The organism is Komagataeibacter intermedius TF2, from assembly GCF_000964425.1.
Lineage (GTDB): Bacteria > Pseudomonadota > Alphaproteobacteria > Acetobacterales > Acetobacteraceae > Komagataeibacter > Komagataeibacter intermedius.
Genome location: NZ_BANF01000062.1, coordinates 1 through 57,671, shown reverse-complemented (window position 1 = coordinate 57,671; position 57,671 = coordinate 1). Strand labels below are relative to the sequence as shown.

Genomic DNA, 57,671 nt, shown 5'->3' with positions numbered 1-57,671 from the left:
TGGAAGATCGTCTCCAGTTCGGTCGCGGTACCCGCGGCATGCCGCTTTAATCCCGGGTCACCCGACAGCCGGTATGCCCAGGCATAGGCAAACAGGATGAACGCATGCGTATACAGGTCCCGCCGCCGGTCGGCAGGCCGTCCATCGGGGGCGAGGGAGAAAACCCAGCCCGCCGCGCCATCGGCACGATGGTAACGGCGTTCGACTTCCGCAAGGCAGCGCAGGGCCATGTCACCCGCAGGGCAGTCGCCACGCAGGGCGGCGCGGCAATAGGTCGCGATCTGGCGTGCCTGCACCATCAGGCGCAGGGCAGGCAGGGGCAGGGGGCGCGCGTTGAAATCAAGCCGTTCATGAAACAGGGCGCGCTGGCTGTCGAAACCATTTTCAGACCATAGCGGCAGCGCCTGCCGTACGGCCCATGACTGGAACCGGGCGGGCGTCACGCCGGGATATCAGTCTCGGCTCCGGGCTGGCCGCCCGCCTGTTTCACAAGCGAGGTGGTCGATCTGCCGGGCATGATGTCAACCAGCACGACGCGACCGCCATTGGCTTTTACAATGTCGCCCCCCACCACTTCATCCTCGCGGTAATCCGCGCCCTTTACGATGACATCGGGCAGGATCATGCGGATGGCCTCCCTGGGCGTATCCTGGTCAAACAGCACGACCAGATCGACATTGCGCAGCGCGCCGATCACGGTGGCCCGGGCGCGTTCATCCTGTATGGGGCGGCTTTCCCCCTTCAGGCGGCGGACGGAGCGATCGGTATTCAGCGCCACGATCAGCTTGTCCCCCTGTGCCGCCGCAGCCTGTATGAGCGAGATATGACCGGGATGCAGCAGGTCGAAGCACCCGTTGGTAAAGACAACCCGCGCGCCGTGATGCCGCCAGTCCCGCGCCATGGCAGCCGCCTGTTCCAGGGTGACGAGCTTGCCGGAATCCGGCATGTCGCGCATCAGCGCGTGGCTGAGTTCGGAACGCGATACGGTGGTCGTCCCCAGCTTGCCCACCGCCACGGCGGCAGCCGTGTTGGCAATGGTCACAGCCGTTTCCATGGACTGCCCCGCCGACAGGATGGCCGCCACGGTCGCCACCACGCAGTCTCCGGCGCCGGAGACATCGAATACCTCGGCCGCCCGGCTGCGCACATGGCTGACCGTTCCGTCATCCTGCCACAGGGTCATGCCTTCTTCCGAACGGGTGACCAGTATGCTGCCGCCGGACTGCGCGCCCGCCGCGCGGGCGGCTGCGGTGATCTGATCGTCCGTCCGTACCGGCAGGCCGGTTGCGCGCGCCAGTTCCTGCCGGTTGGGCGTGACCAGCGTCGCCCCGCGATAGGCGGCAAAGGACGTGCGCTTGGGATCAACGATGACGGGGATATTGCGCGCGCGTGCATGCGCGATGACGGCGTCCAGCACGCTGTCGTCCAGAACGCCCTTGCCATAATCCGAACAGATCAGGATATCCGCCCCGTCAATGGCCATATACGCCTGCTTCACCAGTTCGGCCTGTATGGCGGGTTCGGGGGGGTGTGTGTCCTCGTTATCAATCCGGACGATCTGCTGGCGTCCGCTCATGACCCGTGTCTTGGTTGTGGTCTGGCGATGGGCGTCGCGCACCAGTCCACGCGTATCGATCTGGTCCCAGCGTGCAAGGGTATGGGACAGTCGGGTGGCGTGTTCATCCACCCCCACCAGACCGACAAGACAGACGCGCGCCCCCAGCGCCGCCGCATTCGCTGCGACATTTGCCGCCCCGCCTGCCACGATATCAAGGTGTTCATGCACCAGAACAGGCACGGGCGCTTCGGGCGAAATCCGGTCGATCCGACCGGAAATGTAACGGTCCAGTATCACATCGCCCACAATGGCAATGGTGCCGAAATGCATGTTCTCAATCATGAGGAGCCTACCGTTCCCGTAACCGCCTGCGCTGCTTTAATATGGGAGCCGCGGAATTCACAAGAAGAAGCGGTTCCACCCGTTCCTGTACGGGTCGGGTCAGGCAGTCGTGACAGCATATTCAGGCCGGCGCACCGGGTCGAGGGGCCGCAGATGTCTTCATGCGCCACGCGTCAGAAATCCCGCAGGACATGGGTCGACATATGCCTGCATCCGTCGCTGGCTGCCGACAGGCACGCACGCCCTGTCCCGGAATTGCCGGAAGCAGAACCGGCAGACATTCTGATGGAAATGTAAGGGAAAATCATGGTGCTGCTGGACAGGATTGAACTGTCGACCTCTCCCTTACCAAGGGAGTGCTCTACCACTGAGCTACAGCAGCACTGTATGCGCGCTTCCTAACTTTTCCTGCACCGGCTGGCAACCCCCTTTTGTCGTGTTTCGGCAAATTGGGATCATCCAGCCGGGGGACAGGTAGGATCAGTCGTCGCGGTGGATGCGTTCCATGCGTTCGTGACGTTCCTGCGCCTCGATCGAAAGGGTCGCGATGGGGCGGGCTTCCAGCCGTTTCAGGCCAATGGGTTCGCCCGTTTCTTCACAGAAACCATAGGTCCCGGCCTCGATACGCAGCAGGGCCTGATTGATCTTGGAAATCAGCTTGCGCGCCCGGTCGCGTGTGCGCAGTTCCAGCGCGCGATCGGTCTCGACACTGGCGCGGTCGGTAATATCCGCTTCGTGAATGCCGCCTTCGGACAGGCTGGCAAGTGTTTCGTCCGCTTCCTTGAGGAGGTCCGCCCGCCATTTCAGTAGTTTGAGGCGAAAATATTCCACCTGCTGCGGATTCATGAATTCCTCATTATCCGAAGGGCGGTAATCGGGGGGCAATGTAATCATGATGACAGGTCCCTGCGCCGTGGTTCCGTATGGCGGCATATGCCCATCCAGTCGGGAACGGGGCGGCTTATACTAGCATGGCGCGTGCGCGCCAAGCCTTTAACGCCGGATTCAGGCGGGTTGGTGCGATGTAGCGGGAGCAGGGGTGCCAGCAGGCGTGCCAGCCGTGGTGGACGGTTGCGCGCCCTTTGCCTGCTTCGTACGCGGTGCCGGTTCGGGGTACGTGGTTTCCCAGCCCCCGCCCAGTGCGTTGTAAAGACGGACAAGATTGCCCGATATGGTGGCCGTGCTGGTGGTCAGGTCGGATTGCGCGCCCAGGTACTGGCGCTGGCTGTCCAGCACGTTCAGGTAGGTGACCATGCCGTGGCGGTACTGGTCCTGCGCCAGTTGCAGGGCATGGCGGCTGGCCTCCATGCGCTGGGTCAGGTTGTCGTGACGGAGCTGTTCATCGGTATAGGCGGTCAGCGCGTTGTCAATGTCATGCCATGCGCCCAGCACGGTCTGCTGGTAGGTGATGGCTGCTTCCTTCTGGGCGGCCTTGCGCAGTTCCAGCTGCCCGCGCAGGCGTCCGCCCTGGAATATGGGCAGGGTGATGGACGGCCCGACATTCCATGCCTTGGCGTTCCAGAACCCAAGGTCGCGGAAGGACAGGGATTCAAACCCGAACCCGGCATTGATCGTCACGCGCGGATAGAATTCGGCCACGGCCTCGCCCACCTGCGCGGTTGCCGCGTGCAGGTTGGCTTCGGCCCGGCGGATATCGGGGCGGCGGCGGGCCAGTTCGGACGGCACGCCCACCGGCACGCGCGGTGGCACGGGGGGAATGGCGGAAGCCGTCAGCAGTTCATCGGACAGGGCGCGCGGCGGTTCGCCCATCAGCAGGCTGAGCGCATTGACCTGCGCCACCAGCTGCTGCTCAAGCTGGGGCAGTTGCGCCAGCGTGTTTTCATACTGCACGCGGGCCTGTTCCACTTCCATGTCGCTGGCCAGCCCCTTGGTGTAGCGCTGCTGGTTCAGGTCCAGCATGGATCTGGCCACGTCGCGGTTTTCCATGACAATGCGCAGCTGTTCCTGCGTGTTGCGCAGGTCCATGTAATCACGCGCGACTTCGGACTGCCGTGAAATCAGCATGCCGCGTCGGGCTTCGTTCGTGGCCTGCGCCTGTGCTGCGGCGGCTTCGTACTGGCGGCGTACACGGCCCCACAGGTCCACTTCCCATGTGGCATCAATGCTGTCGCGCCACTGGTTGAACAGGGGGATCTTGGCCTGTCCGGGCGTCACGTCAGCCAGGGCAGGGGCTTCCTGAATGACGCCGGGATTGCTTTGTACATCCGTCACGATACGTTGCAGCATCTTGGTGCTGTACTGCTGGCGGGCATATGATCCGGTGGCGGACATGGCGGGGTAGCGTTCGGCGCCGGCAATGCGCAGCTCCGCGCGGCTTTGCGCCATGCGATAGGCATAGCGGCGGACATCGAGGTTGTCGGTGGCGACGCGCTGTTCCAGCTTCGTCAGTTCAGGATCGTGGAAGATGGTCCACCATGCGGTATCGGGATCATCCGGTGTGGTCTGGCTTGCAACCTGTGCAGGTGTGCCATTCGTGCCGGTTGTGGCGATATGCTTCGGGCCGCCGTACTCCTTGGGCGTCCACGGGGTTGGCTTGTGGAAGTTCGGGCCGACCGCGCACCCGGCGGTCATGACCGACAACCCAACCACCGCCGTGCGCCATGAAATTCCCCTACCCACCAACGCGGCCCCCTGTTGTCCCTGAAACAGTTAATATAAATCTGTATGACCTTGGCAGGGTTTTGCTACCATGCCATGAATTGACCGATCAGTTCGGTCAGTCCCCTAGCCTATCGGCTTTCCTCACGGGGTCAATCGAAAGTACGCACCGATAACGGGAGCAGGATGATTTCCATGGGTACCACGCCAGACCGGCCCGGTCAGATTCAGGCTGAAAGCTGCCCGCTTTCCGGTACGTCGGAGGCCAAGCGCCAGCAGATCCTGGCGGGTGCCGCGCGTGTCTTCGCCCGACAGGGATATGAAGGGGCCAGCATGTCGGGCATCGCGCGCGATGCCGGTGTGTCCAAGGGAACGCTGTATAATTATTTCGAAAACAAGGCCATGCTGTTCTCCGCCTTCGTGGAACAGTGCGCATGCGAGAAAATGCCCCTGCTGTTCAGCCGGATTGATGAAGGGGCGAACCTGACGGAATCGCTGGAACATCTGGCCGTGGCCATGATCCGGCTGCTGACATCGCCGCTGTCGCTCATGCTCAACCGCATCATCATTTCCGAAGCCGGGAATTTCCCCGACCTTGCCGAAACCTTCTGGAAGCATGGGCCGCAGAAGGCCATTGGCATCCTGTCCGCGTGGCTTATGCAGCATAACGATGCGGGCGTGCTGAACATTCCCGATCCGATTTTTGCGGCGGAGCAGTTCTATGGCCTGTGCCAGACACGGATCGTGGCGCGCGCACGGCTGCAATTGCCGGTCGACACGGATCAGGCGCATATCGAATTCATTGCCCGTTCCGCCGTGCGGACGTTCCTCAATGCCTATCTGCGTGATGCCCCGCGCCTGCCGCCGGTAGTGATGGACCGCACGGCATCCGGTACCGCTAAAAAATCATAAAAGTTTCCGGGTGCCGCCTTGTTTTTAAAAAGGCGGCATCCTTTCGAAGTTTTCTGAAAAAAGCTTCACCCAAAATTTCCTCCAGTTTTCAGGCCGTTTCACAGGAAAGCGCTTTCGGCTGTCCTGTATCGACGTGCTGACGAAATGGTCCGTGGCTCTGGTTGCCCTGTCCATAGGGCAGGGCCGCCATGTCCATGTTGCATAAAAACAACATTTTCCCAGCCCCGCGCAGACGCCTGCTTTTTGGGGTTGTTATGTTATATTGTACCAATATACGGCTGGGTCATCCGAAATCTCCTGACTGGATGCGAGCCCACCCTGACATGACGCGCTTATGGTTTTCCCGTCACCCGCTATCCCCCGCCATGCTGGCGGCCATGACCGTACTGACGCCGGTCTCCCCCCTTGTGGCGCAGACCACGACGGGCACGGATGTGCCCACGACCGATACGACCACCACGCAGGTGGCCGATACGGAGGTCACGCGCCGGTCTTCCGCGCCGGACGCCATGACGGTTACCGCCCGGCTGGACCGCGCGCGCATCCAGCTACAGCCTTCCACCGGGGCCACGGTGCATGCCTTCAGCCGCAAGGCGCTGGAAACCATTCCTGGTGGCGACAATGCCGGGCTGAACAGCGTGCTGCTTCAGGCCCCCGGCGTGGCGCAGGACAGTTACGGGCAGATCCATGTCCGTGGTGACCATAACGAAGTACAGTTCCGTCTGGATGGCGTGCAGCTACCCGAAGGCCTGAACGTGTTCGGCCAGACGCTGATGACCCGCTTTGCCGACAACCTGTCGCTGTCCACCGGCGCGTTGCCGGTGCAGTACGGCTTCCTGCAGGCGGCGGTGGTGGACATCACCACCAAGAACGGGGCCACCAACAAGGGTGGCAACGTGTCCATTTACGGCGGTGCGCGTGATTACTTCTTCCCCTCCGCGCAGTATGGGGGACAGCATGGCAGGTGGGATTACTTCTTTACCGCCGATTACGTGCATGATCGCGTGGGCATTGAAAACACCACGCCTTCGTTCAATGCGCCGCATGACCTGAGCAATCAGTACCATTTCCTTGGCCACCTGCGTTACACGGTGGATGAGAACACGCGGATCAGCCTGATCGCCGGTGTGTCCAACGCCGAGTACCAGCTGCCCAATATCGGCGGCCAGCCCATGTTTGGCGATGATTACAGCAGCCTGTTGCCCCAGGCGCCGGGCAGCGGCAACCTGAATGAACGCCAGAAGGAAATCACCGATTTCGGCATCCTGTCGCTACAGAAGGAAATCGGGGCGTTCAGCCTGCAGACATCGGTTTTCTCGCGCTATAGCAGCCTAGGCTACAGCCCCGACCCCAATATGGGCGACCTTGCGTATATGGGCATAAGCCAGCATGCCGAACGGTCTGTCATGTCCACCGGCACCCAGAGCGACGTGACATGGCGCGTGCGGCCTGACCACACCATCCGTTTCGGCTTTCAGGTCTTTGCCGAACGCAACATTACCAAGGCAGACGCCACGGTGTTCAATGATGCGGACCAGCAGGTCAGCATCCATACGGGCAATGGTCGCACGGGCGACATCTACGGCCTGTATGTGCAGGATGAATGGCGACCGCTTCATAACGTGACGGTCAATTACGGCCTGCGTTTTGATGGCGTGGGGGAATACACCAACGAACACCAGCTCAGTCCGCGCATCAATGTGGTGTGGCGCGCGTGGAAGGGAGCGTCGCTGCATGCCGGGTATTCACGCTACTTCACCCCGCCGCCGTTCGAGGTGGTGGGCGGGTCCGACCTGCAGCAGTTCGCCAGCACCTCGGCTGCGACCGATGTCAGCCGCAGCGATACGGTCAAGGCCGAGCGTGATCATTACTTCGATGCCGGGATCGAGCAGATCATCCTGCCGGGCTGGCGCGTGTCGTTCGATGCCTATTACAAGCTGGCCCATAACCTGATTGATGAAGGGCAGTTCGGTGCGCCCATCATCCTGTCAGGCTTCAATTACCGGCGCGGACAGGTCAATGGCTATGAATTTTCCACGTCCTATGACCACGGACCGCTGTCACTGTATGGCAATTTCGCCTGGTCGCGGGCGATTGGTAAGGATATTACCAGCGCGCAGTTCAACTTTGACAGTGATGACCTGAAATACATCAGCCAGCACTGGATTCATCTGGATCATGACCAGCGCTGGACGGCTTCGGCAGGTGGTTCTTACACCTTCTTCTATCGCAGCGGACATCCCACCCGCATCTCGGCCACCATGGTGTATGGCAGTGGCCTGCGGCAGGATTCGGATGTGCCCAATGGCGGCGTCATTCCACGATACGCAACGTTCAACATGTCACTTGTGCAGTCTTTCCGTGACCTGTTCCATTCCCGCTTCCTGCGCACCACGCAGCTGCGGCTGGATGTCACCAACCTGTTCGATCACCCCTACATGCTGCGCAGCGGCACGGGCGTTGGTGTGGGCGCGCCGCAATATGGCCTGCGCCGGACCATCCTGACCGGTATTTCGCAGTCATTCTGACCGGGTGTGCTAGGTTATCGCGGTACACAGCCGGGATGACCCATGTTATTTTCCATCCGTGTGGCCGACGAAGGTGATGCCTGCTCTCTTCCCGCCCTCGAACATTCGGCAGGACAGGCGTTCCGCGCGGTGCCGGAACTGGCATGGGTGGCGGATGATACGGGCATGACCGTTGACGCGCACCGTGCCTGTATCAAGACGCGTACCTGCTGGGTTGCTGTTGGGGAACAGGAACGGATTGCCGGTTTCCTCAGCGCGCAGCCCTGCGGGCATGACCTGCATATCCTTGAAATGTCGGTGGCCCGTGACCGGCAGGGCAGCGGGCTGGGCCGACGGCTGCTGGCGGCGGCATATGACGGGGCGCGTGCACGCGGGTTGACCGGACTTACATTGACTACCTTCCACGCCATCCCGTGGAATGCCCCGTTTTATGAAAAGGCGGGTTTTTACCAGCTACTTCCCGCTGCACTGGATGCGCGCCTTGCCGCCCTGTTGCAGGCAGAGGCGCGGGCTGGCTTTCCCGCCGGGTCACGCTGCGCGATGCGACAGGATGTGATGGGGACGCACGAGACGTAAGGCGTTTTCTGCCTGTTTCCGGGCATGAAAAAGGGCGACCCGTTGGGGCCGCCCTTTGTGCTGGATGTCAGGAATGGCGAAGGGGATCAGGAATTGATCCGTTCACCATGCAGGCTCATGTCCAGCCCTTCCATTTCCTCGTCGCGCGTGACGCGCAGGCCGATGGTCAGGTCAATCAGCTTGAGCAGGATATAGGTCAGCACCGCGCACCAGGCGATCGTGATGCCAACGGATTCCGCCTGCGCCACGAACTGCGAGAACGACCCGCTGACCCCCTCGGGGCTGGCATCGGTTGCCGAAAGCGGGCCATAGGCAAACACCCCGGTCAGCAGCGCGCCTACGATGCCACCAATGCCATGCACGCCAAAGGCGTCGAGACTGTCATCATACCCCATCATGTGCTTGAGGCCCGTCGCCCCCCAGAAGCAGATTACGCCAGCGGCCAGCCCGATCATCAGCGCGCCACCCGGCAGCACGAAACCTGCTGCAGGCGTAATGGCGACAAGACCGCCCACGGCACCGGAAATAATGCCCAGCACCGTCGGCTTGCCGGTCTTGATCCATTCCGCGCACATCCACGACACGCCAGCGGCGGCGGCGGCGATCTGGGTGGTGGCCATGGCCATGCCCGCACGCCCGTTCGCCCCCACGGCGGACCCGGCATTGAACCCGAACCAGCCCACCCACAGCAGGGATGCGCCGATGACGGCGTAGGTCAGGTTGTAGGGCGACAGGTCGTCTTCCCCATAACCCTTGCGCCGCCCGATCACGAGGGCCGCGACAAGGCCCGCGATCCCGGCATTGATATGCACGACGGTGCCACCGGCGAAGTCGATCGCGCCGATCTTGCTGGCGACCCATCCATCCGGTCCCCAGACCCAGTGGGCAACCGGCACGTACACGATCAGCGACCACAGGATGGTAAAGACACACAGCGCGCTGAACTTCATGCGTTCGGCAAATGCGCCGGTAATCAGGGCGGGCGTGATGATGGCGAACGTCATCTGGAACGTCATCCACACGCTTTCGGGAATGGTCATGGTCGTCGCGGCGGGGGTGCCCGCGGCCATGGTGAAGGCCACGTCGGACCCCTTGCTGATTCCCGCGCCAAGGCCGTTGAGCATCACGCGCGACAGGCCGCCGATGAACGCGTTGCCCGACGTGAATGTCAGGCTGTAGCCCAGCACCATCCACACCACCGTCATGATGCAGCAGATGCTGAACGACTGCATGAGGGTGGCCAGCACGTTCTTTTTGCGCACCATGCCCGCATAGAACAGGGCAAGGCCGGGCACGGTCATCATCAGCACAAGGCCCGTGCTGACCAGCATCCATGCCGTGTCACCCGTGTCGATCGCGGCGGGGGGCGCGTCGGCCGCCATGGCGGGCAGGCTGCCCATGCACAGCGCAACCGCCGCCGCCGCAGGCCCGAACTGGCGGGCGCTCTTGCCAATCTTTGTGATCACAGCGCGTTTTCTCCGGTTTCCTGTGTCCTGATGCGCATTGCCTGTTCAAGGTCGAGGACGAAAATCTTGCCGTCACCAATCTTGCCGGTGCACGAAGCGCTCTGGATCACCTCCACAACCTTCTCGCACTGTGCGTCCGCCACGGCGATCTCAAGCTTGATCTTGGGCAGGAACTGGATGTTGTATTCAGCGCCGCGATAGATTTCGGTCTGGCCCTTCTGGCGGCCATATCCCTTGACCTCGGTTGCGGTCAGGGCATCCACCCCGATGGAATGCAACCCCTCGCGCACCTCATCGAGCTTGAACGGCTTGATGACGGCAATGACGAATTTCATTTCGTTCCCTTCCTGCCTGGCCCCTGAAACATCGTTTCGCTGTCTCTGTTCCGTACAGGTAACCATATCCCGAAGCAATATGAACTTGCTAGCGCCTTTAGGCGCGGTTGTGCAGTGGTGGCGTGTTGCCATTATCTGCGCGTCGTGTTCCCGGTTTTCTGTTTGCGATGCAGATAAATATCCGTATTGGAAAGGTTTCGTAACGAAAGGCGCTTTTCCACTTCATGTCTGATCTTCCCGCCCGCGCGGTGTCGCGGCCTGTCCGGTCCCGGGGGCAGTGGTCTTTTTCCGCCCTGGTGCTGCCGGTATCCGGTGTCCTGGCATGGGGCGCGCAGGACCACGCGGCCCGTGCATCGGTCCCGAAGCCGGGACAGGGGACGGCGGAAAACATCCATGTGCATGCCGCCCCCGTGCCGCCGGTCGAGTATTTGCCGCAGGCCAGCCCCGTGGGGCAGCCCATCCGCATGCCGGCCGTGGCGCACCATCCGTCGGGCCACCAGTATGACTGGGGCGTGTTCAACCGTGACAATGGGGAAGCGGCGGGATTCGGTCCGGTCGGCCGCTATGGCGTGGCGCGCTGGGCGGAGGACTGGAGCACCCTGCGCAGCAGGGCGAAGCGCGACGACCCTTTCGATGTGCTGAAATACGTTCCCCTGACCCGAAGCGGGAGCGTGTGGATCAGTTTTTCGGGAGAGACACGGGCCCGCAACTGGTTCGAGAACCGTCCCGTGCTGGGGGCGGCGCATGTGACCGATTCCGGACGCTTTACCGTGCGCAACCTGTATGGGGCGGACCTGCATCTGGGCACGCATGTGCGGCTGTATGGCGAACTGATCAATGCCGATGCAGGTGGCTGGCGTCCGTACGGGTATGGCAGCACCTATCGCAAGCAGCTTGATGCGCAGCAGGCCTTTATCGAGGTGAAGGGCCATGTGGCGGGGGCAAAGGCGGGATTCATGTTCGGCCGTCAGGCCTTTCTCGATATGCCGGCCTATGTGCTGTACTATCGTATGTCTTCCTCCGTGCCGCTGGCGTGGAACGGGTTCCGGGCCTATGCCGCGTGGTCGCGGGTGCGGGTGGATGCGTGGGATTTCGTGGGGACCGACATTTCGCCACACGGCATGTTCCACGATACGGAGGATTACAGCACCCGCCTGTATGGCGTGGAAACCACATGGGCGCCGCCTGACTTCACCTTCATGGGGCAGGCGGGGTACTCGTTCCTCGACCTGTTCTATTTCGGCACTAAGGCGGGCGGAGGGATCAGTGGCGTATCCGCGCCGTCGTTCGCGGTGCAGCAGGGCATGGCCACGCGCAACAATTTCGGTGGCCGGTGGCATGGCATCGCGGGGCCGGTCGAATTCTCGATGGGGGGCATATGGCAGGGCGGCGCCTTTCGCGCCACGGGACCGGACAGCCTGCCCCGGCCGATCGATGCCTGGTCGTTCAGCAGCAATGCGGGCTACCGGATCGCGCATGACCGTTTCCATACCTTTGTCGGCATGCAGGCGGATGTATTTTCGGGTGGGGATGCGCGGCGCAATACGGTGGGAACATACAGCCAGCCCTTTAACCCGCAGCTGACCTATGTCGATGCCTCGCTGACCGTATCCGAATCGAACATGGTCGATATCGGGCCGGAGGTGCGCATGACGTTCTTCAGGTCGCTCAGTGTCATGGCGCGCTACCCGCTGTACTGGCGCTACAGCACGCAGGCCCCGGTCTCGCGGCCGGGCGCGTTGCAATATGCTTACCATTACAACGGGTCGTTCATCGGCATGGCCCCGCAGGCCACGCTGACATGGCAGATCGGGCCCCATCTTTCATGGGGGCAGACCCTTTCGCGTTTCATCACTTCCGCCTCGCTGAACCGCGCGGGGGGAAGCAGTGGCACCTATTACATGTCCAACCTGTCCTTTCGCTTCTGAAACCTGTCTTGCGTCCGGACCCTGATCCGGCATACCCCATGCAATCATGACCGCACCCGCTTCCTCCCCCGTTCCGCCTGCCGCTTCCACGCCCTGGCCGGTCATGGCCATGGCGGTCATCTGCACGGGTATCCTGTCCGGAATCGGGGGGACGGTGCTGTCGCTGCTTCTGCATGTGATCCAGCATGTCGCCTATGGCTACGGGCAGGCGGGGGGACCGCATAATTTCCTGCTTGGCGTCAGCGCGGCGCCGTACTGGCGGCGCATTGCGGCACTGTCGGCTGCCGGTGTGGTAGCTGGCGTAGGCTGGTGGGCGCTGGGGCGTTTTGGCAGGCCGCTGGTCAGCATTGCCGCAGCCGTGGGCAAGACGGGGCCGGGCAAGCCCATGCCGCCCCTGTCCACCGTGGCCCACCTGCTGCTGCAGATCGTGACCGTGGCCCTTGGCTCCCCGCTGGGGCGTGAGGTGGCGCCGCGTGAACTGGGGGCAGTGCTGGCCACCGGCACGGGCCGCCTGCTGGGACTGGCGGCGGAAGACAGGCGCATCATCATCGCCTGTGGTGCGGGGGCCGGCCTGTCAGCGGTGTATAATGTGCCGCTGGGTGGCGCGCTGTTCATACTGGAGGTCCTGCTGGGCAGCGTGGGACAGCGCACCGTGTTGTGCGCGGTGGCGGCGTCGGCTATCGGGGCATTCGTGCCGTGGGCGGTGCTGGGCAACGTGCACCAGTATGAAATCGGGCCGATGGCGGTGACCGCCCCCGTGGTGCTGTGGGCGATCTGTGCCGGTCCGGTCATTGGCGTTGGCGCGCATGTGGCCAGGCGGCTGATGGGTATCGTGCAGAACCGGGCGGCAAAGGGCCCGTCGCGCATTGGCTGGTGTCTGGTGGTGTTTCCCGTGCTGGGGGTGCTGACATGCCTTTACCCGCAGCTGCCGGGTAACGGGCGCGGACCGATGCAGCTGGCGCTGTCGGCGCGGCTGGGTATGGAACTGGCCGCCATCGTGCTGGTGCTCAAGGTCGTGGTGATCATGGGCGCGTTGCGCGCAGGGGCGGCGGGTGGCCTGCTGACACCCAGCCTGACCATGGGGGCGCTGCTGTCCACCGTTGTGGCGGGGGCCTGGAACATGGTCCTGCCGGCAGTGGATGAGGGAAGTGTCGCGTTGCTGGGGGGAATCGCCTTCCTTGGCACGTTCATGTCCATGCCGTTGACAGCCGTGGCGCTGGGGATCGAGTTCACGCATCTGGACCATGACATGTGGATTCCGGTTTTCCTGACATCCGCCGGGGCGCTGGTGGCCTTCCGGGTCAGTGCGCGGGTGGTCGGGCGCCCGGTTGTCCAGACACAGCCCTGTGCGCCGGGCAGCATGTCGGTCCGGTCCTGATCCCGGGAACAGCCAGATGATGAAACAGAATAAAAGTTTCTTATGATTGCCCGATATTTTCCGGGCCGCCCCGGAATGGAAAAAGGCGACACCGTTCCCGATGCCGCCTTTCCCTGAGGACAGTTGCCGTTTTCGGTTATGACAAACCGTCAGCGCCATTCATTCCACGCGACCCTGTCCCGATACAATGGGGAGCACACTCACGTTTCAATGACATCACGCCATCGTAACCCTTAGGTCTGTTTTTCCGCGAACGGGTCGAAATCGCCGTCGTTTTCGCGCACGCTCCACCACCCCCTGTTCCACTGTTCACAGGCGGGCAGGGTTTCGTCAAAGGGGTTTTCGATCAGCGGTTCGCCCCTGGCGGCGGCGGCCTTGCCCTGTTCAAAGGCGTCGGGCGGGGTCTGGTCGGTCATTGGTGGTTTTCCTGACTTGTCTCTGTCTGGTGATGCGTGACGCTTACACCATGTCTCCCGCGCGGGCAGCCCCATGCGGCGGAAGGGGGTAATGCGTCAGGTGCAGGTGTTCAGTCAGGCCGTCGTGCCATATGTCATCCCGCGGTCACGCAGCCACCGGCGGTAGGCGACCGACATGCGGTCCGCCATGGTGGGAATTTCCGCCCCCGCCGAAAGTGGCAGCCTGCGCGGGCGCTGGTTTTCCAGTATGATGCGGTCCTGCAGGAAGATGGTCTGCTGGAATTCAACCAGGTCAGCCTGTGGCGCGTCATCATCAAGCAGGAACATGACCGGATGCGCGCGCGAACATTCCTGCGTCATGGGCTGCACGAACAGCGCAATGACGTCAAAGCGTTCGGGCTGCGCGGGACAGGTCTTGTACAGCAGCGTCACGAACGGCCCCGCCACACGGTACAGATATTCGGTATCAATCCCGTCGGTGGCGGACAGGGCGGCCTGTGGCTGGAAGAAATGGCAGTCCGTGGCCCAGACCTCGTTGCCACCTTCACGTAGTTCAATGGCGTAGCGCGCGACTTCGGTATGCGGCTCGGCGCCAAGGATGTTGGTGTGGACGAAGGGAAAATGCGCCATGTCGAGGAAGTTCTCGACAATGCGCGGGGCCGAGGTCCGCACCGTGAACACCCCGCAGTCCACCAGCCTGCGGTCGGGCTCCAGTGCTTCGTCAATGGCGGGAATGTCGCCTGCGGGCGTGCCGGGACAGGTCCACAGGCAGCCGTGGCGGGCGCGGACGGGCAGGGTGCGCCTGTCCGCCACGTCGCAGGCGAAAGGATTGCCCTGCGCATCCTGACCGAAGGTGATGTGGCGATCGAGCAGCATGGTATCGGTCGGGGTGGTGCGTAGCTGTGACAGGGGACTGATCACGTACCAGTCGGACAGGATGGTTTCATCGACGGCGGTGATCTGTGTCATTGCCCTGTTCCTGTTTGCAGTATGCCATCGCGCGGGGTGTGATTGCCGTGACGGTGGCGTAATGTTAGCGCTCGGCATAATGGTGCGCCATAGTGGCGTGCAAAGGAAGATGCGCTGTCGCCCCCATGCGGTGGCAGTGTGCGGTCATCGGGACCGGCTGGAAAGGGAGCGGGAAACGTATGGAAAGATGGCAGCCGGTCAGTGTCCTGTCCAACATACGCCGTGGCGAGGTCGCGGGCGTGCGGATAGGGGGGCATGAAGTCGTGCTGTGGCGCGAGGACGCGCAGGCCGCGACCCTGCATGCGTGGGAAGACCGCTGCCCCCATCGCGGCATGCGGCTGAGCTTTGGCTTCGTGCGTGATGACGCGCTGGGCTGCCTGTACCATGGCTGGCAGTTCGGCGGTGCCGCGCGGTGCAGGCTGATCCCCGCCCACCCACGGGTGCGCGTGCCCGCCTCGATCAATGTGCGGGCCTATACCGTACGCGAACATGCGGGGCTGGCATGGGTCAGCATGGAAGGGGCGGAGGATTTTCCCCACCAGCAGGCGGGCTGGCCGGAACATGCGCAGCCGGTGCGTACCGTGCATGTGCATGCGTCGGTGGGGCAGGTGCGCCATGCGGTTGGCATTGCGCCCGACGGGGGCATGGCGTGGCATGGGCCGGTCGGTCTTGCGGTGCATGAACCGGTTGCGGGACAGGCCATGCTGCATGTGGTGCGGGTGGCGGACGGGCCGTCTGCCCTAGGGCTGTCACACTGGGCCGAACGGCTGCGTGACGCGGTGGAAGGCGGGGCGCAGATGGCCCCCGTCATGGCGGAACTGGCGGCGGGGATCGCGGCATGACCACTGGACTGACCCTGTATGACTGGACGCCGGATGTGCGCTGTTACGCCGTGCGTCTTGGTCTGTCGCTCATGGGTGTTGCGTATGATACGCGGGCGGCGGACATGGATCTGCCCACGTTCCAGCGCCCGGCGGGGCTGCGGCCGGGTGAACGGCCGCCGGTTCTGGTGGCGGGTAATGTGCGTATCACCCGTCCGGGCACCATCATGCAGTTTGCCGCCCGCCAGCCCGCGGTTGCGCGGGCGTGGCTGGACCCGGCGCATGAATGGGCGATCCTGGACTGGCTGGATTTCGGGACGGTGGCGCTTGATATGCTGGCGGCGGCGCGGGATCTGGCCTTTGGCGCCACGCTGCCGGTCCTGCCGCCCATGGGCGCGCTGGTGGCCGCCCTGCGCCGGATGGAAGACCACATGAGCGCGCGGGCAATGGCGGGTCATGACTGGTTCGCCGCCCCCGCCGCCAGCATTGCCGATGTGCTGCCGTTCGTGGTGTTTGCGCTGTCGGCGGACCTGGAGGTGGAACGCGATACCTGTCCCGCACTGCGGCGCTGGGCGCACCGCATGCGCGGGCTGCCGGGTTTTGTGGTCATGCCCGGGGTGCCGGACTATGCCTGACGCCGTACATCTTTGGATACATGACTGCATTTCCACGTTATGGAATACGGGACGCCGGTCCGGGCGCAGGCCTGCCGGCAGGGATTCACACCCGATAAGAAACTGAGGAAAGAACAACACATATGAACGTGAAGCTGTTTGCACCCCGTCGCATCGCGGCGGCACTGGCCATTACCATTACGGCAGGTGCCACCAGCCTGTGTGGGGTGTCACATTCCGCCATGGCGCAGGCCGCCCCGGTTATCGTGGGCAACCAGACGGCGACCGCAACCGTCGAAAGCGTGGACCACGAAGCGGGCATGGTGCTGCTGCGTGACAAGGCGGGCAACCTGGACACCGTGCGCGTGGATCCCGACGTGCGCGCCAAGCTGCCGACCCTGCATGCCGGTGACAAGATCGGCCTGCGTATCGTGCGCACCATCGACGCCGTCATCGCCCCGCCGGGTGCGCCGATGCCGGAATCAACCGAAAGTGCCGCAGGCACGCGCACCGGCCCGCACCCGCATGGCATGATGGTGTCCTTCAAGCGTGAACGCGTGAAGGTGACGGGCGTCGATACGACACGCAACCAGGTCGTGTTTGTCGATCCCGATGACATTACCCGCGTCGTGCTGGTGCGCCAGAAGCCGATGCAGGAATTCCTGAAAACCCTGAAGCCGGGTGACGAAGTGGACACGACGGTCATGGACGCGGTGTCGTTCTCGGTGCTCAGCCGGCTTCCGTCCTGACGGGCGCAAGCGGCGGACGGTGGGCGGCGGGATAATCCTCCGCCCATTGCAGCGGGCCGCGCTGGTCAAGGAAACCGGGAATATCCTGGATGATCCGCGCCGCCTGCTCCAGGCATGCCATGGCCTCGACCTGTGCCGGGGGGCGTAGCGTGATCGCGTCGGGCGGGCATAGCGCCGCCGCCGCCCGACGCAGCCCGGCCGCAGTCAGCAGCGGGTTGTGCGCCAGTTCGGAAAACGTATCCAGCGCATCGTAAATGGCGACCTGCTGCGCCCCGGTTATGTCGGAGCTTGTGGCCAGCAGGCGGATCCGCTCCACCAGCCGGCCCAGCGACAGGGTGGCAAGGGCTGCATCTATATATTCATGGATCATGGCAGGCCGGGCGAAGAAGGACAGCCGCATCGCCAGGCGCAGCACTTTCTGCAGTTGCAGGTTTTCCCACACCAGCCATTCCTTGCCCTGCCTGCGGCCTGACAGCGCCAGCCTGCGCAGGCTGCGCGTCAGCGATGTGACAAGGCGGGCGGCGTCCAGCCGGTGGTTGGGCGGCAGGATGACCCGAAACGACAGCACCAGCATGATGCAGCCCATAAGCAGCGCCATCCACCCGTTCAGCAGGCTGATGTCGTTGTAGTAATGGATCGGGTTACTGACCTGCAGCATCACGGTCGAGAATACGCCATAGCCAAATCCGCCAACCCCGAATTTCGGGTGGAACTGCAACCAGATCCCCGGTAGCAGCATGATGCACAGCGACAGCCACAGCAGCGGGTATCCATCAATCTGCGGCAGCAGGTAGGTATGGCATAACAGCCCCGCCGGAACCCCCAGCGCCGTACCCGTGGCCATAAGCCCCGCGGCACGCGACGCGGAGGGCAGGGTGGACAGCAGGCTGGCCGCCGCCACCACGTACAGCATCATGGTCGGTGCCGCCGTCCAGTGCAGGACGTACCAGATCAGGCACGCCGACATGGTGATCAGCATGCCGCGCGCGCCATTGCGCAACGCCGTCGGCCATTCCAGATAGGGCTGCAGCCGCAGCCTGCGCCCTGCACTGCCCCGGCGCGAAAGATCCTGCAACGCGGTTTCGATCTGGCCCAGCAGGTCCTGTATGTCATCAAGGAACAGCAGCGATTGCGGGGAATGCGTCTCACGCGCCTGCGTGATCATGAGGTCGCGCGTATGGCGGATGCGCGCGCAGCCCTCCATCCAGCTGGCTTCCAGTGTCCTGTCTGCCGTCCGGTCCATGAGGAACTGCAGCATGGACACGATTTCACCATGCACCGTGCGGTCCTGTTCGGTGTCGGATGCGGTGATGGTGTGGGGATGGTAGGACGCCACGATGCCCGACAGGCGCGCCAGTCCCGCGCGGATTTCCCGTTCACGCACGCTGATGTCGTAATTGTCGGTGGCCGCATATTCCACCGCGTCGGACAGGCGCCCGATCCGCGCCAGCATGGCCGCCCGGCTGTCGTGAAAATTGGTGGGCAGGGAACGGAACGTGCTGCCCGGCCCGGCATCCGGGTTCTGTGCGGGCACGTTGGTGTAGCCCTGGTGGAACGCCAGGATATAGCTGACCGTATCACGGAACAGGGCATGGATCTGCACGAACAGCGTGTCCGACCGGCGCGGGGACGTGACCATGAACACGGTTGCCGTCGTCACGATTCCCACCACCACGGCGGACAGCCGCGACATGGCGCTGAGGAAGATGCCGTCCGGGTCCCCGAATGCGGGGGCCGAGATGATGACGATGGTATAGCCCGTCAGCACGGCGGCATAGGCACGGAACAGCCGCAGGAAGGTGGCTGCCATGCACGCCAGCCCCACCGTGACCGACAGCCCCATGAAATACAGGACCGGGGACTGCACGAACACCGCCATCAGCCCCACGCTGATGGAAGCCCCGATAATGGTCCCGATCACACGCCACACGCTTTTGGAAACCAGCGCGCCCACCGTCGGGTTGGCTACGATCATGACGGTTGTGACCGAACTCATGGGGGACTGGAGCTGGAAGCTGAATGCCAGGAACAGCGCGATGGCAACCGACAGCAGCGCACGCGCGCTGAACGCCGCCGTAGTGCGGAGCGTAGCCCACCGGGCATCGTCGGAAAAATGGCGCGTAAGGCTGGAAAACATGACTGGGTGCCGACTCCCGGCTGCGGCGTGTGGGGCATCCTGATACCGCATGCCGCAGGAAGATAAAGGGCGGGAGCCCAATTTATTGTATGACAATTAATGCCATGTCAATTATATCTGTGCTGCATATCTGTGCCGCCGGGCAGCCATCGCATAATGGGTCATGATCCGCCCATGCGGGCATGCTATCGGGCAGGCAGAGGACTTCGGCGGGGTCTGACACCAGCAGGGGATGCGCATGGCTGACCGTTCACCATTACCTGATATAGAGGGCGCGGGCTTTCAGGACATGCGGATGACGTTCCTGACCATGCGGCTGGCCAATACGTGGCGGCTTGGTCTGGACCGTGCGCTGCGGCCCGAGGGCATGAGCATGGCGATGATGCGCCCGCTGGCGTACCTCATGATGCTGCCTGACCGTGTCAGCCAGCGCACGCTGGCCCATGCCATGAATACCGACAGTTCGGCGCTGGTGCGCGTGCTGGACCTGCTGGAGGAAGAAGGGCTGGTCGAACGCCATCCAGATCAGGAGGACCGGCGCGCCAAGAGCCTTGTGCTGACCCCGCGCGGCAGGCGTAAATGTGCGACCCTGCACCGGATCTGCGCGGCCATGGAGGCCCGGGTGCTGCAGGACGTGCCCGCCGACAGGGCGCGGGACATGATGGATGTCCTGTCGCACGTGCTGCGGCAGGCGGAGGGCGTTATGATGGAGCCTGTCGGCACGCCATGCGGCGAGAGCGGGTCCTGAAAGCCGGCCCGTACCAACCAGGAATCATAAGGAAGTTCTGGTGAAGCTTTTTTCAAAAGCTTCAGGGAATGCCACCTTTTTGGGAAAAGGCGGCACCCAGGAATTTTTATTATTATATATCAACAGTTTATTATAATAGAGTTCCTGCCTGACCTGTATCAGCCCTTCCTGTCCGGTCCTGCGGTCATAAACACCATGTCCGCCGTGGCAGGCTGATGCCACGATAGGGCACGCACCGGGAATGGAATTGGGAGGATAGGCGTCAATGTCGGTCGGAATGGCCCTGTTACTGGCTGTTGTGGCCATATGTGTTGTCGTTTTCCTGATTGAGCGGGTCAAGCTCAACCCGTTCCTTGCGCTGCTGATCGCGTCCATGCTGCTGGGCTTTGCCGCGGGCATGCCGGCGGCACGGGTCGTGGCTTCGTTTGAAAGCGGTTCGGGGCAGGTGCTGGGGCAGATTGCCTCGGTCATCGCACTGGGAACCATGCTGGGCAAGATGCTGGAAGTGTCGGGTGGCGCGGACCGGATCGCCATGACGGTGGTGTCGCTGGCGGGACCGCGACGGCTGGACTGGGCCATGATGCTGATCGGGCTGCTGGTCGGGCTGTCAGTTTTCTTTACCGTGGGCTTCGTCATTCTGGTCCCGCTGGCCTTTTCCATCGCGCGGCAGACTGGCCGGCCCATCCTGCACGTGGCGCTGCCGGTTACCGCCGCCCTGTCCGTGGTGCAGGGATATATGCCGCCCCATCCGGGCACCATGTTCGCGCTGGCGGCCTATCATGCCGATATCGGTCGCCTGATCTGGATGGGGGCTGTGGTCAGCGTGCCCGTCGCGATCGTGTCCGGTCCTGTCTATACCCGCTTCATCGTGCCCCGCCTGCCAGCCGACGCGGGGGCGGACGCAGCACATGCCCACGGGCATGATGCCCCCCGCACGCAGGCGGACCTGCCGGGATTTGGCATTACGCTGTTCACCATTCTGGCGCCCATGGTGCTGATGCTGGCGGGATCGGCCACGCGGTTCATGGGACCATCCACAGGTGGCTGGGCCGTGGTCCTGCGGTTTGTGGGGGATCCCAATGTGGGGCTGGCGCTGGCGGCGCTGCTGTCATTCTGGACGCTGGGGCTGCGGCGGGGGCTGACGCGTGAAAAAATCCTGGCCTGTTCCAATGAATGCCTTGGTCCGCTGGCCAGCCTGCTGCTGATGATTGGCGCGGGTGGTGGCTTTGGCGCGGAACTGATGGACAGCGGCATTTCCGATGCGATTGCAGGCGCTGCGGTGGACATGCACGTGCCGCTGCTGATCCTGGCATGGGGACTGGCGGCGGGCATGCGCGTGGCGGTGGGGTCCGCCACCGTCGCCATGAGCACGACCGCCGGAATTGTCGCCCCGATCATGGCGCATGGTCAGGGTGTGTCCCCCGAACTGCTGGTGCTGGCGACGGGGGCGGGGGCCGTCATGTTCGGCCCGATGAATGATTCGGGTTTCTGGCAGGTGCGCGATGCGCTGGGCCTTACGGTTCCGCAGACATTGCGCACATGGTCCGTGATCGAGACCCTGATTGGTGTGGTGGGTCTGGGGATGTGCCTGCTTCTGGAGTGGTGCGGTTTATAGGATGCGGCGGGACGCGCGGCATGCAGCATTATAAATAAAGCCACCCGTTCGATCGAATGGGTGACTTTATTATGTATGCATATTTCTATATTTTAATCGTGTTTCATAAATAGTTTAATATCGAGCCCTGTGCCGTTTTTTGAGATCGTGACTTTCGGATATAAATTGACATTTGTTGTTATATAGTCGTCAAAGTTGATAACGTAACATTTATTTGATACATGGAATACAAAACCTTCATTTGTATTAAAAATGGTTTTTTCTTCCTGATCGTATAGAAATTCGTTTAAAATATCCGATGCGTCCGGAACGTCTGCTCCGTCTTTGCTTATGGATATCTCATCAATAGATAATTTTTCTATATAAAATGTATGTTTATAATTTCCGAAGAAGGAATTGAGATTGTTTATTACCCCCATGGCAGGTGCTCCTTTATATGTTGAGGGGGAAATACAACAAATAACCCATTTGTAATTACAATTTATTTTAAATAAGACATATTCTGTATTTATTTATAATGCCAATGCTGAACAGGCTGATACCCGACATGAATCAGGGTTTGCGGGTTGGTTGGATGGTCATGATCCGGGAAAGGGGGCCAGATAGCATGACGGTTTCGTCCCTGCCGAAGTGCACAGCCAGACGGGACAGACGGAATCGACCGGGATTCGAATATCATCGAATCCGTCTCCGATCGCGATTTGGGGAACCCATGAAATGGGCAGCCTTACCCACTCGTTACCCTATGGGATCAGAGGAACGGTTTACGAACCTGGGCAATTTTCAGAATTTTGGAAAATCATGGGGTAAGGTGGTGCCGACACTCGGAATTGAACCGAGGGCCTACTGATTACGAATCAGTTGCTCTACCCCTGAGCTATGTCGGCAAACCTGTGGGGTCTGATAAACGATGGGCTGGCATGATGCAATATATCAAATGCGGCATTCCCCATTTTAATTTGGTCTATATGCTGTGCGCAGCATGAACACGTCTTCTTCTTCCCCGCATCTGCGTTGTGATGATGTGGAACCCGGTCCCATCCGTCATGTGCGCGTCATTGGCGGATTGTCGGAATGTCCCGGCTGCGGCCTGTACCAGCGCCTTCCGGATCTGGACCCGGGGGAACAGGCGTCGTGCGTGCGGTGCGGGCAGAAGCTGGCGCGCAGGCGGCGCACCGCGCCACTGGCGACGCCGCTGGCCTTCTGCATAAGTTCGGCCGCGTTCTATCTGGCGGCACTCGCATCGTCCCTCATGACGCTGGATGTGTATGGCAGGCAGCGCACCGTGGATCTGCTGACCGGACCGATGGAACTCATGCATGAAGGGTGGGGGGAGGCCGGTGTCCTTGTGGGCGCGGTCACGATCCTGGCCCCGGCGGTGGCGATCGGGTTCATGTTCGCCATCCTGATTGCCGCGTCATCGCGGCAGTTGCCGGACTGGGCGCCGCGAATCCTCGTCTGGTATGACAAGTTGCGGCCATGGTCGATGGTCGAGGTCTATATCCTTGGCATTTTCGTCGCCTATACCAAGCTGACCGACATGGCGCATGTCGATGTCGGGCCTGCCGTGTACCTGATCGGCGCGCTGATGCTGACCATGGCGGCCACGGATTCGACGCTGGATACCGAAATGATCTGGCGGCACCGCCGCATTGATTCCCTGACCCGCGCCGAAGGCGACCAGACGGTCGAGGTCGATTACGTGCATGTGGACGATATCGGCATGCCGCCGGAGGACCATCTGGTGGCATGCACGTCGTGCGGGCTGGTGGGGGAACTGGCGCATCCGGTCTCGAACCTGAGCTGTGTCGGAATCTGCCCGCGCTGCGAACACAGGGTATGGCGTCGCCTGCCACAGTCGCTGACGCGCACCACCGCCTTCCTGATCGCGGCCATCGTTTTCTATATTCCGGCCAACCTCTACCCGGTCATGACCTTCATGCGCATGGGCGGCGGCGGCGGGCATACTATTGTCGAAGGCGCGATCGAACTGTGGGTGGACGGCATGATTCCGCTGTCGCTGCTGGTGTTCTTTGCCTCGATCACCGTTCCGATGCTCAAGATCGCAAGCCTTGGCTGGATGGTCTGGCAGACATGGCATGGCGCGCGGGGGCATCTGGTGGCCCGGACCCGGCTGTTCCGCGTGGTGGATATGGTGGGCCGGTGGTCCATGATCGACGTGTTCATGATTTCGATTCTGGTCGCGGTCGTGCGTTTCAACGCCATGGCCAGCGTGACCGCCAATGCAGGCATGGTGGCCTTTGCCGCCGTCGTGGTGCTGACCCTGCTGGCGGCATGGAGCTTTGATCCCCGCATCATGTGGGATGCGGCAGGGCGCAATGGCCGGGTGGTTGATGGGCTGCCCCCGTCCGTCCTGCAGGCACAGGCGACACGCAGGCCCGGACCGGCGGCCCCTTCTTCATCTTCCCTTTCCCCGGTCGGTACCGGACCGGTCAGCATGGAGCCAGATCAGGCGTGAATGACGATTTCCTTTCCAATGACCCGCAGGGGAACGTGCCGCAGGCCCGTGCGCGGCGGTACCGTTTTTCCGTGGTCTGGCTGGTGCCGATTGTCGCCATCCTGATCGCGGGGTACCTGGGCTGGCGTGGCCTGACCGACCGGGGGCCGCTGATTGTCATAAGCTTCGACACGGCTGATGGCCTGACCAGTGGCCAGACCGAGGTCAAGAACAAGGCGGTGTCGCTGGGCACGGTTGATTCGATCCGGCTGAGCGATGACATGCATCATGTCGAGGTCGGTGTGCGCATGACGTCGTCCGCAAGCCGCATGCTGACCGATCACGCCCGTTTCTGGGTCGTGCGGCCACGCATCAACGGGGCCAGCGTGACCGGTCTGGAAACCGTCATGTCCGGCGCCTACATCGCCATGGACGCCGGGGAGCCGGGCGGGCGTTACACCACGCATTTCAAGGGACTGGAATCGCCGCCGGGCGTGCGGTCGGACCAGCCGGGGCATACCTATACCCTGATCACGCAGTCGCTTGGCTCGCTCGGGCAGGGGGCGCCGATCTTCTTCCGTGACGTGGTGGTGGGCGAAGTGCTGGGCTACACCATGCCCCCCGAAGGGCGCGGGCCGATCCGGGTGCAGATTTTCGTGCAGGCCCCGTATGACAGCTATCTGCGGACCACCACGCGCTTCTGGAACGTGTCCGGCGTGCAGGTGGGCCTTGGCCCGGGTGGGCTGAAGGTCAAGCTGCAGTCCCTGCAGGCGCTGCTGTCCGGTGGTGTCGCGTTTGACCCGCCCGATGCGCGGAACGAGAAAAATACCCTGCCCAGCACCGCCGGGGCCGATACCACCTTCCTGCTGTATGACAGCGCGGAGGAAGCCAACAGCGCGGGCTACCGTGAGCGCATTCCCCTCGTCACCTACCTGACCAGTTCGGTGTCCGGCCTGACCAAGGGGGGGCGCCTGACCATGTTCGGCATTCAGGTCGGCATGATTGATGACGTGAAGCTGGAAGTTGACCCCGCCACGGGCAAGGCGCATGTGCGCGTGGCCATGGAACTGCAGCCCGAACGCGTGCTGGATAACCAGCAGGTCCCGCCCGAAGCCATGGCCGGACTGCTGCGCACGCAGGTGGCGGCCGGACTGCGCGCATCCATACAGAGCACCAGCATGCTGACCGGCGAATCCGAAATCGCGCTGACATTCGTCAAGAACGCGAAGCCGGAACAGATCACGATGGAAGGGGACGCCATGGTCCTGCCGGGACAGGCGGGCGGCATGGCGGGCATCATGGATTCGCTGTCCATCATTGGCGACAAGATCGCCGCGATGCCGCTGACCCAGATGGGCGACAACCTGACCAGCCTGCTGGCCCATGCCGATGCACGGATCAACAGCCCCGATACGAAACAGGCGCTGACCGCGCTGCGTGGGTCGCTACAGAACCTGCAGGTCATATCGCGCGATGCCCGGACCGAAATGCCGCAACTGCTGACCGGCATGGACAGGACGCTGAAAAACGCGAACTCGGTCCTGTCCAGTTATGGCGGCGATACCGACTTCCAGCGCAACCTGCAGCAGATGATGCAGCAGCTTAACGACGCCGCGCGGTCGCTGCGCTTCCTGTCGGACTTCCTGACCCACCATCCCTCGGCACTGATTACGGGACGATAAGACCATGCAACGCCCCTTCTGGCATTTCACACATTCCGCACGGCGGACCATGGCCGCGACTGTTGCGATGGCGGGCGCGCTCACGCTGGGTGGGTGCGGGTCATCCGATCCTACGCTGTATTCGCTGGCCCCCGTGGCCAGTACGCAGTCCGTGGTCGCGGGCGCGCAGGTTCCTGCCGTGATCGAGGTCCGCACGCCGGGCGTCCCGTCCTCGCTGGACCGGCAGACCATCGTGGGCGTGCAGGATGATTACAGTGTCACGCCACTGGCTGGTGCGGCATGGAGCGAGCCACTGGCCCCCATGCTGGGCCATGTGCTGTCCACTGACCTGCAGCAGCGCCTGCCGGGCCGTACCGTCTTTGCCCAGAATGATGCGACCACCATACCGGCGCAGGGCGTGGTCGAGGTCGAGATCACCCGCTTCGCGCGCGATTCGGCGGGGCTGGTGCACCTTTCGGGCAACCTGTCGGTGCACAGGGTGGGGGATGCGGACCATGGCCTGTCCGTGCCGCTGGATCTGAGCGCGTCGCCAACCGGTACCGGCACGCGTGCCATGGTGGCGGCGCTGAGCCAGCTGACGGGACAGGTGGCGGACATGGCGGCCGAACGGCTGCAGGCATTGCCAGCGGCCCCGGTGACCCATCATTCCTGAATGAAGATTCACAGTTTCCGGACGCCGACTTTTTCAGAAAGGCGGCGTCCTCTGAAGCCTTTTGAAAACAGCTTCACCAGAAAATTTTGATGACCTGCAGTTGTCGCGGGCAATAAAAAAGGCGCCCGGAGGCGCCTTTGTCGTAAGCGGGAGGGAAGGTCAGACCTTCTCCACCTGATTGTATTCCAGATCCACCGGCGTGGACCGGCCGAAAATGGAGACGCTGACCTTCAGGCGGCCACGTTCCTCGTCCACTTCCTCGATCGTGCCGTTGAAGGAGGTGAAGGGACCATCGGCCACGCGGATCTGCTCGCCGATCTCGAACGTGACGGACGGACGGACGCGTTCCACGCCTTCCTGCGCCTGCTTCATGATCCGCTCGGCCTCGACCTTGGGAATGGGCGACGGACGGGTCTTGCTGCCCAGGAAGCCGGTGACCTTGGGCGTGTCCTTGACCAGGTGCCACGCCTCATCGGTCAGTTCCATGTTCACCAGCACGTAACCGGGAAAGAACTTGCGTTCCGAATTGACCTTCTGGCCACGACGCACTTCCGTCACTTCTTCCGATGGAACAAGGATTTCACCGAAATGGTCGGCCAGGCCCTTCTGGGCGGCCTGTTCCGTGATGTGCTGGGCTATCTTCTTCTCGAAGCCCGAATAGACGTGGATCACATACCACCGCTTGGCCATGGCTGAACTCAGCCTCCCAGTCCGAAGAGTTTCCGTACGGCAAGGCCGATCACCTCGTCGACGAGGAAAAAGAAAACCGACGCAAGACCGGCCATGGCCAGAACCGCACCCGTTGTCATCAGGGTGGCGCGTCGTGTTGGCCATGTGACCTTTCTGGCCTCGGCTCGGACGTCTTCAACAAATTTCGCGGGACTGACCGACACGAAATACCCTTCCTGCAACGCCACGGCGCACCAACCGGACTGCTCCAGCCAGTGCGGGGCCTAATAACCGGTGCGGGCCATTGTGGCCCGACCCATCGGGTGCCAGGCCGGAAGGGTAATGCCCGACCGGAAAATGGCAGGGGTGGAGGGTCTCGAACCCGCAACCTCCGGTTTTGGAGACCGGCGCTCTAGCCAATTGAGCTACACCCCTGCAAAGCCGCCTGCATAAACCCGAAACATCATGACGCGGCAGGCGCCGCGCCGTTTCGGATCATCCATGCGAACCCGGCACAGGAAGCGGAAAAAAGTATGACTCGCGTCGAAAGTCAAGGGGGCAGGGCATAAAAATGAAAGATTTACGTGTTTATCCCTGCCTGCGGGTTTATGGGCTTGCCACGCGACAGGCGAAAACGGTATAGGTTTCGCCAACCTTATGGGCGGGCGTAGCATAGTGGTAATGCAGTAGCCTTCCAAGCTTCTGAGGAGGGTTCGATTCCCTTCGCCCGCTCCATTTCCCCCCTGAAATAACCAGATATATTTTCAGACCAGTCGGCTGGAACCGCGCCCGTGCGTGCGGATTACGCTGTCGGCAAGGGGAGGGGTAGCTGATTATGACATCGACCGGTTCTTCCACCATTCATCCACGCATCGTGCTGGCCACGTGCTGTCTCAGCCTGCTTCTGGTCATGATGGACGTGACGGTCGTCAACGTCGTGCTGCCATCGATCCGGGCCGACATGCATGGCGGTTTTTCCACCCTGCAGTGGGTGGTGGACGCCTATACCCTCATGGTCGCCAGCCTCATGCTGCTGGTGGGGTCGCTGGCGGACCGGTTCGGGCGGCGGCGGATGTTCCTGATGGGGATCGGTCTGTTCTGCAGCGGGTCTGCCCTGTGCGCCATGGCCCGCAGCGTGGACATCCTGATCATGGCGCGCGCGGTGCAGGGCATTGGCGGGTCCATGCTCAACCCCGTGGCGCTGTCGATCCTGACCAATGTGTATGTGGAACCGCGAAGCCGGGCGCAGGCCATCGGCATATGGGGCGCGACATCAGGCGTGGCCCTTGCGCTGGGGCCAGTCGTGGGCGGCGTCCTGGTACACTGGGTGGGATGGCAGGCGGTGTTCTGGGTCAATGTGCCCATCGGCCTGATCGCGATCCTTCTGACGCTGCGTTTCATACCCGAATCCCGTGGGGGGCGGGCGCGCGGTATCGATGCGCCGGGGCAGCTGCTGGCCATCGTGGCGCTGGTCATGATTACGTCCGGGCTGATCGAGGCCCATAATTACGGCTGGGCGTCGCCCACCATTTCCGGATTCCTCGGTTTCGGCCTGCTGGCGGTCATGGGGTTCGTGATGGTGGAGCAGCGTGCGGCCACCCCGCTGATCGACCTGCGTTTTTTCCGGGCATGGCCCTTTTCCGGCGCGATCGTGACGGCGGTGCTGGCTTTTGCCATTTTCAGTGCGTTCCTGTTCCTCAACACCCTCTACCTTCAGGACGTGCGTGGCCTGCCCGCGCTGCAGGCCGGCCTGTGCACGCTGCCTTTCGCCTGTGGCAGCATGGTGTGCGCGCCGCTGTCGGGGCGGCTGACGGGCCGGTATGGGGCGCGGCTGCCGCTGCTGCTGTCCGCAGCCGGATTCGGGCTGAGCGCGCTGCTGCTGACGGGGCTGGCGGTGCATACGCCGCTGTGGTGGCTGCTGCTGTCCTACGGGCTGTGCGGGTGCGGGTTCGGGCTGTGTAACGCGCCCATTACCAATTCCGCCGTTTCGGGCATGCCGCGTTCGCAGGCGGGGGTGGCCGCGGCCATTGCCTCCAGCAGCCGTCAGGTGGGGGCGTTGCTTGGTATCGCACTGGGCGGGGCGCTGAGTGCGGGCAGCGTGCGCGCCGGTGGGGTGCAGTGGGACGAATTTCCCCAGGCCACGCATGTCGTCTGGTGGTGCATGGCCGTCGCGGCCGCCGGAATCGCCGGGCTGGGGCTGGTTTCAACCGGTGTCCGGGCCAGGCGGAGCGCGCGGCAGGTGGCGGCGTTGCTGGATTCATAAGTGCGCATTGTTGGTATGCGTTTTTCGCATATCAATGTCTGAATGATCCCGCCACCCGGACTGTGCCAGCCCGCAACAAAAACGCGCGTTTGCTGTTTCCGAAACGGTGTCGCGCATGTATGATCCCGCCAACCTGTAACGGGGCGTGCGCATGCGCGGGAAGCGGGCGGTGTTGGTGGTGTCGGACGATGCCGGCAGGCTGCCTGATCTGTTGCGTGTGCCTGCGCTGCGTGCTAGAGCCGCGCCAGCAGCGCACGGGGCCAAGGTTTCCGGGCAGGCGGCTTGTGTTTGAATCAAGATTCTGGATTGGAAAAGCGGACAGTGGATTCGGGTGGAACGACCTCAATACCGATCGCCTCCATTGCCAATGGCCTTCCCGGTCGTTATGCGACGGCGCTCTATGAGCTTGCGGCTGACCGCAGGCAGCTTGACCCTGTTCTGGAGCAGGCATCCAGCCTTGCCGGACTGATCGACGGCAATGCCGACCTGCGCACCGTGCTGACGGATCGCACGCTCGATATCCGCGACAGCCGCAAGGCGGTCGATGCCGTGCTGGAGGCTGAAGGCTTCAGCCCCCTTATGCGTGATTTTGTTGGCGTGGTGGCGAATAACCGCCGCTTCCCGCGCCTGCGTGAAATTCTTGCCGCGCTGGCGGCTATCGCTGCGGCCCGGCGCGGGGAAGTGGTGGCGGATGTCGTGTCCGCCCATCCCCTGACCGATCTGCAGCGTGTCCAGCTTCGCAGCCGCCTTGCCGAGGCCGGCTATTCCAAAGTCAATATCCAGGAGCGTGTTGACGCGGCCCTGCTGGGCGGTCTGGTCGTGCGCATTGGCGCCCGCCTGTATGATACCAGCCTCAGATCCCGCCTTACCCGCCTGCACCATGCCATGAAGGGAGCCGCGTGATGGAAATCCGCCCCTCCGAGATTTCGGATATCCTCAAGCAGCAGATCGCTACGTTCGACAAGGCCGTTGACGTTGCCGAGACAGGTACCATCCTGTCGGTGGGTGACGGCATTGCCCGTGTCTACGGCCTGCAGAATGTCGAAGCCGGCGAAATGCTGGACTTCCCCGCCAGCGGCCAGAAGGGCATGGCCCTGAACCTTGAAAATGACAACGTCGGTGTCGTCATTTTCGGTGACGATACCGCAATGCGCGAAGGCGACACCGTCGCCCGCACCGGCAAGGTGGTTGAAGTCCCGACCGGCAAGGCCCTGCTGGGTCGCGTGGTCGATGGCCTGGGCAACCCGATCGACGGCAAGGGCCCGCTGGTTGGCGAGGTGATCAACAAGCGCGCGGAAATCAAGGCGCCCGGCATCATGCCGCGCCAGTCCGTCAGTGAACCGATGCAGACCGGCATCAAGGCGATCGACGCGCTCGTGCCCATCGGGCGTGGCCAGCGTGAACTGATCATCGGTGATCGCCAGACCGGCAAGACCGCGATCCTGATCGACACCATCGTCAACCAGAAGAGCGTCAATGCCCTGGGTGACGACAAGAAGTCGCTGTACTGCATCTATGTCGCCATCGGGCAGAAGCGTTCGACGGTTGCGCAGCTGGTGCGCACGCTGGAGGAAACCGGCGCGATGGAATACTCCATCGTTGTGGCGGCCACCGCGTCCGACCCGGCCCCGATGCAGTATCTTGCACCGTATGCCGCCTGCTCCATGGGTGAATACTTCCGCGACAACGGCATGCATGCCCTGATCGTCTATGATGACCTGTCCAAGCAGGCCGTCGCATACCGTCAGATGTCCCTGCTGCTGCGTCGTCCGCCGGGACGTGAAGCCTATCCGGGTGACGTGTTCTACCTGCATTCCCGCCTGCTGGAACGCGCAGCGAAGATGTCCGACAAGTTCGGCGCCGGTTCGCTGACCGCCCTGCCGGTGATCGAAACGCAGGCCGGTGACGTGTCCGCCTACATCCCGACCAACGTGATTTCCATCACCGATGGTCAGGTCTTCCTTGAAACCGACCTGTTCTACCGTGGTATCCGCCCGGCCGTGAACGTTGGCGGTTCCGTGTCGCGTGTTGGTTCCGCAGCACAGATCAAGGCGATGAAGCAGGTTGCCGGCAAGATCAAGCTGGAACTGGCGCAGTATCGTGAAATGGCGGCGTTCTCGCAGTTCGCGTCCGATCTGGACCCGGCCACGCAGAAGCAGCTGGCCCGTGGCGCGCGTCTGGTCGAGCTGCTCAAGCAGCCCGAAACCTCGCCCCTGTCGGTTGAGGAGCAGGTGGTGGTCCTGTTCGCTGGCACCCGTGGCTATATCGATGCCGTGCCGGTCGATCAGGTGACGACCTATGAAAAGCGCCTGCTGGATGACGTCCGCACGTCGGGCAAGGACATTCTGGAATCGATCCGCACCCAGCGTCAGCTGACCAAGGATATCGAAAGCCGTCTGAATGATTTCCTGACGACGTTCGGCCGTCAGTTCGCCAACTGAGGAAGATCGGGCAACCATGGCTTCCCTGAAGGAACTGCGCGCACGGATCGGCAGCGTCAAATCGACGCGAAAGATCACCAGCGCAATGAAAATGGTGGCGGCGGCAAAGCTGCGTCGGGCTGAAACCCGCGCGGCGGCCGCTCGGCCCTATGCTGATGCAATGCGCCGCATGCTGGCCGAAGTGGCCCGCAGCGTGGCGGGCGAAGGCGGACAGCCTGCGCTGCTGACCGGAACGGGTCAGGACAAGGTGCATCTGCTGATCCCGATGTCCAGCGACCGTGGTCTGGCCGGTGCATTCAACTCCAACATCAACCGTACGACCCGAAATCTGGTGCTCAGGCTTCAGGCGGAAGGCAAGACCGTCAAGATCCTGCCGGTCGGGCGCAAGACGTACGAATTCCTGTCGCGTGACTTTGCCGATCTGATCATCGGCCACCGTCACCTGTCCGCAAGCAAGGAAATTCCCTTTTCCTCGGCTACGGAACTGGGAGAACAGATCACGTCGCTGCTGGAAAAGGGTGAATTTGACGTCTGCACGTTGGTGTACAACCGATTCCAGAATGTCATGACCCAGACGCCGACAGAAATGCAGATCGTGCCGCTGGCGCTGCCGGAAAACGACAATACGGAAAACGCCGACGTCGCAAGCTACGAGTTCGAGCCGGACGAGGCCACGATGCTGTCCAGCCTTCTGCCGCGCAACCTGCAGGTCCAGCTATATGCGACCATGCTGGAAACGGCGGCGGGTGAAAACGGCGCGCGGATGACCGCGATGGATAACGCGACCCGGAATGCCGGTAAGGCCATCGACCGTCTGACCCTGACCTACAACCGTACGCGTCAGACCAATATTACCAATGAACTGATCGAGATCATCTCGGGCGCCCAGGCTGTCTGAGGATCGATCTTCACGCTCACAGGAGCTGTCCCATGTCGGAAACCACAACTCAAGAGGCTCCTGTCTCCACGCAGGCGCAGAAAAGCAATGTCGTTGGTCGTGTGACGCAGGTCCGCGGCGCCGTTGTTGACGTTCAGTTCGAGGGTACGCTGCCGCATATCCTCGAGGCACTGCACGTTCAGCTGAACGGCCAGACCTTGGTGCTGGAAGTGGCGCAGGAAATCGGCGAACACGAAGTCCGCTGCATCGCCATGGATACCACTGATGGCCTGACCCGCGGTGCGGAAGTCGCCGCTACCGGCAGCCAGATCACCGTGCCGGTCGGCCCGGGTACGCTTGGCCGTATCCTGAACGTGATCGGCGATCCGATCGATGACCGTGGTCCGGTGAAGGCCGAAGGCCGCGCACCGATCCACCGTGCCGCCCCCGCGTTTGACGAGCAGGCCGCCGCAACCGAAATCCTGCCCACGGGCATCAAGGTTGTCGACCTGCTGTGCCCGTACCTGAAGGGTGGTAAGGTTGGCCTGTTCGGTGGTGCCGGCGTGGGCAAGACCGTCATCATTCAGGAACTGATCAACAACATCGCCAAGGCGCATGGCGGCGTGTCGGTCTTTGCCGGTGTTGGTGAACGTACCCGTGAAGGTAACGACCTGTATTACGAAATGCAGGATGCGGGCGTCATCAAGCTTGATGGCGATTCGACCGAAGGGTCCAAGGTGGCGCTGGTCTATGGCCAGATGAACGAGCCGCCGGGTGCGCGTGCCCGTGTCGCCCTGTCCGGTGTGACGGTTGCGGAATACTTCCGTGATGTCGAAGGCCAGGACGTGCTGTTCTTCGTCGATAACATCTTCCGTTTCACGCAGGCTGGCGCTGAAGTGTCTGCGCTGCTGGGCCGTATTCCGTCCGCCGTGGGGTACCAGCCCACGCTGGCGACCGAAATGGGCGCGCTGCAGGAACGCATCACCTCGACCAAGAAGGGGTCGATCACCTCGGTGCAGGCCGTTTACGTTCCCGCCGATGACCTGACCGATCCGGCGCCTGCCGCGACCTTCGCCCATCTTGACGCGACCACGGTGCTGAACCGTTCCATCGCGGAAATGGGTATCTACCCGGCTGTTGACCCGCTGGACTCCACGTCCCGTTCGCTTGACCCGAAGATCGTCGGTGACGAGCATTACCAGGTGGCGCGTGACGTGCAGCGTATCCTGCAGACCTACAAGTCCCTGCAGGACATCATCGCCATTCTGGGCATGGACGAACTGTCGGAAGACGACAAGCTGATCGTGGCGCGCGCGCGTCGTATCCAGCGCTTCCTGTCCCAGCCGTTCCATGTGGCCGAAGTGTTCACGGGTGCGCCGGGCAAGCTGGTTTCGCTGGAAGATACGGTGCGTTCGTTCAAGGCGATCGTGGCTGGCGAATATGACCACCTGCCCGAAGGTGCCTTCTACATGGTCGGTGCGATCGAGGAAGCGGTGGCCAAGGCCGAGAAAATGAAGGAATCGGCCTGAACCCCGACCCCCTGACGCAAGGAAGATAGACCATGTCCATTAAGGTCAAGATTGTCAGTCCGGAGAAGGTGCTGTTCGCGCATGACGCCGATATGGTTGTCATGCCGGGGTCCGAAGGTGACATCGCGGCAATGCCGGAACATGCGCCGCTTATGCTGACACTGCGCGGTGGCGTGGTTGATGTGTATGAAGGTGATGTGGTGATGCACCGCTTCTTCGTGGCGGGTGGGTTTGCCGATATTGCGCCAACCCACTGCACCATCCTTGCCGACCGGGCGTTGAAGGTGGAAGACGTGTCCGTTGACGATGCGGAAGCGCGTCTTGCCGCCCTGGAAAAATCCTATGAGGAAGCGGACAAGATGAACGTGCCCGCGCTTGATATCCTCATGGACAAGATCCAGTCGGCCCGTGCCGAGATCGAGGCCGGACAGTCCGCCATTCCGGCCATGTCCATCTAACGGGTTTTCCTGCCCTGTAGTCAGGGCCGGATTACAATGGACCTGCGAAAAAGCGCCCTTGCACGGGGCGCTTTTTTTTATGCCTGTCCGTCAGGAGCGGTCTGGAAGTATCTGCCGCATGGAATGACAAAAGTTTCCGGATGTCGCCTTCTTTCAAAAAGGCGACATTTTTCAAGGTATCGCAGGAAAGCGTCACCAGAAATACCTCCGGGATCTGCGGACTTTTCAGACAGTTTCTCAGCCGCGACCGCGATAGCCGGGCACGTCCTGCGCGGGAATCCACACGCCTTCGGGTGGGGCGCCGGTCTGCCAGAAAACGTCAATCGGCATGCCGCCGCGCGGATACCAGTACGCCCCGATCCGTAGCCAGACCGGTTTCAGCACGTCAACCAGCGTGGTTGCGATCTGCATGGAACACTGTTCATGGAACGCGCCATGATTGCGGAAGCTGGTCAGAAACAGCTTGAGCGATTTGCTTTCCACAATCCATTCATCGGGAATGTAGTCGATGACGATATGCGCGAAATCTGGCTGTCCGGTGACAGGGCAGAGCGATGTGAATTCCGGCGCGGTAAAGCGCACGACGTAATTGCGTCCGCGCTGGGGGGCGGGCACGCGTTCCAGCCTGGCTTCTTCCGGGCTGTTGGGCTGTTGGCTGTTCTGGCCCAGCTGGGTCAGGAACTGGCTGCCGTCATCGGTTGTGGGGCGGGTATTCATGGGGCGTCCGTCAATAACAGGAAAAGATGAGTGGCTGATGCCGGAAGGGGCAGGTCGCCGTCAACGGAAATACAGGGGGGCGGCATGCGGTTTTGCCCGCTTTCGCAATCGGGTGCAGGCATGATAACTGCACGGAATGGCACGTGTATCCCGACCCGAATTTCCCGCCCCTGTGCTGGTGACCACCACAGCGGAGCTTGAGGCTGTAACCGCGAGACTGCGGCATGAGCCATTTGTGACGATCGACACCGAATTCGTGCGCGAACGCACCTACTGGCCTGAGCTGTGTCTGGTGCAGCTGGCCGGGGAGAAAGACGTGGTCGTGATCGACACGACCGCCCCGGGGATCGACCTGACATCCCTGGGCGCGCTGCTGGATGACGCCAGCGTGGTCAAGGTCTTCCATGCCGCGCGGCAGGATCTGGAAATTTTCCTGCACCTGTTCGACCATCTGCCTGCCGCCCTGTTCGATACGCAGGTCGCGGCCATGGTGGCGGGATATGGCGATCAGGTTGGGTACGACAACCTTGTTTCCTCCCTGCTGGGTGTGCAGATAGACAAGTCGCACCGTTTTTCCGACTGGGCGGCGCGTCCGCTGTCTCCGGCCCAGATCGGGTATGCGGCGGCGGATGTTACGTATCTGCGGCTGGTTTATGAAAAGCTGCTGGTCCAGCTGGAACGTGAAGGGCGTCTGGACTGGGTCGCGGCGGAACTGGATATCCTGAACAATCCGACCACGTTCCGCCCTGACCCACTGACATTGTGGGAAAAGATGCGTCCGCGCACCAACAACCGCCGGATGCTGGGTATCCTGCGCGCGGTTGCCGCGTGGAGGGAGGGGGAGGCCCAGCGCGTCAACGTCCCGCGCCAGCGGCTGCTGAAGGACGAGAGCCTGATGGAAATCGCGGCAACAGCCCCTGCCACGATTGATGCGCTGGCCCGCGTGCGTGGTGTCTCGCGCGGTTTTGCCGAAGGACGCAGTGGCCAGGCCCTGCTGGAAACGGTGGCGCAGGCCGTTGCGGAACCCGAAGCGACCCTGCCGCGCTTACCAAAGGGGCGGGCGAAGGATGCGCAGCGTCCGTCACCTGCGCTGATCGCCCTGCTGAAGGTGCTGCTGGCCAGTTGCTGCGAAACGCATCGGGTCGCCCCCAAGCTGGTGGCGTCGTCCGAGGATCTGGACCGGTTCGCTCTGGATGATGCGGCGGATATTCCCGCCTTTCATGGCTGGCGGAACGAGGTGTTTGGCAAGCTGGCGCGTGAACTCAAGGCAGGTCGCCTGACCATGGGTGTCGCGGGTGGGAAGGTCAGGCTGATCCACGACTGACCCGGTTTGCGGCTCCGGCGCGGTTTTACCGGGGTTGCAAACAGGTTATGCGCAGAATCGTCCACAAGAATCTGTGCCCTGACAGTTGAGTCGGGCACGGTATGAGCCTAATTTCCCACCATTCCGCGTAAGGAGTGCAGAACGATGGCGATGGAATGGACCGAGGAGACGATCGCGCGCCTGCGTGATCTGTGGCAGCAGGGCTTGTCGACAGCAGAAATCGGGCGTCAGCTATCCGTGACCAAGAACGCGGTGGTTGGCAAGGCACACCGTCTGGGCCTGAAACCACGTCCATCGCCCATCCGGCGTGCGGCGAAGACGGCTTCCGCGCCGGCCGCGACCACAGCGGCATCCCCGGCGGCGGAACCCGCCGTTGAAAGCACGCCCACGACACCTGCGGCCGAGGCTGCGGCACCTGCCGTAACGCCTGCCGCGCCTCCGGCACTGCAAAAGGCGCCTGCAAAAGCGCAGACCGCCCCGACGCCTGCACCACAGCCCAAGCCTGCGGCCCCGGCAGCGGCGGAAACAGCTCCCGCGCCGCGCGCAACCCGCGCGACCAAGGCCGCCCTGCGTCCGGTCAGTGAACCCAGGCGTCGCAGCAGCCAGTCCTGCTGCTGGCCGCTGGGTGATCCGGGCACGCCGGGTTTCCACTTCTGTGGCGCTACCCCCCTGCCGGGCAAGCCGTACTGTGCGGAACATGCGCAGCTTGCCTATGTCAAATTGCGGGACCGCCGCGATAACGTCGCCTGACCATTCCCCACAGGGATTGCATTAAAAAACGCCAGGGCATTGCTGCCACTGGCGTTTTTTGTATCCGCCCGGGGTACGGGCGGATCGGGATGCTTATTCAGCAGCCGGACGCGGCGGCGTGGCCGGAGCTGCTGCCGGTGCCGCAGGGGTGGTGATCATTTCCAGCTGGCCAGTGACCTGACCGCCATCTTCCACCTTCAGGCGACGGCACTTGGCCTTGCCCAGCAGCCGACCGGTCGAACGGATGGTCAGGCTGCCGCGCACCGTCAGCGTACCATCGATCGTGCCAGCCAGTTCGGCGTCCTCAACCTCGACTTCGCCCTTGAACACGCCGCCCTGCGCGATCTGGAGCTCGGATGCGTTGATCAGGGAAGATTCAACCGTGCCTTCCACAACCAGCCGCTCGGCGTCCTGAATCGTACCCTGCACGCTGATGCCACGGCCCACCACCAGGGTGCGTCGGTCATTTTCCTTCTTGGCGACGGCGGCACCCGGCGCGCCGGGACGTGCCCCGCCGGGCGCGGGAGGGGCGTTGGGCGTAGGCGGGAAGGGGGGGCGGGCCATAGATGTCTTTTCCTTGCTTGCAGGTGTGGTTGAGGGAGAGGAGCCACCGCCTGTGGCTGGACGGCCCGGCTGTTGCGCGGGGGGCGTGGTCGGGGCGGGTGGCTGGGTTTCTGCTGGCTTGCGTCGTCTAAACAATATTACCCCGCTTGGTTATGCTGTATCGGGACGGGTTGCGCCCCGGAACCGGAAGATACGCTTTCGGCGGGCTGGTGTTGCAGGCCGCAGCCCCCCCTTAGCAACGGTTATACGCCCCCCCATCATGCCGACAAGAGGCGTTGAGGGGAACAGCGGTGCATAAAAAACATCATGCGTTGCGCTGCTTACCCACCAATGATAGCGATGGGCCGGACCATGCGGGAAAAAATGGGTTATTTCATGGCGTCCGGACGCTCTTTCCGCACATGTGACTGAATTGATGACGGGTAGTGGAACAGAAGATGGAAAATACGGGACAGGCGGCGGAATGCCGGTTTGATCTGCTGGGTATCGGCAATGCGATTGTCGATGTCCTGGCACCGGTGGACGCGGCCTTCCCGCAGAATAACGGCATGACGCCCGGCAGCATGACGCTGATCGACGCCGACCGCGCCAGGGCGCTGTATGCCCAGATCAGGCGTGAAAAGGAAATGGGCGGCGGGTCCGCCGCCAATACCTGCGTGGTGGCGTCCAACATGGGCGCGCGCGTGGCCTATCTGGGCAAGGTGGCGGCGGATGCGCCGGGACAGGCCTTTGCTGCCGACATGCAGGCGGCGGGCGTGTATTTCCCGTCTTCCCCGCTGCAGGGTGACGCGGGGGAAAACCATCCCACCGCGCGCTGCATCATTCTGGTCACGCCCGATGGCCAGCGCACCATGAACACCTATCTGGGCGCATGCGTCACCTTCAGCCCCGAAGACGTGCTGGTTGATGTCGTGCGTGCATCGAAGGTCATCTACATGGAAGGCTACCTGTTCGATCCGCCCGATGCGCAGGAAGCTTTCCGCACGGCCGCCCGCATTGCGCATGACGCCGGGCGCAAGGTCGCCCTGTCTCTGTCCGACCGGTTCTGCGTGGACCGTCACCGCCATGCCTTCCACGAACTGGTGCGCGGGCATATCGACATCCTGTTCGCCAACGAGGACGAGATCTGCGCCCTGTACCAGACCGATGATTTTGACGAGGCCGCACGCCTTGTCTCGGCCGAGACGCATTTCGCCGTCCTGACCCGGTCCGAACGGGGCAGCATCATTATTCAGGACCAGCAGCGCATTGTGATCGACAGCGTCCGCACGCAGGTGATCGATACCACGGGCGCGGGTGACGCCTATGCCGCGGGGTTCCTGGCGGGCTGGACATCGGACCGGACGCTGGCGGAATGCGGGCGTCTGGGCAGTGTCGCGGCGTCGGAAGTCATCTCGCATTACGGTGCGCGGCCGCTCATGAACATGCGTCAGGACATGGATTTCTGATCCACAGGGCGCGTTCTGCCGGGCGTGTGATGGGCGCGGGCACGAAGTTTCGCGTGCAATCCGCGCTTTTCCGCTTTATCTACGCACGCAGCAGCCACTCATTACGCCGCCGCACGCACGGGTGCCCCCCGCATGTGCCGCTGCGCCCCCTTATGGCGTCCGCCAAGGAAAGTCAGGTCAAGAGCACTTATGGATATCCGCAATATCGCCATTATCGCGCACGTCGATCATGGCAAGACCACACTGGTCGATCAGCTTCTGAAACAGTCCGGTTCCTTCCGTGACAACCAGCACGTTGCCGAACGTGCCATGGACAGCAACGACCTGGAGCGTGAGCGTGGCATCACGATCCTGGCCAAGTGCACGTCCGTCGTGTGGAAGGATACCCGCATCAACATCATCGACACCCCGGGCCATGCCGATTTCGGCGGCGAGGTGGAGCGTATCCTGAGCATGGTTGACGGCGCGGTCGTGCTGGTCGACTCCGCCGAGGGCGCGCTGCCGCAGACGAAGTTCGTGGTGGGCAAGGCGCTGGCGCGCGGCCTGAAGCCGATCGTGGTCGTCAACAAGATCGACCGTGGCGACGCCCGTCCCGATGAAGTCCATAACGAGATCTTTGACCTGTTCGCAGCCCTTGGCGCGAATGACGAACAGCTTGATTTCCCCATGCTGTACGCCTCGGGCCGTCAGGGCTGGGCGGATACGGAAATCGATGGCCCGCGCAAGGACCTGTCCCCGCTGTTCGACCTGATCCTGCGTCATGTGCCGCCGCCGCACGTGAAAAAGGATGCGCCGTTCGCGATGGTCGCCACCATCCTGGAAAACGACAACTTCCTTGGCCGCGTGCTGACCGGTCGTGTCGAGCAGGGCACGGCGAAGATGAACATGCCGGTGCATGTGCTGCGTCCCGATGGTTCGGTTGTGGAAACCGGCCGCCTGACCAAGCTGCTGTCCTTCCGTGGGCTTGACCGCGTGCCGGTGGAAGAAGTCGAAGCCGGTGACATCGTGGCCGTGGCCGGCCTGTCGGAAGCGACGATTCCCGAGACCATCGCGTCTCCGGAAGTCAAGGAACCGCTGCCCTCCACCCCGGTTGACCCGCCGACGCTGTCCATGACTTTCCGCCTCAATGACGGCCCGCTTGGTGGCCGTGAAGGCAAGAAGGTCACGTCGCGCCAGATCCGTGACCGCCTGTTCAAGGAAACGGAAGGCAACATCGCCATCCGCGTGTCCGAAAGCCCCGAGAGCGAGGCCTTCGAAGTCGCTGGTCGTGGCGAACTGCAGCTTGGCGTCCTGATCGAGCAGATGCGTCGCGAAGGATTCGAACTGACCATCGGTCGTCCCCGCGTGCTGTTCCGCACCAACGAGGAAACCGGCGAGCGCGAAGAGCCGTTCGAGGAAGTCCTGATTGACGTGGACGAGCCGTATTCGGGCGTCGTGGTTGAAAAGATGGCGCTGCGTAAGGGTATCATGCAGGACATGCAGCCGTCTGGCGGCGGCAAGGTGCGCCTGAGCTTCCTGATCCCGTCGCGCGGGCTGATCGGCTACCATGGCGAATTCCTGACCGATACGCGTGGGTCGGGCATCATGAACCGCCTGTTCCATGGGTACCAGCCCTATGTCGGCCCGATTGCCGGCCGTCGGAACGGTTCGCTGATTTCGTCCGAAGATGGCGCGACCACGCAGTATTCGCTGTTCTCGCTGCAGGATCGTGGCACCCTGTTCGTCGATGCGGGCGAAAAGGTCTATGTCGGCATGATCATTGGCGAGCATTCGCGTGAGAATGATCTGGAAGTAAATCCGATCCGTGAAAAGAAGCTGACCAACATCCGTGCCGCCGGCAAGGACGAGGCCCTGCTGCTGATCCCGCCGCGCAAGATGAACCTGGAGCAGGCCATCGCCTATATCGAGGATGATGAACTGGTCGAGGTCACCCCGTCCGCCGTGCGTATCCGCAAGCGCTACCTTGACCCGCATGAACGCAAGAAGCGCGAACGTTCCGGCGCGGTTGACTGATCTGCTGCCTGCCCGGTGTGGTGACTGTAATCTTTAGTTACGTTTCAGTTCTTGAGATTGCGGTCACCATGGGGCAAAAGTAAGACATTCCTAATAAATTTAAGAATTTTAATCCGAGACGATCCCCCTGCGACATGTTACAGCAAGAGGGTCGGCCCGGGTGTACCGATTCGTCGCCCGATAGACGCATTAGGATCAGAATTCCTGATTTGTTGGAGTATTTTTATATGATCGTTTCCCCCCGTCGCTTCCTGGCTGCCCTGTCCGCCGTTGCCGTCATGGGTGTCGCCGCCCCCGTCATGGCCCAGACGCCCGAACCGACCACCCCGGCCGTTTCCGCACCGGAACACGCACCTGACGCAGCTGAAGGTGCCGCTCCTGCCGAAGCTGGCGCCAAGAAGGCGAAGCATCACGGTAGCCACCATCACAGCGGCCGTCACCACGGTGCGAAGAAGGCGGAATCCACGGATGCGGCTCCGGCTGCTCCGGCGGCGCAGTAATCATTACTGCATTCTTGCCGGTATCCTCGTGATACTGGCAGGGATAGCCAAGAAAAAAGCCCGGTTTGATAACCGGGCTTTTTTTATGGTCAGCGTCCGGCAGGCTGGCGGACTGTTTTAAAAGTCTGCTGGTGAAACATCCTGTAAATCGACCGAAAGCTAAAAAACGTCGCCTTTTTGAAAAGGCGACGCCCCCAAACATTCTATCGTTTTTTCATCAATCTGTTATGTGAAGACCATGTCTCAGGTCGTGGTGTAACGGTCCAGGGACAGGTCCAGACAGGGGATTTCGGTGCGTTTGCCGCTCATCCGGTCGGACAGTACGCGGCCCGACCCGCAGGCCATGGTCCAGCCCAGCGTGCCGTGGCCGGTATTGAGCCACAGATTGGAAAAACGTCCCGCTGGGCCGATGACGGGCGTGCCGTCTGGCGTGCTGGGGCGCAGGCCGGTCCAGTATGCCCCCTGTGACAGGTCGCCGCTGGCGCCGAACAGTTCCGAAAAGGACAGTTCCAGCAGTTCCCGCCGGTCACGGCTCAGGCGCAGGTTGTAGCCGGCCAGTTCCGCCGTGCCGCCAATGCGGATCCGGTCGCCCAGACGGGTGATGGAGACCTTGTGGGTCGAGTCACATACGGTGGACAGGGGCGCGCGCGCCGCGTCGGTCACCGGCAGCGTCAGGGAATACCCCTTGGTGGGATAGACCGGCAGGCGCACGCCCAGCGGACGCAGCAGCAGCGGCGAATAGCTGCCCATGGACACGACATAGGCATCCGCCGTCATGCGGCCTGCGGATGTGCGGACGCCAAAGATATCCGTCGCCGAGGCATCAAGCGCCTCGATGGTGGTTTCATAATGGAAGGTGACGCCCAGTTCCTGTTCGGCCTTCTGCGCCAGGCGTTGGGTGAACATGTGGCAGTCGCCCGTTTCGTCACCTGGCAGGCGCAGGCCGCCCGTGAACAGGTGCCGGTTTTCCGACAGGCCGGGTTCGTTCCGGGCGATTTCATCCGGGCTGAGGAATTCGTGGGCAATGCCCGCCTGGTCCAGCAGGGCCATGTCGCGGGCGGCATGGTCGACCTGCTTCTGCGTGCGGAAAAGCTGGATCAGGCCACGCTGTCCATCATCATAGGTGATGCCGGTGTCCTTGCGCAGGGCATCAAGGCAGTCGCGGCTGTATTGTGCAATCCGCAGCATGCGTGACTTGTTGATGTCGTAATCATGCATGTTGCAGTTGGCCAGAAGCTGCTCGATCCAGCGCATCATGGCGAAGTCGATACGTGGGCGGACCACCATGGGCGCGTGGCGGCTGGCCATCCACCGCAGTACCTTCACCGGCAGGGCCGGTTCCGCCCAAGGTGAGGAAAACCCCGGTGAAATCTGTCCCGCATTGGCAAAGGAGGTTTCCATGGCCGCAGCGGGCTGGCGGTCAACGACCGTGACTTCATGCCCGGCCTTTGCCAGGTACCATGCCGTCGTCACGCCCACCACACCGGCGCCCAGAACGATCACTTTCACAGTTTCATCCTTACTTCCATCATCGACACACCGGGGATGCGCCACGACGCGGGAATGGTCAACCGTTTCTGTTATGACAGGACCGGATGGCTGGAATCAGCCTGCGGGCACACCCTTGCTGGTTGAATACTCGAAATGCAGCGCCGTGTCGGGGTGGACGATGGGATGGATGGCATGGGCGGCCATCGCCCCCTCGGTAAAGCCCTGCAGGATCAGCTTCAGCTTGCCGGGATAGGTTGCGACGTCGCCCACGGCGAAAATGCCGGGAAGGCTGCTTTCGCAGGTGGACGGGGTGACGGGAATGGTGCCGCGTATGGTGTCCAGCCCCCACTGTGCGATCGGGCCGAGATCGGTCGCCAGCCCGAAGAAGGGCAGCAGGTGATCGCACGCTACATGCCGCACCGTGCCGTCCAGTGTCGCAAGGTCCACGCCGGTCAGCTGCCCGTCCGCGCCATGCAGGCCATGCAGCTGGTAGCCGATGATCTTCTCGACTTCGCCGCGTGCCACGGCTTCGTCAAGCTGGCGCAGGCTTTCGGGGGCGGCACGGAAGCGGTCGCGCCGGTGGACCAGCTTCACGCTGCGCGCGACATCGCGCAGGGACAGCGCCCAGTCCACCGCGGAATCGCCACCGCCTGCGATCAGCACGTCCCTGTCCGCGAAATCGGCGCGGCGGCGGACAAAATACTGCACGCCACCCGTCTGCTCGAACGCGGCCAGACCGTCCAGCGGGGGACGGTTGGGACCAAACGCGCCCGCACCCGCAGCAATGATGACCGCATGCGCGGCGATGACATCCCCGCGGGATGTGCCCAGCCGGAAACCGCCGCGCGTGCCCTCCAGGCTTTCCACCCGGCGGCCCAGCAGGCGGGGCACGTCAAACGGGGCGATCTGGCGGTCGAGCGCATCAATCAGTGCGCCACCCTCGATCGCGGGGTGGGCGGGGATGTCATAAATCGGTTTTTCCGGATACAGCGCCGCGCACTGTCCGCCGATTTCATCCAGCGCATCGATGATGATGCAGCCAAGCTTGAGCATCCCGCATTCAAACGCGGCGAACAGGCCCGCGGGGCCTGCGCCGATAATGGCGACATCGGTGGTGTGGGTGGGGGAAGGCATGGTCATGTCAGGTTCTGGTGTTCCGCGGTCCGTGATCGGGTGTGTAGACATATGTTACGTACGGTTTTGCGTTGTTGTCGGCGCTGGCGCAAGCGCTTTGGTGCATCCTGTCCGTCGCCCCTTGTGCGTGGCCGCGATGGGGGGGCACAATCGGGTCATGACATATAATCGTGCAAAAGCAGGGGACGGGACCATCCATGCGTGAAATTTCCCTGCCCGATGCGCAGGCGACCGCGCGGCTTGGCCACGCGCTGGCCGGTATGCTGCGTGCGGGCGACTGCGTGCTGCTGGAGGGGGATCTGGGGGCGGGCAAGACCACGCTGGCGCGTGCGCTGCTGCGCGGCCTGTGCGGGGATGAGGACATGGAGGTGCCAAGCCCGTCCTACACGCTGGTGCAGGTCTATGACGCCCCCGTGGCCGAAGTCGCGCATTTTGACCTGTGGCGCCTCGACGGGCCGGAGGGCCTGCATGAACTGGGATGGGACGATGCACGCGAAGGCATCGTCGTGGTGGAATGGCCGCAGCGTCTGGGCGTGCTGAGCCCATCTGATGCATTGCGCATCACCCTTGCGCCAGATGCGGCGGGCGGGCGTATCGCCCGGCTGGAGGGATGGGATATGCGGCTGGCGCAATCAGCCGCTTTCGGGACAGGAGGGGCATAATGGGCGTGAACATGCCACGTACCGCCATGGTTTTCGCAGCGGGTATGGGACGGCGGATGCGGCCGCTGAGCGAATCGGTGCCCAAGCCGCTGCTGCGCGTGGCGGGACAGCCCATTCTTGATCACGTGCTGGACCGGCTGGAGGCCTGTGACGTGCAGCAGGTCGTGGTCAATGCCCACTGGCGGCCCGATGACATCCACGCAGCCCTTGCCGCGCGGCGTAAGGCAGGTCTTGGGCCGCTGACCATTGAACAGCCCGAACCCGCCCTGCTGGAAACCGGGGGCAGCGCGGCGGCCGCCCTGCGGGCGGGGCGGCTGGGGCCGGGGCCGTTCTTCCTGCTCAATGGCGATGCCATGTGGCTCAATGGTCCTGTGCCCGCATTGCGCCGGCTGGCGGCGGCGTTTGATCCCGATCGCATGGACGCCATGCTGCTGCTGGGCCCCATGACGCGTGCGGTGGGGGAAGTCGGGAACGGGGATTTCGCGGTGAACGCGCATGGCGTGCCCCGTCGCCCGCGTGCGGGGGAAATCACGCCCTATGTCTTTACGGGCGTGCAGATCGTCTCTCCCGCCCTGTTTGATGGCGCGCCGGAAGGCGGGTTCAGCATGAACAGGCTATGGGACCGCGCGATGGAGGCGGGCAGGCTGGGGGTGATCGTGCATGATTCGCTGTGGTTCCACCTGTCCCGTCCCGCCGATATAAATGCGGCGGAACGCGTGCTGCATTCCGCCCTGAACCCGGATTCGGATAACGATATATGACCGGACCCACGACCGCCTGCGTGCGGGGGCGGACGGCGGTCGTGCCGTCCCATGTGCCGTTTGTCGACCAGATCGCCGCCCGCTGGCTGGAACAGGCGGGCCATGATGCGCAGGCCTGCGGCAATGGCCTGATCCTGCTGCCCAGCCGTCGTGCCGCCCGTGCGTTGACCGAAGCCTTCGTCCGTCAGGTTGATGGCCGTCCCATCCTGCTGCCCCGCATTGCGCCCATTGCGGCGCTGGATGAGGCATCGCTGGCGCTGTCGGGGTGCAGTGCGCTGGACCTGCCGCCTGCGGTAGACCCCGTGCGGCGGCTGGCGACGCTGACGCTGCTGGTCATGCAGGCGGGCAGGGCGTTTGGCGATGTGCAGGGCGTGGACCAGGCATGGCCGCTGGCGCGCGCGCTGGCGGACCTGATGGATGAGGCGGAATGGGCGGAATGCGACCTGTGCGAACGCCTGCCCCATGCGGCGGAAGGTGACTTTGCCCAGCACTGGCACCAGACGCTGAAATTCCTGTCCATCGTGACCAGTGTGTGGCCCGCATGGCTGGCGGAACAGGGGGTGATGAACCCCGTCGCCCGCCAGACCGGCCTGCTGCACGCACAGGCCGCGCGGTGGATGGAGACGCCGCCACCAGCAGGGTACCCCATCTGGGCCGCCGGTTTTTCCGATGCCGTGCCCTCCACCATCGCCATGCTGCGCGCTGTCATGTCCCTGCCCGACGGATTGCTGGTGCTGCCCGGTGTGGACATGGATTGTGATGATGAAGTCTGGCAGCGCCTGCCGCCCGACCACCCGCAGGCCGGCACGGCGCATATGCTGGCCGAACTGGGCATTGAACGCACATGCATGGAACAGTGGGACACCCTGACCGATGGTGGCGAGGCCAGTAGCCCCGTCTCCCGCGCCAGCCTGCTGGCCCGCGCATTGCTGCCTGCCCATGCGCTGGAGCGCTGGCGTGCACCGGATGCGCCCGTGGCGGCCGATGGCCTGTCGGTCCTGCGCAGCGCCGACCAGCAGGAGGAAGCCGCCGCGATCGCCATGGTGCTGCGGCAGGTGCTGGAACAGCCGGGGCGGCGGGCGGCCCTTGTCACCCCCGACCGGGCGCTGGCCGGACGGGTGGCGACGGAACTGGTGCGCTGGGGCGTCATTGCCGATGACAGCGCGGGCGAAAGCCTGCTGACCGTGCCACAGACCGCCTTCCTGCGGCTGATCGTGCAGGCGGTGGATGGCGGCCTGTCGCCGGTGGCCCTTCTGTCCGTCATCAAGCACCCGCTGGCGGCGTGCGGGCTGTCGCCGGGCAACTGCCGCGCCAGTGCGCGACAGCTTGAACGCCTTGTCCTGCGTGGCCCGGCCCCGCCGCCGGGTATCGCGGGGCTGCGCCGTGCACTGGCGCGCGCGGCCGATGACCCGCATGGCGCGCTGGCCGACGCCCCGGATGCGCCAGAGGAAATAAACGCGTTCCTCACCCGTCTGGAAACCGCCTTTGGTCCGCTGCTGGCCCTGCCGGGCAGCACGCTGGTGCCGGTATCCGTCCTGCTGGCGGCACTGGTTGAAACCGCGCAGGCGCTGGCCGCGACCGATACCACGGATGGCGCGGACCGGCTGTGGGCAGGCGAGGAAGGCAACGCGCTGGGTCAGCATATGAGTGCGATGCTGGCGTGGTGCGATGTCCTGCCTGATGCCCGTCTGGGCGCGCTGGACGGGCTGCTGGCCTCGTCCCTTGCGGGCATGACGGTGCAGGGACGGCGCGCCGTGCGCGGGCGTGAGGGGACGGCGGTGCATCCGCGCGTGTTCATCTGGGGTCTGCTGGAGGCCCGGCTGCAGACGGCGGATACCATCGTGCTGGGTGGTCTGGTGGAAACCGTCTGGCCACCCGCGACCGATCCCGGCCCGTGGATGAGCCGCCCCATGCGCACGCGTGTCGGCCTGCCATCACCCGAATGGGCCATTGGTCAGGCCGCGCATGATTTCGTGTCCTGCGCCTGTGCCGCGCCCGATGTGGTGCTGTCGCTGGCGGCCCGGCGGCAGGGTGCGCCAACGGTGCCCGCGCGGTGGCTGGTGCGGCTGGATGCCTATCTGGCGGGACATGGCCACAGCCTGCCCGCGCACCCGGCGCTGCGCTGGCTGGACAGCCTTGACCGGCCGGACGGGGCGGCGGTGCCCGTTGCGCCGCCACGGCCGCGTCCGGCGGTGGGCCTGCGCCCGCGCAGCCTGTCGGTGACGGAAATCGAGACATGGATGCGCGACCCTTACGCCATTTACGCGCGGCGTATCCTCCGGCTGCGCCCGCTTGCGGATCTGGAGGAACTGGCCGATGCCGCCGATTACGGGCAGATCGTACATGCCGCGCTGGACCGGTGGTTCCGTGCCCATCCCGCTGACTGGCCCCATGATGGCGCTGCCCGCATGCGCGACGTCTTCGCCGATGTACTGCGCGAGGCAGCCCTGCGTCCCGCCCTTGCGGCATGGTGGGCGCCCCGGCTGGACCGCATTGCCACATGGTGCGCGCAGGCCGAGGAAACGCGCCGCGCCACCGGCGGCCCCCGTACCGTGCTGACGGAACTGGCAGGTAAGATGCGGCTGGAGGACCTGCCCGCTGGGCCGTTCACCCTGCGGGGGCGCGCGGACCGGATTGATCTGCATGGCGACGGCGGCCTGAGCCTGTTTGACTACAAGACCGGCACGCTGCCCACCCGGCGCAGCGTGATGGAAGGCTGGCAGTCGCAGCTGGTGCTGGAGGCGGCGATGATCGAATGTGGCGGGTTTCCACCCCCCGTCGCGGGTACGGTGGCGGAACTGGTGTACTGGCGCCTGACCGGCGGCCATGTTCCCGCACAGGTACTGGACGTGGCGCGTGGCGCGGAACTGGCGGAACTGATCGCGGGCTGCAGGAAGGGGCTGCGTGACCTGGTGACGGCCTATGACAATCCTGACCAGCCTTATCTGTCCCATCCCTTCCCCGGCGAAGAACCCCGTTTTGCCGATTACGCCCATCTGGCCCGCGTGGCGGAATGGAGTGCCGCGCGCGAGGAAAATGGCGGATGAACGAAGCCATGATGAAGGGTGACGGCATGGCGTCCGCCATCGACATCGCCAACCGTAGCCAGGCGGAGGCATCCGACCCGCAGGCATCGGTATTCGTTTCCGCCTCCGCCGGCAGTGGCAAGACAAAGCTGCTGATCGACCGGCTGCTGCGCCTCATGCTGCCGCGTGACGTGCCCGACCGTGATGGCGTCATGACGCGCGTGCCCGGCAGCGATCCCGCCCGTATCCTGTGCCTGACCTTTACCAAGGCGGCGGCGGCGGAAATGTCCATCCGCCTGCAGAACCGTCTGGGGCAGTGGGTCATGTTGCCCGATGCGGATCTGGACCGTGAGCTTGCGCGCCTGTCCGTGCCGACGGGGGAGGAAACCCGCCGCGTGGCGCGCGAACTGTTCGCCCGCGTGCTGGACCTTCCCGGTGGCATGCGCATTGGCACCATCCATGCCTTCTGCCAGTCGCTGCTGCGGCGTTTTCCGGTGGAAGCCGCGATCAGCCCGCATTTTACCCTGATCGAGGAAACCGATGCCCGCCTGGCCCAGCGCACGGCGGTGGAGGATGTGGTGGGGCAGGGTGGTCCCGCCGTCGCCATGCTGGCAGGACAGATCGGGGTGGGGGACTTTACCGCGCTGATTTCCCGGCTGCAGGCCCAGTCGCGTCGCATGCTGCCGGTGGCGCGCCGCTGGGTGATGGACCGGGGCGGGGTGGAATCGGCCCTCATGCGCCTGCTGGGCATAAGCGGGCGCAGCGTGGATGAGGTCTTGCGCAATGCCTGCGCCACGATCCCCGACGAGGATATTTTGCGTGACGGGCTACGTCGCGTGGCGCGGGAGGGATCGGCCAGCGTCCGGGCGCAGGCGGACACCATGCTGGCATGGCTGGGTCAGGACGTGGCCGCCCGCGCGGCGGACTGGTCTGCATGGCGGGGCGGCCTGCTGACGCAGAAGGGGGAGCCGCGAAAGCGTGGCGGCCTTAATCCCAGGATGGATACCGCCTGTCCCGGTCTGGCCGACCGTCTTGGCGCGGAAGCCGCGCGGGTTATCGGCATCGACCAGCAGTTGCGCGCCATTACGGTGTTTGAACTGACCTGTGCCCTGCTGTCCGTGGCCCAGCCGGTGCTGGAACGCTACGCCACGCGCAAGGACGCGCAGGGCATGGTTGATTATGATGACCTGATCGACCGCACGCTGCAGTTGCTGGATGATCCCGGCGCGGCATGGGTGCTGTACAAGCTGGATGGCGGGATCGACCACCTGCTGCTTGACGAGGTGCAGGACACATCACCCGACCAGTGGGCCATTGCCGGTGGCCTGACATCGGAATTCTTTGCCGGTGAAGGCACGCATGATGATGACGGCTGTCCGCGCACCATTTTTGCGGTGGGGGATTACAAGCAGTCGATCTATTCCTTTCAGGGGGCCGACCCGGAGGCCTTTCGCGCATGGCGGCAGCGGTTCCGCCGCAATGCCGCCGCCGCCCGGGCCATATGGCGCGAACCGGCGCTGACCGTTTCCTTCCGCTCCACCGCACCCGTGCTGAAACTGGTGGACAGCGTGTTCGCCAATCCCGCCGCCGCCCGGGGCGTGGTGGAACCGGACGGCACCATTCCAGCCCATGTCACCGCGCGACCGGGGCAGGGTGGATGCGTGGAAATATGGCCCCCCGTGCCGGTGGAACCTGATGAGACGGACATAAGCCCGTGGATGGCCCCCACCCACAATGCCGGGCAGTCCACGGCCCAGCAGCGTCTGGCCGATACATTGGCGGCCTGGATCGCCCGACAGCTGGGCACGCCGCCCGCACCCGGGGAAACGCCGCTGGCGCCCGGTGACGTGCTGATCCTCGTGCCCCGTCGCTCCGCCTTCGCACGTGCGTTGATCCGGGCGCTGAAAAGCAATGACGTGCCGGTGGCGACACTGGTGCGCACCGTGCTGACCGACCAGCTTGCGGTGCAGGACCTGATGGCGCTGTGCGCGGCGCTTCTGCTGCCGCAGGATGACCTGACGCTGGCCTGCGTGCTGACATCCCCCATCGGGGGGCTGGATGACGACTCGCTCATGCACCTGGCGACGGGGCGCGATGGGCAGCCGCTCTGGGCGGTGCTGCGGACGCGCCATGCAGAACGGCCCGACTGGACCGCCGCGTGGCATATCCTCGATACCCTGTTCCGGCAGGTTGATTACGCGACGCCGTACCAGCTTCTGGCCGAAGCCCTTGGCCCGCTGGGTGGCCGTGCCCGGCTTCTGGCCCGCCTTGGGCCGGAAGCGGTGGAGCCGGTTGACGAACTGCTGTCCGCAGCACTGCGGTTTGAGGAAACGCACGCCATTTCCCTGCAGGGGTTCCTGCACTGGCTGCATGCATCGGATGAAACCGTGCGGCATGAACCCGATGCATCGGCCAACATGGTGCGCGTCATGACGGCGCATGGGGCGAAGGGGCTGCAGGCGCGTCTTGTCATCCTGCCCGATACGATCGCAACGCCCCGTTCCGATACCAATATCCTGTGGGAAACCGATTCCGTGACGGGACTCGATATCCCGATATGGGTACCACGACGTGAACTGGCCACGGATGTGACAGCGTCCGTGCAGGAGAAGATACGCCGGGAAGCGGCGGAGGAATATAACCGCCTGCTGTATGTCGCCCTGACCCGGGCAAGCGACCGGCTGGTGATCTGCGGGTGGGAACCCCGGCGCGGCGTGCCCGATGGCTGCTGGTATGACCTGTGCCGGCAGGGGTTTGAAAGCGCAGGTGCCACCGCCCGTCCCTTCGACCTCGGCTGGGAAGGGGACAGCCTCGTGCTGGAGGAAGCGCGCACGGTCCCGCCCGCGCGGGCACCGCGCGCCGGTCAGGAACCGGTTGCGGTTGCGCCAGCGCATGACCTGCCCGCATGGATGGGCCATGCCCCGCTGTGGCGGCCCGTCATGCCGGTCACGGAAGGGCCGTTGGCCCGCCCGCTGGCCCCCAGTCGTCCCGATGATGTTGCCCTTGGCCCGCAGCCTGCCGTGCGGTCGCCGCTGGCATCCGCCAGCACCGTGCGCGACCGGGCCGACCCGGCGGGTCAGCGCGCCCGTGCCCTGCAACGCGGGCAACTTGTGCATGCCCTGCTGCAATATCTGCCGGATTGCCCGGAGGATGAACGGGCGGAACTTGCCTGGTCATGGCTGTCGCGCCCGGCGGCGGGACTGGACCCCGAACAGTGCGAAGAACTGGTGACGCAGGTCCTTGCGGTCATGGACATGCCCCGTCTTGCCACCCTGTTTGCCCCCGGCAGCCGGGCGGAGCAGCCACTGGCCGGTATCGTGGGCCAGCAGGTGATCGTGGGACAGGTGGACCGCATGGCGGTCGACGCGGATACGGTGACGGTGTGTGATTTCAAGACAAACCGCACCCCCCCGGCGGACGTTGACAGCACGCCAGTGCTGTACCTGCGGCAGATGGCGGCCTACCGTGCCCTGTTGCGTGGGGTCTATCCCGGCAGGCAGGTGGTGTGCGCCCTGGTCTGGACGGAGGGCGTGCGCGTTGACATCCTGCCTGCTACGTTACTGGACCGGTATGCGCCGGACCTGACAGGTGCGGGTCGGGCTACGACTTGACCCCATGCGTCGGCATGGCCATGTCAGCAGGACAGGGCGGCGGTTCTGGCCGCCATGAAGGAGTTTTGAGTGATGAGTGAAAACACGGTTGCGGTCAGCGATGACCAGTTCAAGACGAAGGTTCTGGACTCCAAGGAGCCGGTTCTGGTCGATTTCTGGGCGGAATGGTGCGGCCCGTGCAAGATGATCGCCCCGGCGCTGGATGAAATCGGGGCTGAATTCAAGGGCAGGATGACCGTCGCCAAGGTCAATATCGACGACAATCCCAACACGCCCAACAATTATGCCGTGCGCGGCATTCCGACGCTGATCCTGTTCAAGGACGGTGCACCGGTTGCCAGTAAGACCGGCGCCCTGCCCAAGAGCCAGCTCAAGGAATGGGTCAAGAGCAACCTCGGCTGATCTGCCCGGCTGTCAGGCGTGGCCCGTCACGATGCGCGGGCCACATCCGTCCATGTGGTGGGTATGGTCCCCGAATGGGCCAGGCCGGAGCGGAAACCGGGCGCGCATAGCGTGCGGAATTCCGCCTCGTGCTCATAGGTGGGCATGAGCTTTTGCAATAATTTGTTCTTTGCCGTGGCCGGGTGGAAATAGATTTCCGACAGGCCGTCCGGCAGGTGTGCTGCCAGAGCGGATACGCGGTCAGTCGTCATGTGGCCGCTCCACGCCAGCCCGAAACACCAGTCATTTGTGACCAGTCCCGCCTTGTGCGCCTGATGGCGCAGCAGGCCGGTCCAGCGGCGTAGCGCCGCATCCCCCAGCGTATCGGTATAGGTGCCGGCGGCATAAAGCGGTTCGGGCGGTTCCAGTGGCACGCGGATCGCGCGCAGGCCGTGGCGTAGCCCGCTTTCGATCATGTACCGCCCCACGGTGGGGTGCAGGTGCATGTGCTTGTGCGCATTTGCGTGGTCCAGTGCAAGGCCGGTCGCGGCAAAGGCACGGAACTGGGCCTCGATCTCGGCAGCCAGTTCCCGGCGCACGGCAGGGCGGAAGAAATATTCCACCCCCAGCTTCAGCTGGTCAGACGGGAACTGCCCGTCCTGCGGTACCAGCAGCGGGATATCGGCTGGCGGCAGGGTTGCCGGTCCCTCGATCGCGACCAGATGCAGCCCCACGCGCAGGTCCGGCAGTTTTTTTGCACGACGCACGGCGTCAGCCGCTGCAGGGCCGGATACCATAAGGCTGGCAGTCGACAGCAATCCGTCCCGGTGGGCGATCTCGATCGCCTCGTTTACTTCTTCGGACAGGCCGAAATCATCGGCGGATATGATGACGCGCTTCATGATGGGAAACCGGGTGGCATGACAAAAGAAATGCCGGAACCCGAAGGTCCCGGCATAGGGTAATCGCAGGCAGCCCGATCAGGCGGCGCGGCGTTCGCGCAGGAACTGGAAGAACTCCACCCCTTCGCGCAGGCGGCGCTTCATCATCTGCGGGCTGCGGACCATCTCGTTCACGATCGAGGCGATCTTGGGCGCACGGAAATAGAACTTCCGGTAGAATTCTTCCACGCTCTGGAAGATTTCCGTATGCGACAGGTGCGGGTAGTGCAGCGGTGCGATCTGCACGCCGTTATCGTCGATCAGTTCGGCGTTCTTTTCATCCAGCCAGCCGTTCTCGGTCGCCTGCTTGTGCAGGAACGTGCCGGGATATGGTGCTGCCAGCGAAACCTGCAGCGTGTGCGGGTTGATCTCGGTGGCGAACTTGATGGTTTCCTGAATGGTTTCCTTCGTTTCGCCCGGCAGGCCGAGGATGAAGGTGCCGTGGATCTTGATCCCCAGTTCGTGGCAGTTCTTGGTGAACTCACGCGCCGTCTCGACGCGCATGCCCTTCTTGATGTTGTGCAGGATCTGCTGGTTGCCGCTTTCGTAACCGACCAGCAGCAGGCGCAGGCCATTGGCCTTCAGCACTTCCAGCGTCTTGCGGGGCACATTGGCCTTTGCATTGCACGACCACGTCACACCCAGCTTGCCCAGTTCCCTGGCGATTGCTTCGGCGCGCGGCAGGTCATCGGTGAAGGTATCGTCGTCGAAGAAGAATTCCTTCACCTGCGGGAAATACTGCTTCGCCAGGCGGATTTCGGCGGCCACGTGCTCGGGGCTGCGGGTGCGGTAGTGATGGCCACCCACCGTCTGCGGCCACAGGCAGAAGGTGCAGCGCGACTTGCAGCCACGGCCGGTATAGATCGAGATGTACGGGTGCATCAGGTACCCGATGAAGTAATCCTCGATCTTCAGGTCACGCTTGTATACTTCGGTCACGAACGGCAGGCTGTCCATGTCCTCGATCATGGCGCGGTCGCGGTTATGGACGATCTTGCCATCCGCATCGCGCCAGGAGATGCCATCGACATCTTTCCAGTCGCGGCCTTCCGCCATTTCCTTGATGGTGAAGTCGAATTCGTTACGGGCCACGAAATCGACCGGCGGGGCGTTCAGCAGGCTTTCCTCGGGCTGCACGGCCACCTTGGCGCCGACCATGCCGATCTTCACCTTCGGGTTCGCGTCCTTCAGCATCTGGGCTACGCGCACATCGGATGCAAAGGACGGGGTGGAGGTGTGCATGACGACCAGATCACGGTTGCGCACGTCTTCCAGGATCGGCTCCATGCCCATGCGTGCGGGCGGCGCATCGATCAGGCGGCTGCCTTCGACCATGGCGGCAGGCTGCGCCAGCCACGTCGGATACCAGAACGACTTGATTTCCCGCTTGGCCTGATAGCGGGAACCGGCCCCACCGTCGAATCCGTCAAACGAAGGCGGCTGGAGAAACAGGGTTTTCATCATGCTACGCGTATCCTCGGGCTCTGGCGGGGAAGAGGGTTCCCTTATACCCGTTCTTATTGACTACAGGGTTGGAATTCTCAAGCAGTTCAGCCTGCTGGGGGCGGGTCAGTCACCGGGGGAAGCCGGTTGCGATCGTGGTGTCATGACCGAATGTGGTGTGACATGCATCGTCTGCCCGCGCCATGCAACCCGCGTGCCCGTGACACTGCCCACCATGATGGCGGCCGAAAGCCAGTCACGCAGCGGCAGGAGCAGTAACGGCAGCAGGCTGCGTTGCGCAAGCGTCCGGTCCAGGATGAAGGAACACACGGCCCGCCATCCCCATGCACCAAGAAAGAAGAACCATGTCCAGGCCGCGTGCGGTGCGACAAGCACGGTCACGGTGGCCCAGAACAGGGGCAGCTGGATGGCGGACGCGGCGTATCCCGCCGGTTCCAGCGTCTTGACGGTCCGGCCCCAGCGCAGTTCATGCGCCAGTACCTCGCGCATCGAGGTCTCGCCCACAGTGGTCCATGTCATGCACGCGGCAATGGCGATATCCTTGCCACGGTCGCGTACGTAGCGGCCCAGGATCGCATCATCGGCCACATGGGGCACCAGTGCTTCCAGTCCGCCAATTTCTTCCAGCATGGACCGCCGCAGCGCCATGGTCGCGCCCAGGCAGTCCTGCCGCCCGAGGTAGCGCGACAGCATGACGCCGGGCAGGAAATTGTGGTTGATCTGGCATGCGGCCAGCAGGCGCGGCACGGTGGGGGACGCCGGAAGCCCGGCATACAGCGTGGTGACCAGCCCGACATTGGACGGTACCAGCGCGCCCACCACATGCCGCAGGTAATCGGGGGCAACGTGAATATCCGAATCGGAAATGACCAGAACATCATGCTTCACGCGGGTCATGATGTTGATCAGGTTGCCGATCTTGCGGTTGACGCCGTGGAAGGTCGGGTCAACCACCAGTTCCATCTGCACATCCGGATGGCGTTCCATCAGGCGGTGTACGATCGGAATCGCCGCATCGTCTTCGGACTGTACGCCAAAGACGATCTGCATCTGCGGGTAATCCTGCGTGCAGAAACTTTCAAGCGCTTCCTCCAGCAGCGGTTCATCGCCGTGGAGGGGCTTGAGCACGGAGACCGGAGGCATGGGCACCGTCCGGTCCACGCGTTTTTCCTGCCATCGGAAACGCGAGACCAGAAAAGTGCCAAGCGCTGCCTGCATGCACCCGGCGGCCGCAACGGTTGCGGCCAGTCCGGCGGGTGAAACAAGAGCGTTGAAAACAGACATTATCTTTCCGGCAAGGTCCCGCGTATGGAGCAAGTTAGAAAACGGTGTCAGATGAGTGTAATATCACTCTTCCGAGAACGTTTTGATTTTTTTCTGTAGCAGATTCGTCAGTTTCTGCACATTGCCGCCCGACAGCGCAGAGCTGAAGTCGGCGCGCTGGGCGGCGACCTGGCTTATGTGGGCGTTCAGCAGCACATCAACGATCTGCCAGCCCTTCGGGCCGGAGCGCATGACGTAGTTGATTTCGGTCCCGCTCGGGTCATCGGACGACCCGATATGTGTTACAACAATACGGTCATTACCGGCGGGCGAAGGGGTTACGGTCGGGTCGATGGTGAAGCGGGCATCGCTGCCGGGCTTGAAGCTGGAAACATAGCGGGCGATGGTGAACTGCCGGAAGGTGGTCAGCAGGGTCTGCTTCTGGTCATCGCTCAGGCCAGCGTAACGCGGCCCGATGGAGGATGCGAGCACGGCCTCGATGTTGTAGGCGTGGTCAATCGCCGGGGCCAGCATCTGCGAACGCTGTTCGAACGAACCGCTGCCCTTGGCCTGCACGCGCTCCAGCGCTGCATACAGGCTCCTGATCGGCTCCTGCACCTGCGCATCGGATGCGCTGGCCGCATGGGCTGCATGAATGGGGAGGACGGCAGGGACGACCGGTGCCGCCATCAGTCCGGCGCACAGCGCCAGCGAGGTGGTTTTCAGGACATGTTTCATAATGTTCATGATTTCGGTCCGTTTGCTGTCTTTAGCAAGGGCTGCGTCATGCTGATTCCGACACCCAGCGCCTCAAGGGCGGTATTGGTGATGGCCGCGGCATCCAGCCCGGCCTCATGGTACTGGGCGGCCTGGGTGTTGTG

General features: G+C 63.3%; 48 protein-coding genes and 4 tRNA genes (1 of these 52 running past the window's edge). 30 read left to right on the top strand and 22 right to left on the bottom strand.

What is annotated here, in order from left to right; genetic code table 11:
- From B7449_RS10615 to B7449_RS10595, 5 genes are all read right to left on the bottom strand, one after another.
- Positions 1–443, bottom strand: partial view of an AGE family epimerase/isomerase gene (locus tag B7449_RS10615; RefSeq protein ID WP_039736444.1) — the 5' end (the start) only. 727 nt of this gene lie to the left of the window's left edge; 443 of the gene's 1,170 nt are visible here — the first part of the coding sequence; it begins with the start codon at positions 441–443; its stop codon lies beyond the left edge, outside the window.
- Complete coding sequence (gene rfaE1, locus B7449_RS10610) at positions 440–1,900, bottom strand: D-glycero-beta-D-manno-heptose-7-phosphate kinase (protein ID WP_039736446.1); 1,461 nt, start codon at positions 1,898–1,900, stop codon at positions 440–442. The genes B7449_RS10615 and rfaE1 overlap by 4 nt, the downstream gene beginning before the upstream one ends.
- Before the next feature lie 307 nt (positions 1,901–2,207).
- Positions 2,208–2,282: transfer RNA gene (locus B7449_RS10605), tRNA-Thr, on the bottom strand.
- A gap of 98 nt (positions 2,283–2,380) precedes the next feature.
- A complete protein-coding gene (gene dksA / locus B7449_RS10600) occupies positions 2,381–2,794 on the bottom strand; it encodes an RNA polymerase-binding protein DksA (RefSeq protein ID WP_039736490.1) in 414 nt (137 codons plus the stop codon).
- A 111-nt stretch (positions 2,795–2,905) separates the two neighbouring features.
- Positions 2,906–4,543, bottom strand: a complete 1,638-nt coding sequence (locus B7449_RS10595; protein ID WP_048883603.1) for an efflux transporter outer membrane subunit — start codon at positions 4,541–4,543, stop codon at positions 2,906–2,908.
- Between the two features lie 171 nt (positions 4,544–4,714).
- Here B7449_RS10595 and B7449_RS10590 point away from each other — a divergent pair, with 171 nt between their 5' ends.
- The 3 genes from B7449_RS10590 to B7449_RS10580 all read left to right on the top strand — a co-directional run bounded on the left by B7449_RS10590 (position 4,715) and on the right by B7449_RS10580 (position 8,535).
- Positions 4,715–5,431: a TetR/AcrR family transcriptional regulator gene (locus B7449_RS10590; protein WP_039736448.1), complete on the top strand. Its 717-nt coding sequence runs from the start codon at positions 4,715–4,717 to the stop codon at positions 5,429–5,431.
- Between the two features lie 323 nt (positions 5,432–5,754).
- Positions 5,755–7,959, top strand: a complete 2,205-nt coding sequence (locus tag B7449_RS10585; protein WP_039736449.1) for a TonB-dependent receptor — start codon at positions 5,755–5,757, stop codon at positions 7,957–7,959.
- Between the two features lie 42 nt (positions 7,960–8,001).
- On the top strand, positions 8,002–8,535 hold the full coding sequence (locus tag B7449_RS10580; RefSeq protein WP_039736450.1) for a GNAT family N-acetyltransferase: 534 nt from the start codon (positions 8,002–8,004) through the stop codon (positions 8,533–8,535).
- Between the two features lie 86 nt (positions 8,536–8,621).
- Here B7449_RS10580 and B7449_RS10575 read toward each other — a convergent pair whose 3' ends face one another.
- Positions 8,622–10,001 (bottom strand): ammonium transporter, encoded by a 1,380-nt coding sequence (locus B7449_RS10575; RefSeq protein ID WP_039736451.1) that lies wholly within the window; start codon positions 9,999–10,001, stop codon positions 8,622–8,624.
- Complete coding sequence (locus tag B7449_RS10570) at positions 9,998–10,336, bottom strand: P-II family nitrogen regulator (RefSeq protein ID WP_010515189.1); 339 nt, start codon at positions 10,334–10,336, stop codon at positions 9,998–10,000. Before B7449_RS10570 ends, B7449_RS10575 begins: the two co-directional genes overlap by 4 nt.
- 224 nt (positions 10,337–10,560) lie before the next feature.
- Here B7449_RS10570 and B7449_RS10565 point away from each other — a divergent pair, with 224 nt between their 5' ends.
- Positions 10,561–12,264 (top strand): alginate export family protein, encoded by a 1,704-nt coding sequence (locus B7449_RS10565; protein ID WP_039736452.1) that lies wholly within the window; start codon positions 10,561–10,563, stop codon positions 12,262–12,264.
- A gap of 103 nt (positions 12,265–12,367) precedes the next feature.
- Positions 12,368–13,642, top strand: coding sequence for a chloride channel protein (locus B7449_RS10555; protein ID WP_039736491.1), 1,275 nt, complete (start codon positions 12,368–12,370; stop codon positions 13,640–13,642).
- 233 nt (positions 13,643–13,875) lie between these two features.
- Here the strand turns inward: B7449_RS10555 and B7449_RS10550 are convergent, their stop codons facing one another.
- Positions 13,876–14,058 (bottom strand): hypothetical protein, encoded by a 183-nt coding sequence (locus tag B7449_RS10550; protein ID WP_039736453.1) that lies wholly within the window; start codon positions 14,056–14,058, stop codon positions 13,876–13,878.
- A 114-nt stretch (positions 14,059–14,172) separates the two neighbouring features.
- Positions 14,173–15,027, bottom strand: coding sequence for an aromatic ring-hydroxylating oxygenase subunit alpha (locus tag B7449_RS10545; protein ID WP_039736454.1), 855 nt, complete (start codon positions 15,025–15,027; stop codon positions 14,173–14,175).
- 179 nt (positions 15,028–15,206) lie between these two features.
- Between B7449_RS10545 and B7449_RS10540 the strand changes: the two genes are divergently transcribed.
- The 3 genes from B7449_RS10540 (at position 15,207) to B7449_RS10530 (ending at position 17,211) form a co-directional block, all read left to right on the top strand.
- Positions 15,207–15,869, top strand: coding sequence for a Rieske 2Fe-2S domain-containing protein (locus B7449_RS10540; protein ID WP_039736492.1), 663 nt, complete (start codon positions 15,207–15,209; stop codon positions 15,867–15,869).
- Positions 15,866–16,483: a glutathione S-transferase family protein gene (locus B7449_RS10535; RefSeq protein WP_039736455.1), complete on the top strand. Its 618-nt coding sequence runs from the start codon at positions 15,866–15,868 to the stop codon at positions 16,481–16,483. The genes B7449_RS10540 and B7449_RS10535 overlap by 4 nt, the downstream gene beginning before the upstream one ends.
- A 122-nt stretch (positions 16,484–16,605) precedes the next feature.
- Positions 16,606–17,211 (top strand): hypothetical protein, encoded by a 606-nt coding sequence (locus tag B7449_RS10530; RefSeq protein ID WP_039736456.1) that lies wholly within the window; start codon positions 16,606–16,608, stop codon positions 17,209–17,211.
- Here B7449_RS10530 and B7449_RS10525 read toward each other — a convergent pair.
- Positions 17,192–19,348 (bottom strand): FUSC family protein, encoded by a 2,157-nt coding sequence (locus B7449_RS10525; RefSeq protein WP_039736457.1) that lies wholly within the window; start codon positions 19,346–19,348, stop codon positions 17,192–17,194. The two genes, B7449_RS10530 and B7449_RS10525, sit on opposite strands and share 20 nt — an antisense overlap.
- Before the next feature lie 238 nt (positions 19,349–19,586).
- On the opposite strand from B7449_RS10525, the gene B7449_RS10520 reads away from it, so the two are divergent.
- Positions 19,587–20,096 (top strand): MarR family winged helix-turn-helix transcriptional regulator, encoded by a 510-nt coding sequence (locus B7449_RS10520; protein WP_235720976.1) that lies wholly within the window; start codon positions 19,587–19,589, stop codon positions 20,094–20,096.
- 265 nt (positions 20,097–20,361) lie between these two features.
- Entirely contained in the window at positions 20,362–21,711 is a 1,350-nt protein-coding gene (locus tag B7449_RS10515) for a GntT/GntP/DsdX family permease (protein ID WP_039736458.1), read from the top strand.
- An 812-nt stretch (positions 21,712–22,523) separates the two neighbouring features.
- Here the strand turns inward: B7449_RS10515 and B7449_RS10505 are convergent.
- Positions 22,524–22,598: transfer RNA gene (locus tag B7449_RS10505), tRNA-Thr, on the bottom strand.
- A gap of 95 nt (positions 22,599–22,693) precedes the next feature.
- On the opposite strand from B7449_RS10505, the gene B7449_RS10500 reads away from it, so the two are divergent.
- From B7449_RS10500 to B7449_RS10490, 3 genes are read left to right on the top strand one after another with little or no spacing between them, the layout of a single operon-like run.
- Entirely contained in the window at positions 22,694–24,190 is a 1,497-nt protein-coding gene (locus tag B7449_RS10500) for a paraquat-inducible protein A (RefSeq protein WP_039736495.1), read from the top strand.
- On the top strand, positions 24,187–25,851 hold the full coding sequence (locus tag B7449_RS10495; protein WP_039736460.1) for a PqiB family protein: 1,665 nt from the start codon (positions 24,187–24,189) through the stop codon (positions 25,849–25,851). The genes B7449_RS10500 and B7449_RS10495 overlap by 4 nt, the downstream gene beginning before the upstream one ends.
- A gap of 4 nt (positions 25,852–25,855) precedes the next feature.
- Positions 25,856–26,503 (top strand): PqiC family protein, encoded by a 648-nt coding sequence (locus tag B7449_RS10490; RefSeq protein WP_039736461.1) that lies wholly within the window; start codon positions 25,856–25,858, stop codon positions 26,501–26,503.
- A gap of 159 nt (positions 26,504–26,662) precedes the next feature.
- Here the strand turns inward: B7449_RS10490 and nusG are convergent, their stop codons facing one another.
- From nusG to B7449_RS10475, 3 genes are all read right to left on the bottom strand, one after another.
- Complete coding sequence (gene nusG / locus B7449_RS10485) at positions 26,663–27,193, bottom strand: transcription termination/antitermination protein NusG (protein WP_010508943.1); 531 nt, start codon at positions 27,191–27,193, stop codon at positions 26,663–26,665.
- 8 nt (positions 27,194–27,201) lie between these two features.
- Positions 27,202–27,396: a preprotein translocase subunit SecE gene (gene secE / locus B7449_RS10480; protein ID WP_007397644.1), complete on the bottom strand. Its 195-nt coding sequence runs from the start codon at positions 27,394–27,396 to the stop codon at positions 27,202–27,204.
- A 134-nt stretch (positions 27,397–27,530) separates the two neighbouring features.
- Positions 27,531–27,607: transfer RNA gene (locus B7449_RS10475), tRNA-Trp, on the bottom strand.
- Positions 27,608–27,833: 226 nt separating this feature from the next.
- Between B7449_RS10475 and B7449_RS10470 the strand changes: the two genes are divergently transcribed.
- The 7 genes from B7449_RS10470 to atpC all read left to right on the top strand — a co-directional run bounded on the left by B7449_RS10470 (position 27,834) and on the right by atpC (position 34,740).
- A tRNA-Gly gene (locus tag B7449_RS10470) sits at positions 27,834–27,907 on the top strand.
- Between the two features lie 100 nt (positions 27,908–28,007).
- Complete coding sequence (locus B7449_RS10465; protein ID WP_039736462.1) at positions 28,008–29,435, top strand: MFS transporter; 1,428 nt, start codon at positions 28,008–28,010, stop codon at positions 29,433–29,435.
- A 306-nt stretch (positions 29,436–29,741) separates the two neighbouring features.
- Entirely contained in the window at positions 29,742–30,338 is a 597-nt protein-coding gene (locus B7449_RS10460; protein ID WP_039736463.1) for a F0F1 ATP synthase subunit delta, read from the top strand.
- Positions 30,338–31,876, top strand: a complete 1,539-nt coding sequence (atpA, locus tag B7449_RS10455) for a F0F1 ATP synthase subunit alpha (RefSeq protein WP_010515510.1) — start codon at positions 30,338–30,340, stop codon at positions 31,874–31,876. The genes B7449_RS10460 and atpA overlap by 1 nt, the downstream gene beginning before the upstream one ends.
- A 16-nt stretch (positions 31,877–31,892) precedes the next feature.
- A complete protein-coding gene (locus B7449_RS10450; protein WP_039736464.1) occupies positions 31,893–32,774 on the top strand; it encodes a F0F1 ATP synthase subunit gamma in 882 nt (293 codons plus the stop codon).
- Positions 32,775–32,806: 32 nt separating this feature from the next.
- On the top strand, positions 32,807–34,282 hold the full coding sequence (gene atpD / locus B7449_RS10445; protein ID WP_039736465.1) for a F0F1 ATP synthase subunit beta: 1,476 nt from the start codon (positions 32,807–32,809) through the stop codon (positions 34,280–34,282).
- Between the two features lie 32 nt (positions 34,283–34,314).
- Positions 34,315–34,740 (top strand): ATP synthase F1 subunit epsilon, encoded by a 426-nt coding sequence (gene atpC / locus B7449_RS10440; RefSeq protein ID WP_010508957.1) that lies wholly within the window; start codon positions 34,315–34,317, stop codon positions 34,738–34,740.
- A 237-nt stretch (positions 34,741–34,977) separates the two neighbouring features.
- Here atpC and queF read toward each other — a convergent pair whose 3' ends face one another.
- Positions 34,978–35,457: a preQ(1) synthase gene (queF, locus tag B7449_RS10435; RefSeq protein WP_039736466.1), complete on the bottom strand. Its 480-nt coding sequence runs from the start codon at positions 35,455–35,457 to the stop codon at positions 34,978–34,980.
- A gap of 136 nt (positions 35,458–35,593) precedes the next feature.
- On the opposite strand from queF, the gene rnd reads away from it, so the two are divergent.
- Together rnd and B7449_RS10425 are read left to right on the top strand one after the other, a co-directional pair.
- Positions 35,594–36,781: a ribonuclease D gene (rnd, locus tag B7449_RS10430; RefSeq protein ID WP_039736467.1), complete on the top strand. Its 1,188-nt coding sequence runs from the start codon at positions 35,594–35,596 to the stop codon at positions 36,779–36,781.
- Positions 36,782–36,925: 144 nt separating this feature from the next.
- Positions 36,926–37,531 carry a GcrA family cell cycle regulator gene (locus tag B7449_RS10425; protein WP_039736469.1) on the top strand — a complete coding sequence of 202 codons (606 nt, stop codon included), beginning with the start codon at positions 36,926–36,928 and terminating at the stop codon, positions 37,529–37,531.
- Between the two features lie 93 nt (positions 37,532–37,624).
- On the opposite strand, the gene B7449_RS10420 is transcribed toward B7449_RS10425, so the two are convergent.
- Positions 37,625–38,095, bottom strand: coding sequence for a bactofilin family protein (locus tag B7449_RS10420; protein WP_039736470.1), 471 nt, complete (start codon positions 38,093–38,095; stop codon positions 37,625–37,627).
- Positions 38,096–38,532: 437 nt separating this feature from the next.
- Here B7449_RS10420 and B7449_RS10415 point away from each other — a divergent pair, with 437 nt between their 5' ends.
- From B7449_RS10415 to B7449_RS10405, 3 genes are all read left to right on the top strand, one after another.
- Positions 38,533–39,543, top strand: a complete 1,011-nt coding sequence (locus tag B7449_RS10415) for an adenosine kinase (RefSeq protein WP_039736496.1) — start codon at positions 38,533–38,535, stop codon at positions 39,541–39,543.
- Between the two features lie 189 nt (positions 39,544–39,732).
- Positions 39,733–41,556 carry a translational GTPase TypA gene (gene typA / locus B7449_RS10410; protein WP_010515499.1) on the top strand — a complete coding sequence of 608 codons (1,824 nt, stop codon included), beginning with the start codon at positions 39,733–39,735 and terminating at the stop codon, positions 41,554–41,556.
- A gap of 227 nt (positions 41,557–41,783) precedes the next feature.
- Positions 41,784–42,056: a hypothetical protein gene (locus B7449_RS10405; RefSeq protein WP_039736471.1), complete on the top strand. Its 273-nt coding sequence runs from the start codon at positions 41,784–41,786 to the stop codon at positions 42,054–42,056.
- A 243-nt stretch (positions 42,057–42,299) separates the two neighbouring features.
- On the opposite strand, the gene B7449_RS10400 is transcribed toward B7449_RS10405, so the two are convergent.
- Together B7449_RS10400 and B7449_RS10395 are read right to left on the bottom strand one after the other, a co-directional pair.
- Positions 42,300–43,565, bottom strand: a complete 1,266-nt coding sequence (locus tag B7449_RS10400; RefSeq protein WP_039736472.1) for a D-amino acid dehydrogenase — start codon at positions 43,563–43,565, stop codon at positions 42,300–42,302.
- Between the two features lie 96 nt (positions 43,566–43,661).
- Entirely contained in the window at positions 43,662–44,687 is a 1,026-nt protein-coding gene (locus B7449_RS10395; protein WP_039736473.1) for an NAD(P)/FAD-dependent oxidoreductase, read from the bottom strand.
- Positions 44,688–44,878: 191 nt separating this feature from the next.
- Between B7449_RS10395 and tsaE the strand changes: the two genes are divergently transcribed.
- The 5 genes from tsaE (at position 44,879) to trxA (ending at position 53,143) form a co-directional block, all read left to right on the top strand.
- The gene (gene tsaE / locus B7449_RS10390; protein WP_039736474.1) at positions 44,879–45,343 is read left to right on the top strand and encodes a tRNA (adenosine(37)-N6)-threonylcarbamoyltransferase complex ATPase subunit type 1 TsaE; all 465 of its coding nucleotides are present in this window, start codon (positions 44,879–44,881) and stop codon (positions 45,341–45,343) included.
- Positions 45,343–46,104, top strand: a complete 762-nt coding sequence (locus B7449_RS10385; protein ID WP_039736475.1) for a nucleotidyltransferase family protein — start codon at positions 45,343–45,345, stop codon at positions 46,102–46,104. Before tsaE ends, B7449_RS10385 begins: the two co-directional genes overlap by 1 nt.
- The gene (gene addB / locus B7449_RS10380) at positions 46,101–49,151 is read left to right on the top strand and encodes a double-strand break repair protein AddB (protein ID WP_039736477.1); all 3,051 of its coding nucleotides are present in this window, start codon (positions 46,101–46,103) and stop codon (positions 49,149–49,151) included. The genes B7449_RS10385 and addB overlap by 4 nt, the downstream gene beginning before the upstream one ends.
- Positions 49,148–52,741, top strand: coding sequence for a double-strand break repair helicase AddA (gene addA / locus B7449_RS10375; RefSeq protein ID WP_039736478.1), 3,594 nt, complete (start codon positions 49,148–49,150; stop codon positions 52,739–52,741). Before addB ends, addA begins: the two co-directional genes overlap by 4 nt.
- A gap of 72 nt (positions 52,742–52,813) precedes the next feature.
- Positions 52,814–53,143, top strand: coding sequence for a thioredoxin TrxA (gene trxA / locus B7449_RS10370; RefSeq protein ID WP_039736479.1), 330 nt, complete (start codon positions 52,814–52,816; stop codon positions 53,141–53,143).
- A gap of 26 nt (positions 53,144–53,169) precedes the next feature.
- Here trxA and hpnK read toward each other — a convergent pair whose 3' ends face one another.
- From hpnK to B7449_RS10350, 4 genes are all read right to left on the bottom strand, one after another.
- Positions 53,170–54,024, bottom strand: a complete 855-nt coding sequence (hpnK, locus tag B7449_RS10365) for a hopanoid biosynthesis-associated protein HpnK (protein ID WP_039736480.1) — start codon at positions 54,022–54,024, stop codon at positions 53,170–53,172.
- Between the two features lie 78 nt (positions 54,025–54,102).
- Positions 54,103–55,527, bottom strand: a complete 1,425-nt coding sequence (hpnJ, locus tag B7449_RS10360) for a hopanoid biosynthesis associated radical SAM protein HpnJ (RefSeq protein WP_039736481.1) — start codon at positions 55,525–55,527, stop codon at positions 54,103–54,105.
- Positions 55,528–55,632: 105 nt separating this feature from the next.
- Positions 55,633–56,811, bottom strand: a complete 1,179-nt coding sequence (gene hpnI, locus B7449_RS10355; protein WP_039736482.1) for a bacteriohopanetetrol glucosamine biosynthesis glycosyltransferase HpnI — start codon at positions 56,809–56,811, stop codon at positions 55,633–55,635.
- Positions 56,812–56,874: 63 nt separating this feature from the next.
- Positions 56,875–57,537: an ABC transporter substrate-binding protein gene (locus B7449_RS10350; RefSeq protein ID WP_039736483.1), complete on the bottom strand. Its 663-nt coding sequence runs from the start codon at positions 57,535–57,537 to the stop codon at positions 56,875–56,877.
- Positions 57,538–57,671 lie beyond the last annotated feature (134 nt).

Excerpts from the sequence above, each read along its gene's own strand:
- atpD (WP_039736465.1), top strand. The coding sequence starts at position 32,807 with ATGTCGGAAACCACAACTCAAGAGGCTCCTGTCTCCACGCAGGCGCAG.
- B7449_RS10530 (WP_039736456.1), top strand. The coding sequence starts at position 16,606 with ATGAACGTGAAGCTGTTTGCACCCCGTCGCATCGCGGCGGCACTGGCC.
- B7449_RS10415 (WP_039736496.1), top strand. The coding sequence starts at position 38,533 with ATGGAAAATACGGGACAGGCGGCGGAATGCCGGTTTGATCTGCTGGGT.
- B7449_RS10550 (WP_039736453.1), bottom strand. The coding sequence starts at position 14,058 with ATGACCGACCAGACCCCGCCCGACGCCTTTGAACAGGGCAAGGCCGCC.
- hpnK (WP_039736480.1), bottom strand. The coding sequence starts at position 54,024 with ATGAAGCGCGTCATCATATCCGCCGATGATTTCGGCCTGTCCGAAGAA.
- B7449_RS10585 (WP_039736449.1), top strand. The coding sequence starts at position 5,755 with ATGACGCGCTTATGGTTTTCCCGTCACCCGCTATCCCCCGCCATGCTG.
- tsaE (WP_039736474.1), top strand. The coding sequence starts at position 44,879 with ATGCGTGAAATTTCCCTGCCCGATGCGCAGGCGACCGCGCGGCTTGGC.
- B7449_RS10525 (WP_039736457.1), bottom strand. The coding sequence starts at position 19,348 with ATGTTTTCCAGCCTTACGCGCCATTTTTCCGACGATGCCCGGTGGGCT.
- nusG (WP_010508943.1), bottom strand. The coding sequence starts at position 27,193 with ATGGCCAAGCGGTGGTATGTGATCCACGTCTATTCGGGCTTCGAGAAG.
- B7449_RS10450 (WP_039736464.1), top strand. The coding sequence starts at position 31,893 with ATGGCTTCCCTGAAGGAACTGCGCGCACGGATCGGCAGCGTCAAATCG.
- B7449_RS10545 (WP_039736454.1), bottom strand. The coding sequence starts at position 15,027 with ATGACACAGATCACCGCCGTCGATGAAACCATCCTGTCCGACTGGTAC.
- typA (WP_010515499.1), top strand. The coding sequence starts at position 39,733 with ATGGATATCCGCAATATCGCCATTATCGCGCACGTCGATCATGGCAAG.
- B7449_RS10490 (WP_039736461.1), top strand. The coding sequence starts at position 25,856 with ATGCAACGCCCCTTCTGGCATTTCACACATTCCGCACGGCGGACCATG.
- B7449_RS10590 (WP_039736448.1), top strand. The coding sequence starts at position 4,715 with ATGGGTACCACGCCAGACCGGCCCGGTCAGATTCAGGCTGAAAGCTGC.
- rnd (WP_039736467.1), top strand. The coding sequence starts at position 35,594 with ATGGCACGTGTATCCCGACCCGAATTTCCCGCCCCTGTGCTGGTGACC.
- B7449_RS10540 (WP_039736492.1), top strand. The coding sequence starts at position 15,207 with ATGGAAAGATGGCAGCCGGTCAGTGTCCTGTCCAACATACGCCGTGGC.
- B7449_RS10535 (WP_039736455.1), top strand. The coding sequence starts at position 15,866 with ATGACCACTGGACTGACCCTGTATGACTGGACGCCGGATGTGCGCTGT.
- atpA (WP_010515510.1), top strand. The coding sequence starts at position 30,338 with ATGGAAATCCGCCCCTCCGAGATTTCGGATATCCTCAAGCAGCAGATC.
- B7449_RS10395 (WP_039736473.1), bottom strand. The coding sequence starts at position 44,687 with ATGACCATGCCTTCCCCCACCCACACCACCGATGTCGCCATTATCGGC.
- B7449_RS10515 (WP_039736458.1), top strand. The coding sequence starts at position 20,362 with ATGTCGGTCGGAATGGCCCTGTTACTGGCTGTTGTGGCCATATGTGTT.
- hpnJ (WP_039736481.1), bottom strand. The coding sequence starts at position 55,527 with ATGATGAAAACCCTGTTTCTCCAGCCGCCTTCGTTTGACGGATTCGAC.
- B7449_RS10420 (WP_039736470.1), bottom strand. The coding sequence starts at position 38,095 with ATGGCCCGCCCCCCCTTCCCGCCTACGCCCAACGCCCCTCCCGCGCCC.
- B7449_RS10555 (WP_039736491.1), top strand. The coding sequence starts at position 12,368 with ATGGCCATGGCGGTCATCTGCACGGGTATCCTGTCCGGAATCGGGGGG.
- atpC (WP_010508957.1), top strand. The coding sequence starts at position 34,315 with ATGTCCATTAAGGTCAAGATTGTCAGTCCGGAGAAGGTGCTGTTCGCG.
- addB (WP_039736477.1), top strand. The coding sequence starts at position 46,101 with ATGACCGGACCCACGACCGCCTGCGTGCGGGGGCGGACGGCGGTCGTG.
- B7449_RS10580 (WP_039736450.1), top strand. The coding sequence starts at position 8,002 with ATGTTATTTTCCATCCGTGTGGCCGACGAAGGTGATGCCTGCTCTCTT.
- B7449_RS10565 (WP_039736452.1), top strand. The coding sequence starts at position 10,561 with ATGTCTGATCTTCCCGCCCGCGCGGTGTCGCGGCCTGTCCGGTCCCGG.
- rfaE1 (WP_039736446.1), bottom strand. The coding sequence starts at position 1,900 with ATGATTGAGAACATGCATTTCGGCACCATTGCCATTGTGGGCGATGTG.
- B7449_RS10425 (WP_039736469.1), top strand. The coding sequence starts at position 36,926 with ATGGCGATGGAATGGACCGAGGAGACGATCGCGCGCCTGCGTGATCTG.
- B7449_RS10570 (WP_010515189.1), bottom strand. The coding sequence starts at position 10,336 with ATGAAATTCGTCATTGCCGTCATCAAGCCGTTCAAGCTCGATGAGGTG.
- hpnI (WP_039736482.1), bottom strand. The coding sequence starts at position 56,811 with ATGTCTGTTTTCAACGCTCTTGTTTCACCCGCCGGACTGGCCGCAACC.
- trxA (WP_039736479.1), top strand. The coding sequence starts at position 52,814 with ATGAGTGAAAACACGGTTGCGGTCAGCGATGACCAGTTCAAGACGAAG.
- queF (WP_039736466.1), bottom strand. The coding sequence starts at position 35,457 with ATGAATACCCGCCCCACAACCGATGACGGCAGCCAGTTCCTGACCCAG.
- B7449_RS10520 (WP_235720976.1), top strand. The coding sequence starts at position 19,587 with ATGGCTGACCGTTCACCATTACCTGATATAGAGGGCGCGGGCTTTCAG.
- addA (WP_039736478.1), top strand. The coding sequence starts at position 49,148 with ATGAACGAAGCCATGATGAAGGGTGACGGCATGGCGTCCGCCATCGAC.
- B7449_RS10500 (WP_039736495.1), top strand. The coding sequence starts at position 22,694 with ATGAACACGTCTTCTTCTTCCCCGCATCTGCGTTGTGATGATGTGGAA.
- B7449_RS10465 (WP_039736462.1), top strand. The coding sequence starts at position 28,008 with ATGACATCGACCGGTTCTTCCACCATTCATCCACGCATCGTGCTGGCC.
- B7449_RS10405 (WP_039736471.1), top strand. The coding sequence starts at position 41,784 with ATGATCGTTTCCCCCCGTCGCTTCCTGGCTGCCCTGTCCGCCGTTGCC.
- dksA (WP_039736490.1), bottom strand. The coding sequence starts at position 2,794 with ATGATTACATTGCCCCCCGATTACCGCCCTTCGGATAATGAGGAATTC.
- B7449_RS10385 (WP_039736475.1), top strand. The coding sequence starts at position 45,343 with ATGGGCGTGAACATGCCACGTACCGCCATGGTTTTCGCAGCGGGTATG.
- B7449_RS10350 (WP_039736483.1), bottom strand. The coding sequence starts at position 57,537 with ATGAACATTATGAAACATGTCCTGAAAACCACCTCGCTGGCGCTGTGC.